Below are 55,677 nucleotides of genomic sequence, written 5' to 3'. Positions count from 1 at the left end.
TGAATATCATTCTGGCGCTCCATCTGTTTCAGACGTTTGGCGTGACGGCCGGCGGTTTCACCGGCGCGCCGCAGGTTGAGGAGGAAAAGAAGGACCGCGCCGGTCAGCGCGATCCCGATGGCCAGACGCCGCGCCCAGCGCGACGCCATCAGCGCAACGAGGGCGCCCATCACCGCTGCCCCCGGTTCCAGTCGTCGATCCGGGCCCAGACGGTCAGGCCGATCCCCGCCAGCGCCAGGGCGATGAAGGCCCAGCGTAGGGTATCCAGGTACGGGATCAGCGGCTGGATGGCCGATTGCGCATCGCTCAGTGTGTCCTGCGCGATCTCGATGCCCGCGGCGCCGACGGTTGCCAGTCCTACAGCGCTGCTGCCCTTCATGGTCCGGCTGTCGGCTAGGTGTTCCCGCGCGGGCGGTTGGTCCTCAGCGAAGGGGATGGCGCGGGCCGGGAAGGGCACGCCCCAGCGCCGGGCGGGCCCAAGATCGATATGCATGAAGCCGGAACGAGGATAGGTGCCGAAGCCCATGAACCCTTCCGCCCGCGCGGCTTTCTCGAAGGCCGCCGGATCGTGATTGGCCATGGAGATGTCGAAGGCCGTGCCCTCCAGATGCTTGGAGCGCTTCGCCCCTCGCACCCGGGCATTATGTTCCGGGCTGCGATAGGCGGAATTCACGATCAGCGGCTTGCCAAGCCGCGTGCGCAGCGCCTGCAGCCGGTCGAGGGCTTGCTCGTGGATCAGGATCGATCCGGTGCCGCGACAGGCGATCTCGGCGGGCGAGAAGTTGGGCCAGTGCCAGATGTCTTTCGGCACGTCGCGCCAATGGCGGTAGAAACGGGTGGTCATGAGGATCCTCCGAACGTGAAAAAAAGCCCGCCGGAATGGCGGGCCGTGGGGTGATGGGATTGGGGTGCGCTTGATGGTGATGAACGCCGCGTCGCGCGTCAGCCGCCGTCGCCGAAGAGTTTCAGCTTCAGGGCAATCCCGGCCAGCAGGGTCAGGATCAGGCCAGCGGTCAGCATGCGAATGATTGTCTGGGCGGCGGTCCGGCGCATCAGGCGGATGCCTTCCAGGAGCGCCCGCAGGTCACGGATATCGAGGGCGGCTTCCCTGCCGTCGAGCCCGGCATCGGCCAGCGCTCGACGCGCGCCTTCCTGTGCTGCCCGGGCGAGCAGTTCTTCAAACTCGCTCTCGCTCATCTGCAGCAAGTCATCGAGTCTTTTGGGTGTCATCCGATCTTCGCTCCCCAGAATGTTGTGTGGTCGGCCGCGAAATACCCATCCGCCGCCCGGAACGTGCCCTGCAATGCGACCGTGTCGCCCGCGTCGAGGCTGGCCATTGTCTGCAGCCAGAGGGCCGTCGCCTCGGACGCATGCGCGTTGGAAATCTCGCCAAACGAGCCACGGATTTCCGTGGAACCATTGAGGACCAGACGCCCGCGCATCCGGGCGCTGGTATTGGCATTTATCTTGTAGAGAAGCGATGCTCCGAAGAGATAGGTGCCGGCGACCGGCGCCACAAAACGGTTGGTGTCTGCGTCGAAGCAATCCTGATCATTGTACTCGGTCACGTTGATGCCGAGCGTGGTCCAGCTGTCGGTGGCGACGTAATTGTCGTAATTGGTGTACGCCTTGAAGCGCGGCAGGTTCGGCTGGTCCACGATGCCCGTCGCCGGATCGACGCCCAGCGCGTCGCGGAAATTGCTTCCATCCGGCGACACAGCAATCCGTAGCTGATCCGATCCGAACATCCCGATGAGGGCCCGGGTGGAAAACCCGGTCTGCAGGATCAGCCCGGCATCGTCCGTACCCGTTTCCCGGTTCAGGATCTGGGTCAGATCGCCGCTGCCGCCATCGGCGGCGTAGAGGGCTGTCCAAAGGGCGCTGTTCAGCTTGGCCGAGAAGGGCGAACCGGCGCTGGCCGACATGCCGATCCCGAGCCGAGTGAGATCGTCGAGGGCGGTCGGGATCACCGGCTGCCAGCCCGCGCCATGCCGGACCAGCAGCGCGGCCTCATCCTCGATCCATGCCCGCCAGCCCTCGCGCGGCGGCAGGCGCAGCCAGGCGCCTTCGGTCCAGAGGGCGACGTTCAGATCCCAGCCCGCCCAGCCGCCGGTTGCGCCGGAGGCGACGATGTAGCGATCACCATCCGCCGGACCTGCCGGTGGTGCGGTCACTGCCCGGCTCTTCACCGAGAGCTGCACCAGCCCGTCCAGCAGACGCAGGGCGTCGTTATGGGTGACGTGTTTCTGGGCCTGCGCTGCCATCAGATATGGCAGCAGCAGGTTCGTCGTGCTGTCGGACATGCGGATGTCTTTCGTTTGGATCAGAGATAAAGCGTGGTCGTTCGGACGGTGCCACGCCCGATACGGGCAGAGAGCTGGCAGATGCGGAGCGTCAGACTGTCGCCCGGACCCAGCAGAGCCCCGAAATCCGCCACCTGATCCGCGCTGCGATAGGTGACAGACGTGGTACTGGCCTCAAGACTGCGCCGGACCGAGACCCCATCGATGATCTCAACCAGCCAGTCCTCGCGTTCCTCCGCCAGCGGCACCTCCATCCCCTGCCAACTGTCGGCGGCGAGATCGCGCGACCGCCGCGTCCAGCGGATCGTCAGATCGCCAGGGCTATGCGGGCGGCGCCACGGCTGGGCGACATGAACCGGCGCAAACGGCCGCAGCCCAGCGCCTTCGGGTGTGAAACTGACAGCTGCGAAGGTCTCGTTGCTGACCGGATGGCGGGCGGGACCGATGCGCCAGTTGAAAGGATTGCCGAGATCGGCTTCCGGGATCGGCAGCGGGGTCAGGGCCTCGTTCAGCAGGACCACCCGCGCTCCGGTCGGGGTGGGATTGCCCATGGCCTGTTCCGTGCCGCGCTGGCCGCGCAACAGCCGGGTCAGGCGATAGCGCCCCGGCGCGATCAGTTCTGCATGGCCCGCCTGGACAACCTCCCAGCGCCCTGGCGCGGATTCCACCGCCAGCGCATTGGCGCCACCGAAGAGGGCCAGATCACTGACGCTGTCCAGCTGACCGCTGGCGAGATCGAGGATCAGGACATTGCCCATGTCAAACCGCGATGGCGGTCCGGGCCAAAGGTCAGATGCAAGCCGCCCGAGATTGGCCCGGCGGCGCACCGTGGTCAGCAGTTCGAACCCGTCACTGCCGGGGCTGCGATACACGGCCAGCGCGCCGGGCCATGGTGTTGCCGTGGCCGCGATCAGAGGCTGATGCGCGGGAACGTCGTCCCGCAACTGTGGCAGATCGAGCAGGATGACTTCCGGCGGCCCGAATGTCACCGCGCGGGGCAGTGTTGCCGGGCGTTCGGCGCCGGGCGGCAGGTCATAGGCCTTGCGGTCCTGCCGCACCGCCTCAATGCCGCGCGCCTCGGCATCAGAGATGGCCGTCAGCCGGAACTGTTGTGTGCGCCCGTCATGGTCCAGCGCGATGACATCGGTCGGGTCGAGCGCCAGTTTCGAGGGCGGCAGACGAAACACCGCGCTTTCGCGACCCGCCCAGGCTTCCTGCAATGCCCGGCGGCAGCGTCGTTCGGCCTCTTCCGGCGGCACCGCCATCGGAAAGCTCTCGGACGCGATGCGGCTGGTGTCCACGGTAATGCGCGCGGCCTCGACCAACGCCGCGTCATAGTCTTCGTCGGCGCGGCCCACTTGCCATTTTAGCGCCTGCGGCAGTTCGGTTTCTTGGGCCCTGGTCAGTTCAAACGCCTCGCCACCCGTATTGCCTGCGACCAGATCGTCATGGGTGATAGTGGCAACCGGTGCCCGACCGCGCATCACAAATCGGATGACACCCTCGCTTTCGACGGCATCGAAGCCGAAATGCCGCGCCAGCGTGGTGATCGAGGCGCGCGGGCTTTCCAGCGCGGTGATGGCATAGCCCTCGGCCGAGCCCCAGAGGCCGGAAACGTCGATGCGGGCTTCCGGCAGTCCGGCACGCAGGTAGAGATGACGGACGAGGGCGGCGAGTGAGACCGCGCCCAGCCGCCCGGTCAGCCAATGCCCGAGCCGCCAGTTCGCGCCATCGGTCCAGACATCGCCCAGTGCCGGAAAGAAAGGATAGGGCCGGGCATCCCAGGTCCAGGCGGCACATTCGGAAACCTCGACCATGCGACCGGCATATTCCATCGAGACCGGATTGTTCGCTGCCTTGCCCCAGAACAGGTATGTCGCCTCGAGATAAGCGCGCTGGATCGCGTCGTCGCGCCAGCCGCGCGAGAAATACGGCACGAAGCTTTCCGAGGACTTGGGGTCGTAGAAGACATTTGGCTGATTGGTGCCGCGGTCGATGGCCGGGCAGCCGAGTTCGGTGAAGCGGATCGGCTTTGACTTTGGCAACCACGCGGTCGGTGTTGCGGATTCCACCCGGCCCGGACGGTCGTAATGGCGGTTCGACCACCACGACCGCAGATCTTTGGGTCGGAACACCCAAGGCTTGCCATGGGCACCGTCGGTGATCGGCGTTCGGACCTGCGCGGCCCGATCCGCGTCAGACGCGTAGAACCAGTCAAACCCTTCGGCGCCATGGATATTGGACTGCAGATAGGCCCGGTCATGGATGGCGGGCCAGCCCTCTTGCGCGTCCAGATGATCGAAGCCATCGCGCCAGTCGGACAGCGGCAGGTAATTGTCGATGCCGATGAAGTCGATGTTCTGGTCGGCCCAGAGCGGGTCCAGATGGAAATGGACATCCCCGCTGCCGTCGCCCGGCTGATGTCCGAAATATTCCGACCAGTCGGCGGCATAGCTGATCTTTGTGCCGGGCCCGAGAATGGTGCGGACATCGGCGGCCAGCGTGCGGAGGGCCGCGACGGCCGGATAGGTATTCGCTCCCGCGCGGATCGTGGTCAGCCCGCGCATCTCGGAGCCGATCAGGAACGCATCGACGCCGCCCGCCGCTGCGGAGAGATGGGCGTAATGCAGCGCCATGCGGCGCAGTCCGTGGTCGGACGGATCGCCGGTCCACCGGACCCCGTCGCCCGTGACGGCGAAATCGCCGACATTGGCGGTACCGAAAAACGCTGCGACCTGATCTGCAGCCGCATCTGTCTTGTCGACGCTGCCTGCCTGACCGGCGGCGGGCGAACAGGTGATCCGTCCGCGCCATGGGAAAGCGGGCTGGCCGGAGCTGGCGGCATGGTCCGAATAGGGGTCAGGAAGGGTGTTGCCCGGTGGCACATCCATCAGAATGAAGGGATAGAAGGTGACGCGCAGCCCGCGCGCCTTCATCTCCCGGATCGCCTGCACCACCGCGAAATCCGCAGGCGTGCCGCCATAGACCGGGCGATCCTCGGAATCGCGGCTGACGAGATGCGCCTCATCGCGGCTCATGCCGCTGACCGACCAGAGGCGCGGGGTGCTGGCCTTCTCGGCCACCTCCACGCCGGGCCGGATGCTGCAATACCCGCAGCGCAGATCATTGCCGAACCAGGCGACGACCAGACTGACGCTTTCCACCTTCGGAACCATGGCCTGCAGCCGGTCAAGCGCCACGATCATGTCGGCACTGCCGGGTGCGGCGTTCAGGTTCTCGGCCGATGTCGTGCCATTGCCGCCCTTGCGCACCGGTTCCGTCGCATAGGTGAACTCGCCCGAAGCCGGGATCAGGGTGACGGCACGGGTCAGGCCTTCGGCCGTGTCCGGATCGGCCAACGGCCGGAACACCTCGAATGAGAGCTGCGGCAGCCGGTTGCCGTAATCACTCAGCGGCAGATCCTCGAAGACGACATAGGCCGTTCCGCGAAAGGCAGGTGTTTGGTCCGCGCCCATGGTGGCGGCGATGAAGAGGTCCGGTTCCTGCGTCTCGCTGCCTGGATACCAACGCCAGGTGATTCCCGAGGTATCGACCGGCTTGCCATCCGCCCAGACGCGACCAATGCCGGTGATCTCGCCTTCACACAAGGCGACCGCAAAGGAGGCGTAATAGAGATATTCCGTGGTCTCGACCTTCGGCCCGCCGCCTTTACCGCCGCCCTGACGGCTGGTGCGGGCCTCCGCGCGAAAATCCGTGGCCCAGACGATATTCCCGCCCATTCGCATTCGCCCGAAGACGCGCGGGATGACCGCGCCTTCGGTCGAGGCAGTGATGCGCAGATTGTCGAGCCGGGCGCCCTCGATCCGCTGGGCCGGAGCGAGGGAGGAGACGATCCAGCTGTCGACGGCCGCGCCGATGGTGGAACCGATCATGCCGCCGATGGCGGCGCCGGAAAAGCCGAGGATCGCGCCCCCGAAGCCGCCGCCAATCGTGGCGCCGACCGAGGCGAGAACTAAAGTTGCCATGATGAAAAGGCCTCAGGGTGCAGGGAAAAGAAAGGCGAAACCGATGCGACGGCTCCAGGCTTGCGTCAGAGGTTCTTCGATCATGCCCAGCCGCTCATAGGCGTGGATGAAGCGGTCCGATGCTGTGAGAATGCCGACATGTTTGGCAATGGCGCCGGGGCGCATGCGGAACAGGACCAGCGCGCCAGGACTGGCATCCGCGACCGGCATCTCGATCATCATCCGCCGTGCGCCGTCTGCCAAGACTTCGCGGCAACCCGTCTCGCCCCAGTCGCGGCTATAGGGCGGGATAGGAAAGGGCTCATCGCCCACGACTTCCCGCCAGACACCGCGCGCCAGCCCGAGACAATCGCAGCCGACGCCCCGGAGGCTCGCCTGATCGTGATAGGGCGTTCCAAGCCAGCCGCGGGCAGCGGCGATGACGCGGTCCGGATCGGCGGCGGTTTGTACCCGGGTCACAGCACGCCGCCATCATGCCCACCGTCCGATGAGGCATAGCGCAGGATGGTGTCCTGGCCGGGGATGTGCGGAAATCCACGGAAGTTGACGACATTCCCGAATTTTGCGCCGCAGGTGGCGATGCGCTTGTCGCAGCCCGCCTGGATGGTGAAACTGTTGCCTGCGCCGATGGGACGGATGGGCGCTTCCAGCAGCGTCAGCAGCGCAATGCCATCGCTGCGACCATGGGCCAGCACCTCAGCGCGGCGACCGGCATTGGGCCCGGAGGTCCAGTCCAGCGTGCCAAAGCGGAACCAGCCGGGCGCGAAACTTCCAAGGCCGGAGGCAGTGAACGCCCGGTCTCGTAGCCTGTCGATGACGGTCCCCGCGCCGCGAAACGCCGGATCCTCCAGATCGACCCCGCAGCGGTCATCGCCCAGCGCGGCATCGCAGCTCGCCTGAAAACTCCGCCCGACGGTCTGACCGAGAGTATGCGACATCGACCGGATCTCGGCTACGAAGGCGTGTCGCCCGCGCCGAATCTGCCCGATGGCGCCGCGCCGCATCAGCACCCGCTGCACGGGGCTGACCCAGTTGACCCGCCAGAGCTCGACCTCGGCATTGTCCCAGCGACCGTCCAGAATATCGGCCTCGGTGATCCGGTCCGAGCGCAGCGCGCCAGCCGCATCCTGTGCATCGACCGAGAGATCGGCGCCGGAGCGGATCTCGCTGGCGGTCAATCCGCTTTCCGGCTCGAACTCGGTGCCGTCGAAAGCCAGCGCCCGGTCGTGATCGGTGAAGCCGAAAGCCAGACCGTCGGCGCGGGTGATGCGCCAGCACCAGGCGAACGTCGTGGTGCCGCTGTCGAGATGCGCCTGCAGCGTAGGGGAAATCTGCTTCATCGCCGGATCTCCAGCAGCGGAATGGAGGTGATGGAGCCCAGCCGTTCGATATCCAGCGTCACGTCCAGCACATCGCTGTCGAAGCGGACCGGAACGTCGAATTCGAACCCGGCGGTGATGGCGATGCCGTCGGATGGAGCGGTCTCGAAGCTGACGACGCCGGATTTGTGATCGACCGACCAGCCGCTGGATTGTGGTACACCGTTCAAGGCGATCTGGACCGTGCTCGCGACCGGCTTGGCGATGGTCCGCGACCAGCTTTGCCCGCCCGAAGCATAGCGCTTCACCAGCTGAAAACTGGTCGTCACGCCATCACCCGCGCCGATCTGCTGATCGGTCGGCGATGGGACCTGCGAAGGCAGGCAGGACCGATGATCGGCCCAGTCCTTGAAGCGAAAACCATAGAGCCGACCGTTCCGCGCCTCGAAAAACGCCACGACCGCCGCCAGATCGTCGGCGCGGCGGATGCCGTAGCTCACGTCGTAGCGCCGTCGACTGTTGGCCCAGCTTGCATTGCGTTCTTCATCGCCCGAGGCCAGTTCGACGATCTGGGTGCGCCGCTCAGGTCCGCCCCGCGCCCCGCGGCTGATAGTGTCCGGAAACCGGACCTCGTGAAATGCCATCTTGCGCCTTCCTTTCTTCGGGGTTCTGTCAGAGGCCGCGCCGCCCGAGCGAGACAGCGCGGGCGATATCGGCGGCGATCTGGGTGCGGGACTGCCGAAAACTTTCTGCGTCGCGGGCGTTGATGTTGACCGTGACGCCCTTGCCGTAATCCTGCGCCTCGCGGCGGGACAGCACGCGCTCACCGCGCTGGAGGATCGCGGGCACCTCGTCATGGCGCAGTCCGACCATGCCGCCGCTATGCATTCGCGGCGCCCCGGCAAAGGCCAGCGCCGGAACCATGCGCGAGGGCGAACCCGCGCCAACCATGCCGCCTGTATGCATGATGCTGGCGAATATCCCGCCGGCCCCACCCAGCGCGCCCGAAAGCGCATTGGCAATCGGACCCAGCAGGAAGCGCCGGGCGGCCAGCTTCGAGAGATCGGCCAGCAGCGAAGTGACCAGATCCCGAAAGTCCAGTTTGCCGGTCTTCACGAAATCCCCGACCGCGTTCTCGGCGCTCTGGAATGCGCCGACCAGCGCCTGGCCGATATCGACGCCGATATCCTTTGCCTTCTTCGCATAATCCGACAGAGCTTCGGTGACGGCCTTCCAGCCGGTGGCCGTCGCCTCAGTCGCAGGCTTCGCTTCCTCCGCTGCCGCTTTCCCTGCCGCCCCGGCTTCTTTGGCGGCCGCCCCTGCGCCGTTGGCAGCCGTTTCCACCCCGCCCAGCGCATCCTCGTAGCGCCCGGCCGCTTCAGTCGCCACCTCCAGCGCCGCGCCACCGGCGTCATCCTCGCCACCCGACATCGCTGCGCGCAGCGCCTCCATGGCCGCACCGACCCCGTCGAAGGCCGAGGCCCGGCTGGAACTGGCCCGGTCACGATAGCGGCCCGCCATATGGGCGGAATTGCTGGCCGAATGCTCCAGCATCGAGGCCCGGCCCAGCGCCTCGAAGACATCGATCCGGGTATCCGATCCGATTTCTTCGGCCACCTTGTTGAAGGTGGGCGCGATCATCCCCAGAAAATCTGCCCATTTCCCGGCCAGAAACGCCATGAGCCGGGTCCAGATCGCCTCGATCTCCGCCTGCATGGCCCGGAAATCGTCGGCGAAGGACATGGCCGTGACCTTGATGCCCTCCCAGACTGCCTTCGCGACATCGCCCATCAGCGCCATGGCATTGCCAAAGCCGCCCGCGCCCTTGACCAGATTCGTGAACAGATAGACCAGCTCGCCTGCCCCGACAATCAGGGCACCGATGCCGGTGCGGATCAGCGCCCCGCGCAGGACGACCAGTGTCGTGGCGAGACCTCGGACCGACAGCGCCGCCGCAGCGAGACCTGCCACCCAGCGCCCGGCCATGAAACCGGCGAAGGTTGCGGCGTAGGTCGAGAGGCGTCCGATCTGGTCGAAGAGCCCGGAGATCGCCATGCCGAGCGGTCCGGTCCGGCTGGCCAGCGCCGCCATGGCATCGGCCACGGCTTCCAGCGCGGGTGCTGCGGCCACGGCCAGCTGGTTCGACAGACCCCGCCAGACCAGCCCCAGCCGCGAGCTGGCGTCATTCGTCCGCTCGATCCGGTCGGCATCCTGTTCGGAGACCACGACCCCGAAGGCCCGGACGTCCTCGGTTGCCTGGCGCAGGGTGGCGGTGTCGATACGCGACATGGCTATGGAGCCTTCCTCGCCGAAAAGCTGCCCTGCCGCGGCCGCACGCTGCACGACCGGGACGAAGGCCTCGATGGCGGCATTGATCGCCCCGACGCGCTGATCCAGCGGCAGGGCCAGCAACTCGCCTGCCGTCAGGCCCAAACGCGCCAGCGCATCGGCGGCCGGACCACCGCCCGCCGCTGCCTGGCTGAGCCGCCGGGTCAGATCCTTGGTCGCCTGTTCGATGCCGGACATCGACACGCCCGCCAGTTCGCCTGCCCGTTCCAGCGTCTGGATCGAGGCGACCGTGGTGCCCAGTGATTGCGCCAGCTTCGCCTGCGCATCCACCGTTTGCAGCCCCGACCGGACCATGGCAATGCCAGCGGCTGTCGCGGCGGCGACCGCAGCGGCTGCCGCGATCCCGACCTTGCGGGTGAACCCGGCCATGCGGGCATTTGCGGCCTCCATCTCGCGCGAGAGCCGCCCGAAACCGCGCGATCCCGCCTCACCGACGCCTTCGAGCTCGGCGCGCACCTGCCGCCCGCCCACCGCCGCGAGGCGGACGCTGACGCGTTTCTCGACCATCTCATCTTTCCATCTGTTCGTTCATCTTCCGCACCATCACCGCTTCGATGATGGGCAGCAGTTCGGCGGCGGCCGGGGCCGGAATGCCCAGCGCCGCCGCCAGACCCAGCGCAGCACTCAGATCCCAGCCGATCACCGCGCCCGGTAGCACCCGCAACTGCCCGCCAAGGCGCCCGATTAGATCCCAGATCTGCCAGCCCTCGAAGGTCAGCGGCTGGTTTTGCCGTGCCGGGCAGTCTTCGCAGCTTTGCGTGCAGGCCGCGCAATAGCTATCGCCCCCGCCGAAGCACCAGTCGGCAAGGGCGCGGAGACGTTTTTTTCCTGCTCCAGCAGCAGGCCCTTGGAGACATAGACCAGCTGGAACGCCTCGAAGATTGGCCAGATGTCTAGGAGCGCGTCTATGGCCTCCGGGCCGGGATCGATCACCTTGCCCTCGGCATCGCCGACGCCTTCCCAGTCCAAAACCGCGCGGCGGGCCAGTGCCTTGGCGAAGATCAGCGCCCGTTCCTCATCGCTGGTCGCATCTGGGACCGCCTCGACATTCGGATCGCTGCGGGTGGCGACCATCAGCGCGGTGGTCAGCGGGCGCAGCTGCACCCGGACGCCGGACACCAGATCGTGCCAACGGGGTTCATTGCTCAGGTCCAAGGTCAGCATCAGTATTCCTCGCGGTCGTTGATCAGGGTGGCGGTGCACATGCGGCCCAGCGCGCTGTCGCGTGCGGCCTGCCAGTCGAACGTCGCCTGCACACCCTGCGGCCCGGAAATCTCGATCCGGGGGCGGGGCAGATAGACTGAATGGACGGTGAAGGTGAAGCTCTCGCCCGAGGGCAGGGCGTAGGAGAAGTCCAGCTCGCAGGGATCGCCATCCATGGCCTGAGTCACCAGCGTGGTGTCGGCGAAGCGGACCTCAATCGATCCGGTCAGCGCAGCGATGGACGGGTCGGCGCCATCGATGCGGCCATCGGCTCGGATGGTCTCGATCCGGTCGAGATTATTGGCATAGCTGATCTGGGCCGAGACGACATTGCCCAGCGCCGTGCGGTTGCGGGTGATCGACCCGTTGAAATGGCCGAAGCGCTTCAGGTCGATGGGTGCGGGTGTTCCGACATTACTGACGATCCCGATGGTCTCGCCCTGAGCGACCAGCCGCGCGGTCGCGGTCAGCAGCCCCGAGCGCTGCATCTGCCAGTTGAGCTGGTCCAGCACGCATCCGGAATAGATCGCATGGCGCGGCACCTCGGGCATACCGGTCTCGATCGAGAGGCTGGGCAGCGACCACGCACCTGACTGGAACTCATGTGTCCACGGCCCGGTGCCGGTGGTGACCGGGTCGCCGAACGCCGCCTTCAGCCAGAAGCCAAAGGCCTCGGCGTCAATCGGCACCACGACATCGCCATCGGCCGTCACCGCATCCTTGATCGGCGCCAGCGGATCGCGGCCATAGCCCAGAAGTTCGGAGTTCAGAAGCGGCTGTTCTGCCCCGAGCGTGGTGCTGGCAAAGGGCATCTTTGTGAAACCGCCTGCTGGCGGCGTGCCATAGACGGTCTCGAACGCCAGCGCCATCTGCGCCCGCGCCCCCAGGGCTCGTGCCATCGTGTTCTCCTCGATTTTTTGGGTGATTCAGCCGAGCGGGTCGGCGGTGGTGTAATGCAGGATGACCGGAATGATCGCCGCCTTGAGGCTCGCCGCGCCCTCGACGGGAAGATCGACCGGACGTGGCGCCTCGGGTTCGATCCAGTCGCAGAGCCCGCCCAGCGTGCGGTCAGCGGCGATTGCTGTTCCAATGCTGGCGCAGAGGGCGTCGAAGGCGGCGTCACGGTCGGTGCCCTGAACCACCGCCTCGATCTCGGCGCGGTGCTGATAGTGATAGGCGACCGGCGATAGCGTGACCTCGGGTTCGCCCGGTTCGCCGTCGCGCAGGATCAGCAGGCCATCGGGAGGCACGCGTTCAGGCGGGAGGTCGCTGCGCAGGGCGCTAGAAGACAGCGTGGACAGGCGCGCGTGCAGCCCGGTCAGGACGGTTTCGCGGGTGGTGGGCATAAGAAGGGCACTTTCTTATAAGGTGCGTTGTTGGCTCGCCGTAATCGTCGGTCACAACACCATCGTTCAATCCAAGTGAGGTTCAGCATGATCCCGGACTACCTGTCGCAGTTCCCGATACCAGCGAACCTCTTGCCCCTGAAGTTGCTCCAATTGCTGCAACCCGTCGATTCCGACCCAAGCCGAAAGGTTGAGGTCACATCTCACTACGATTTTGATCAGTTCGGTCCGCGCCGCGAATATTGCCACATGCTGATGGCGCTTTCGCCGCAGCCAACAATTCACCTTCAGGATATTTCCTCCGAGGCCGGAGAAGGGGTGGTCGAGTATTCGACTCCAGATGTCCGCGCAATGGGCGGTCTGTCTGATTTTGTGCCATCCGTTTCCGGTCTCGACTATGTCGTGGCGTCTTGGGGGGATGGCTCTTTCTACACCTATAACCTCGCTGAAAAGGTGTGGATGGCGCTAGGACTGTCGCCTCGTTGTATAGGCGGCGACCCCGCCGACGGGGGACGGCAGAAGATCATTTTTGATGACCTGTCATTGCCAGAATTCGGCGTGGTCGAGGGCGAAATCTCGACGCAACATTACTTCTCGGTTTCTCGAAACGTGTCTTGGCAGATGTCCAACGAGCATCTCAGGCGCTATCTCTGGATGCGAGGGTGCCATGGGGTTCGTGTCTTTTACTACGAAGCGGCGGTCGCGGACTGCGAGGCGTTGCGCGCGCTGATGAATGGCGAAACGTCGGTTGAGTTCAAACCCGATCCGGGTTGGTTCGAGCTTTGCATCCGGGAGTATGAGGGGCAGCTGCTGCTTCAGCTTTGGGCGACCGTCACCGCCGTAACGCCTGAACTGTGCCGAGACAAAAGTGCTGATGGTCTTCTGTGGCCCGGCGATGCGGAACCGATGACCCGTAATCGGGCCAGACAAATTAGGTACCCGGGGGAATCTGTTTTTCTCGATGATCGATTTCTCAAGAGATATGAACAGAACCATTTCTTCAACTCCACGCCGTTCCGATCAGGATCGGTCTGGCGATGCAGCCCGTCATATCAAGGGCAATGGGCCTTCCGTGATTGTATCCGCGTTGGCCGTAATTTGATCAGGGTGCCGATGCGTGAACTCTACAAAGGGCTTCCGGACCGGGAAATCATACACGCGCACTCACACGCACTGGCTCAGGCCAAAGTTGCTGAATTTGACCTGGGCGAGGAGCACATCGTAGAAAAAACCCAGCGCTATCTGGACGTTCTGCTCGAACTTGGTGACATGCTGGAAGAACTGGGACGTGCCGTTGGGCGCGATGAATCTGCCCCCGACATCGTGAAGTTTGACCGACAGGAGCTGAAGAACGAAGGCTGGACCGGTTATCCGGAACTTTGCCGTCTGGCACAGGTCGCGCCATTGGACATGTCAGAGCAGGAATTTCTTTCGCGATGCAAGAATATCCACGAAATCGCGCAGCGCGTCCCCAACGGCTTCCTGCGTTCTTTAATCAAGTCTGCGGGCCATGACGGCAAAGACATCAAAGAGTTTGCAGGCCTGAGGCTGCTTCAGGCGATGACCAACATTCTTGAGCGCTTGAACGCCGACGGGGAGCAGATCGACGCTTTTGGCGCCGGGACGATACCAGAAGATCTGACTGTCAGAAATTGTGCCATGGCAGCATTGTTCCTGAATAACGACCTTAGGATTGCCGACGCACATGACGCTGGTGGGGTACTGGTCGCGCTCGAGCGCCTTGATTTCGACGTGGCAGCCCTGAACGAAGGCTACGGGCGAGCGCTTGATCATGTCCTCGATGCTGTCGTAGCCAGTTTTGCACATCTAAATTCGCAGCTTCGCCAGTTTCTCGAACGGTGAGCTCAGGAATCGAAACTGATCGACAATCAAATCTGGTTGAGCTTGGTGCTCTTCATTGGGATCTCGAACATTGCACCGCCGCCGACCAGTTCTGCCTGTTTCTCGATCGTCTCCCAAAGCGCCATCAGCCGCTCCATCTGCTTGGTCAGTTTTGCCTTCTGCAGTCCAGATGCAAAGAAGAAGCCGACCAGCTTGGATCCTTTAAATGCCTGTTGTTCGGCCTTGTTCTTTGCAATCCTTCGATCTGCAGAGATGATGATCCAATGACCCTCTGAATGCAGTGCGGCAATCCATTCGGTATCCTTTACCGCCGGACCAAACCGCTGCCTCAGATGAATGATTTCGTGCTTTCCGGCGAAAAGGGCTGCAAGCGCCTTCGCCATGGCCGGGGGGAGGTTTTCATCAACCATCACCTTCAAGCGGCCAACAGCTCCTCATGGAACCTGACAGCATCCTGTACGACGGACTTGTCGACTTCATACAATTCCGCGACGCGAGCGACGGAGCCCTCGGCTTTTACGGCCTCTGCCAGCACGATGGTTGGCACGCCAGAAGCTGCAGCCACCGGTTGACCGAAGGATCGGGTCGGATCGACAACGATACTGTCCTTGCCGCGATACGGCCGCCATCGCGCGACTATATCGCCTTCCAGGTCCAGATCCTTGAAGCTCTGCTCGACCACCTGCTTGAAAACGTATTGCTTTTCCTTGAGGTCAAGCAATTTAGGCTCGCCTGAAGCTTCGAGACTTTCCAGAAAGATGGTCCTGCCATCAGTCCGGAAACGGCCGGACGAAAACGGCCGGTCAGTTTCGATGCATTGCCGGGCATAGTCCAGGCAGTTCCGAACAGCCTTCAGTCCGATTCCCTTTTCAAGGAAAGCTCTCACGAAACGGAGTTCGATCAGATCGCGAAAACTCAGCTCGATATCATCGTCGAGCTTGGGAATGTCCGGGGTCCAGAGTGGCGGCACATGCCGGATTTCGTCATCTCGCTTGTAGTCATAGCCACCCAACCACCGCCGCAAGTTCCGCGGTGGTGCCTTCAGAAGCTTCGCTGCGTCGGCCACAGAATAAAGGCCGACCCCGACGAATTCATGGATGGGCGTCTGTTGGTTCATTATCCCAGTATGTAGCGACGCTGACGCTGGACGCAACAGGAATGCTGGCTGAGAATTGTCCTGCCAAATTGCCGCGGCGACGGATTTTGGCTTGGTTGTGCTCCTTCAACGCTTTTCCACCCACTTCCCGACGATCCTCCCCGGCACGCCATCCGCCGCCCGTTCCGCATCCCGTGCAAGATCCAGCCGCTTCGGCAGCCTGACCTGCGGCACCAGCAGGAAGATCGGCACGGTGGCGCGCCCGCGCCCGGTTTTCGAGCGTGATGCCACCGCGCGACCCTTGGTATTCAGCCGCCCCTCGGCGACCAGCAGGCTCGGCCCGCGCCTGCGATAGACGTAGCGCAGCCGCAGCCCGGTGCGTCTCTCCCATTCGCCAGGCGTGATGCGTCCGCCGCGCAGGGATTTTCCGGCAGCTTCCGTGGGGATCGCCAGCCAGAAGCCGTCCTTGGACCGGATCAGCGGCCCGGCATTGTGGGCGCCGATGATGACCGGGGCCTTGGACCAGACCAGCGCGGTGGCGTTGAGGCTGTCTCCCGCCTTCGGATAGGTGGCGTTGCGGATCGAATTCGCCAGCCGCCGCCCCAATCCGGCCCCGGTGATCTGGCCGCGCCATGCGGTCTTGAGGCCCGCGCCAGCCTCGCGCATGGCACCGGTCACGGCTTTCTCGCCTGCCTTGATCTCGGCCTGCATCATGGCGACGAGATCCGGATCAATGTCGAGCTTCAGCTTCACGCGGGCACCAGCTCTACGGTCCAGACCAGCCGGTCGCGGTCCCGGATTGGCTCGCCCTGGACGGAAAAACTGTCGGCGCCGATGACGATCAGATCGCCCGGCCGTGGGTCGGGGAGATCGTTGATCCGGATATCGGCGGTCAGGGTCTCGGACAGGATGCGCGCCGATCCGAACTCGGTGATCCGGTCCGGGGCGCGGCGGATGAGGCGGATCGGGCGTTCCTCCGATGTCCCGCCCGCGATCCAGACGGCGGAGATGCCCCTATCGGGATGCGCGAAGATGCGATCCATGGCGGCACTGAAGGCGTTCATGGCCGGTCAGTTCGATGTGTGCAGCCGGATCGCGAGACGCGGGCGCTTGTTGACCGGCAGGATCGAGGCCTCGGTCATCAGATCGATCCAGCGTCCCTTCGGGTCGAGATGCTGGCGGGCATAGAGCGGCAGACCGATAGTATTCGCCGTTTCCAGCAGGTTGGCAGGCCCGCCATAGGTGGTGAAGGTGTCCATGGTCCCGGTCGGGAAGGCGATGCCCTCATTGGCTGGGACGAGACGTTCCGATGCCTTGGTCGAGAGCGTCACCGCGCCTGCATATTCCTCGAAGAGGATGCCCGCGAAGGGGAAGTTGCGACGGACATCCTGCCGCAGCGGTTGGGCCCCGGTGGCAGCATAGAATTTATAGGCCTCTTCCGTTTTGGGGTGCGAGATCAGCTTGTCGAAGAATTCGCGGCTGACGAGCGCGTGGACCCCCGACATGCTTTCGCCCAACAGATTGTCCTCGACCGCCCGCAGCACCTCGCGGACCTTGCCCTGAACGTTCGTGCCAGCGGTGCCGAGGACGAAATCGACGCTGATCTGCGCGATGCCGAATTCGGTGAAATAGTTGTAGAGGGTGGTCCCGGCGCCGTCCTTCACGATGCCGCGCAGCGCGTTCATCTCCATATATTCGCGGGTCTGGGCATGTTTGCGGCGCATCAGGGTCAGTTTGCGGGTCATGACCGCGACCAGCGGATCGGCTTCGTCTCCGGCGCCGATGGCCGGAACGCCCTGAATATCGGCAGGCAGGATCACATCGTCATGCGGGATCCAGGGGAGCGCAAAACTGCGCATGGCGCGGCCCTCGCGCGAACCTACCGTGGCCGGACCGCCCAGCGGCACCGAGGGCAGGAGGTTCAGGACGCCCTCGATCTGTTCGATGATGACGCTGCGCTGGCTGACCCCCTCGAAGCGGAAGAGGCCCAGTTCGCCGAGGCGGGTGTAGAGGTTCGGCAGGATATTGATGGCCTGCGTCATCTCGGCCAGCGAGTAGCCGCCGGCATCGAAGGGATTGCGGATGATGGTCATGGGGAAACCTTGTCGAGAAGGAGGATAAGAAAGAAAGCGCCGCAGCCGCAGCCGCCGGTCAGGCGCTGTCGCGGATGACGATGCCCAGCGCGGTCAGTTCTGCGTGCTTCAGGGCGATCTTGGCGGCATCATCGACGCTGCCATCGTAGAAGAGGGCGTCCCGCGACAGGATCGCCGGGCCACGCGCGAGCAGGATGCCGGTGGCTTCCGCCAGCCGCGTATCGACCGGATAGAGCAGGATGCCGACGGCGGTTTCCGCGCCATCGCTGCCGCCATGGCTGGCGAAGGTATATTGGCCGCTGACGGTGATACGGCCCAGAACCGCCCCGGCGGGGTATTCGGTGCCTTCGGCCAGTGTCACGGTCTCGCGGGTATAGTTGGGGTTCAGCTCATATTTGAGCGCATCGCCCATGCTGGGCGGCTGGATCAGGACGGGCATTGTGGTCTCCGGGATGTCAGGGGATCAGCGCTGGGCGCTGTCGGCGGATTTGCGGACGGCGGCGACGAGCGGGCTCGGCTTGTTCGTGGGCGCGGGTGCGCTGGCCAGAATGCCGCTGGCGTCGCTTCTGGCCGCGAGGCTGTCGAGGATCTGGCCGCGCAGCGCATCAGGGCTCACCCCGCGCCGGACCGCATCGGCGGCGTCCAGGGTGACACCCAGCTTGGCCGCCTGCGCGCAGATCGAGGCCACTTCGGCGGCCTCGGCGCGGATGGCCTCGGCATCGGTCGGAGCCACAGGCGCTTTGGCGCTGGGCGGTTCCGCCGTCGGCGCGCTCGGTTGGTCCTGCGTGGCGGCTTGCGGGTGTTGCTGGTCCGGTGTCCGGGCATCTTCATCCGTCTGATCACTCATGATCATCTCCTGCTTGGGGTGGGGTGGTGAAAGGGTCGGGGATTTCGTCGGTCGCCCGACCGGCAATGCCGGGCCGCTGAGGCTGTCGGCAAAGGCGCGAAAGGCGGCGCGGGGATCGGCCACGGCATCCGCCAGACCGGCCTCGACAGCCGCCGCGCCACGGAAGACCGCGGCTTCGGTGGCCAGCGCCGCGTCATTGGACATCCGGGCACCGCGCCCGGCGGCAACGGTCTCGGCGAAGAGCATCCGCAGATCCTCCAGCTCGGCTTGCAGCCGGTCGCGGATGCCTTCGGGCAGGGCGGCATAGGGATTGCCATCGGCTTTTTGGGCCCCGGCATGGATCAGCGTCACCGCCACGCCCTTCTGGGCCAGCATGCCGGACAGGTCGGTATGCATGGTGATGACACCGATACTGCCCGCCGCCCCGGTACGCGGCAGGGTGATGCGGGTCGCCTGCGAGGCCAGTGCATAACCGGCCGAGAGCGCATGTTCAGCGAGGATAGCGTGGACGGGTTTTGCATTCCGCGCGGCGCGGATCCGGTCGGCCAGATCGAAAGCCCCAGCCACCTCGCCGCCAAAGCTGTCGATCTCCAGCGCGATGCCACGAATGGCAGGATCGCTGACGGCGGCGTCAATCTGCGCGGCAAGCCCTTCATAGGAGGTCAGGCCAGAACTCTGCCCGATCCAGGCGCCGCGATGAACCAGCGTTCCGGCAATGGCGATGACCGCCACGCCATCGATGACCGGGAAGGGCGCATCGGTGTCTTCACCATGGTGCGGGGCGAGGTCGCCGCCGATCAGCGAGGCGCGGGCGGTTCGCCGGGTGCCAATCAGATCGGGTTCGGCAATGGTCGCGCCGTCAAACCTGATCTCCTGTCCTGTGATGCGCGGACCGAGGCCGGAGAGAAAGGCCAGTGCCTTGGTGGGGGCGATCATCAGCGGCGTGTCGAAGGCGCGCTGGGCGATCTGGGCGTGATGCATCAGCGGTTCCCCTTGGGTTTGGCATCGTAGTCGTCGGTCTCATCGGCATCTGGGTCGTCGTCGCGGTCGTCTTTGGTCCCAGCCTCGCCATCAACCTCACCCTTCGGCCCCTGCGCGGGCGAGCCCGGCCTCCTGAAGTCGAGGCCCAGCGCCGCCTCGCGCTTGCGCTCGGCCGCGATTTCGCGGTCGACCTGTTCGGCATCAAAACCACGCTCGGAGATGGCCTGGCTGCGGGATTTGAGACCGGCCTCGATCTGCAGGATCTCGGCCGAGGCATCCTTCATCGGATCGACCCAGTCCCAGCGAGTCGGCAGCCAGCTGACCGCCTGATAGCTGCGCCGGTCGCGATCATAGCCGGGCAGGTCGATGGCACCCGCCAGCACCGCCAGATCCAGCCAGCGCTGCCAGACCGGGCGACAGAGCTGATGGACGATGACGCTGTGCTGGATCGCCGAGACCCGGCGCCGGAAGTCCAGCAGCGCCACGCGGGTATTGGAAAAGTTGCCGCGCGCCGCATCGCCGGTCAGATAGGGATAGGGAATGCCCAGCGCCGCCGCGATCTGCAGCAAGGTCCGATATTGAAACGGCTCATAGGTCGACCCGGAATCCGGGGTGGCGGGGGTCGAGACATCCTCGCCCGGATCGAGACGGACCACCTGACCGGGTTCGACCTCCAGATCCTCTTCGGCCGGTTCCAGCGGGGTTTCCGGGGCGGGCGAGGTGATGAACATCGCGAACATCGCCGCGGTCTTCTTCCGCTCCAGCTCGGCATCGTCGTAGAGATCCAGCGTGAACAGCTTTACAATTGCAGGCGCGAAACGCGACACGCCGCGCAGCTGACCGGCCTCGACCGGGTCCAGCACATGGACGATTTCCGAGGCAGGCACACCCACAGTCTCGCCCACCAGCCCCGGATCGGTCATATCGCCCGGGTGGCAGCGGAGCAGGTGATAGGCCACGCGGCGCCCGATGCCGTCGAATTCGATGCCAGCCCGAATGGTCCCGCCGCCCGGTAATTCCCGATTCAGATCCATCGGCAGCATTTCCGAGGGCAGCATCTGCAGCTGCAGCGGCACCGATAGCCTGTCCTCGGGTCGGCGCGGCCGCAGGCGCAGAAACACCTCGCCCGCGAGAAACAGTTCGCGGGCGGCACGGCGCTGCAACCCGTAGAAATCGGTCAGACCTTCGGCATCGGCCTCATCCGTCCAGAGGAGCCAGAGTTTCTGCAGTGCTTCCTTCTGCGCCGCATCTGCAATCGATGAAGAGGGCTTGATCCCGTCACCGATGACATTGCTGGCGAAGGCTTCCACCGCCCCGGATGCATAGCCGTTGTTCCGCGCCAGCCAGCGGGCGCGGGCCGTGATGGTTTCGCCCGCGCCTGCGATCAGCGTGTTCACATGGGCGCGGCTGGCGCGGAATCCGCGCAGGCGTCGATGAGACTGCGCGGCATCGAACCCGCCGATGATCGCGCCGACCGACACGCCGCGCGCCATTAGATCGTTCTGGAACGTGGCGTCCAGCCCGTGCCGGGCGCAGAGCGTCATGATGGTGCTGACGCGGTTGCGTTCTTAGGCGCGCATGGCGGTGCAAATGCGGCCGAGCGTGCTGTCGCGTGCGGCCTGCCACTCGAAGGTCGCCTGCACACCCTCCGGCCCGGAACTCTCGATCCGGGGGCGCGGCAGGTAGACGGCATGCACGGTGAAGGCGAAGCTCTCGCCTGAAGGCGGGGCATAGGAGAAATCCAGCTCGCAGGCCTCGCAATCCATAGCTTGTGTCACCAGTGCGCTGTCGGCGAACCGGACCTCAATCGATCCGGTCAGGGCGGCAATGGACGGATCGGCGCTATCGACGCGGCCATCGCCGCGGATGGTCTCGATCCGGTCGAGATTGTTGGCATAGCCCAGCAGCTCCGAGTTCAACAGCGGCTGCTCCGCCCCGAGCGTGGTGCTGGCGAAGGGCATCTTGGTGAAGCCGTCCACCGGCGGCGTGCCATAGACAGTCTCGAACGCCAGCGCCATCTGCGCCCGCGCCCCCCAGGCCCGTGCCATCGTGTTCTCCTCGATTTTAGGGTGGTTCAGCCGAGCGGATCGGCGGAGGTGTAGTGCAGGACGTCGGGGATCACCGCCGCCTTCAGGCTGGCCGCACCCTCGACGGGAAGATCAACCGGGCGCGGCGCTTCCGCCTCGACCCAGTCGCAGAACCCGCCCAGTGCCTCGGTCCGAGGCGATGGTGGTGCCGATGCTGGCGCAGAGCGCATCAAAGGCGGCATCACGGTCAACGCCCTGAACCACCGCCTCGATCTTGGCGCGGTGCTGACAATGATAGCGCATGGGCGACAATGTCATTTCGGGCTCGTTCGGTTCGCCATCGCGCAGGATCAAGAGGCCATCGGTTGGAACGCGCTCGGGCAGGGCGTTCCCGCGCAGGGCAGTGGTGGGCAGCGGCGAAAGTCGCTCGTGTAGCGCTGCGAGGATTGTTTCGCGGGTGGAGGACATTGATTCCGATTTCAGCTTGGGGTGAACGGTAAGCCCGATACCAGCATTTGCAATTTATCAAGCTTGTCGCTGCCTTAGTGCATCGACGATCAGCCGAAACACCGGCAAGCTCTGGCGGCGTGTCGGGTAGTAGAGGAAATAGCCATCGAAGTAGGGTGACCAGTCGTCAAGCACCAGTTGCAGCGCGCCCGAGGCGACGTGATCGTCGGCCAGACTGTTCGGCACGAAGGCGACGCCCATCCCGCTGAGTGCTGCATCCATCATCGCGTAGGAATTGTTGAAGGTCAGTTGGCCCTCCACGCGGACATTCAGTTCCTGTCCGTCCTTCTCGAATTCCCAAGGATACAGCCCGCCGCGGCTTTCGTGGCGCATGTTGATGCAATTGTGCCTCAGAAGATCCTGCGGGTGTTCCGGCACGCCATGTTCTGCGAAATAGCCGGGTGAGGCGACGGCGACCATCCGCCAGTCCGGGCCGATGCGCACAGCGATCATGTCCTTTTCGACACTTTCGCCCAGCCTGACACCGGCATCGAACCCGTCCTCGACAATATTGCGGAAACTGCTGTCGAGGCTGAATTCCACGCTGACATCAGGATGGTCAACCAGAACCGGTTTCAGCTTCGGCCAGACGACGGTTTCCAGCGCGTGATCCGACAACGTCAACCGGATCGAACCCGAGGGCTTGTCGCGGAACTCCATCAGCGCCGCGATCTCGTCCTCGATCTCGGTCAGGCGCGGTGCGACGGTGGCCAGCAGGCGCTCGCCCGCCGGGGTTGGGGCGACGCTGCGCGTGGTCCGTGTCAGCAGGCGGATCCCCATATTGGTTTCCAACCGCTTGATCGTATGGCTCAGCGTCGATTGCGCCACGCCGATCCGGGCGGCGGCGCGGGTAAAGTTGCGTTCCTCGGCAACGATGCGGAACCACATCAGATCGTTGAAATCGGTCTTTGACATTGGGCGATCATTAATCGACCGTATCGATTAGTCCATGCAATTTCGCATGGCTAATCAGATTGGCGTGCTGCCTCTATCTTCTGCCCAACCCAGAGAAGACGGAGATCAGCCATGACCGACGCGGCCTTTGCCCATACCAGATCCAACGCCCAATGGGGCGCTGTTCTGTCCATGTCCCTTTGCGTGGCGCTGCTGATCGCGTCGGAATTCATGCCGGTAAGCTTGCTGACGCCGATGGCTGCAGGTCTGGATGCCAGCGAAGGCGCGACCGGGCAGGCCATTTCGGTCAGCGGCTTGTTCGCCTTGGCCGCAAGCCTGCTGATCACAACGGCGGCAGGTCAGTTCAACCGCAAATGGGTGCTGATTGCACTGACCGCGTTGATCCTGGCATCCCTTGTCATGGTCGCCATGGCTCGGAATTTCGCCGTTCTTATCATTGCGCGCGCCGTTCTGGGCATCTGCATCGGTGGCTTCTGGGCCCTGGCGACGGCCGTGATGATGCGGCTGGTGCCGTCTGGGGATGTGCCCAAGGCCCTGTCGATCATGTATGGCGGGCAGGCCATCGCCGCAGCCTTTGCCGCGCCGTTGGGGGCCTATCTTGGCGATATCTTCGGCTGGCGCGTGGTGTTCTGGGCGCTGACTCCGCTGGTGGCACTGAACCTGATCTGGCACCTGATCGCGCTGCCGTCGCTGCCTGCGCGTGGCCGCCGGAATTTCGGTGCCCTGATCGAGGTCCTGCGCCGCCCCTATTTCCTGCGCGGGCTGATCGCTGCGATGCTCAGCTGGGGCGCGGCCTTCACCATGTTCACCTATCTGCGCCCGTTTCTGGAGCAGGTGACCGGCGTCGATGCGACACTGCTGCCAATTCTGCTGCTTGTCCTTGGTGTCGCCGGTTTTGCCGGAACCTGGGCTGCGGGCCGCTTTGTCGGCGATGGCGTCGAGCGGCTTTTGAAACTGCCCGCTCTGGTGATGGGCGGCGTCACGCTGGCGCTGATCCTCACCGGCAGTTCGACCCTCGCAGTGGGCATTCTGCTGGCCATCTGGGGTGCGATGAACACGGCATTGTCGGTGATCTTCATGACCTGGATGTCGCAGAACGTCGATGACCAAGCCGAGGCGGGTGGCAGCCTGATGGTCGCTGCGATCCAGGGCTCGATCCTGCTGGGGGCCGTTATTGGCGGGCTGCTGCTGGATGCCTTTTCCATCACCGCAACCTTTGCGGGCGCTATTGCCCTCGCTGCCGCCGCCGTGGCGCTGATCGGCAACGGGCAGCGAATGCTGAAACCGGCGAACTGAATCAGACCTGAAAGGGACACTGTTATGACGACCCAACTTCACGAAGAAACGAACGCCCCGAAAGCTGGCCGAAAATTCGGTCGCCGCGCGCTTCTGAAAATGACCGGCGCAAGTGTTGCCGCCATCGGTGCGGCTTCGATTATCAACACATCAACAGCAAAGGCGCAGACCATGACACAGGAATGGGACAAGGTTTTCCCGCAAAGCGACCGCGTTGATCATGAAAAGGTCAGCTTCACCAACCGATACGGGATCACGCTGACAGGCGATCTTTACCTGCCCAAGGATCGGACGGCGGGCGCGACGCCAGCCCTCGCCGTCAGCGGCCCTTTTGGGGCTGTCAAAGAACAATCCTCGGGCCTTTACGCGCAGACCATGGCCGAACGCGGCTTTGTCGCACTGGCCTTCGATCCGTCCTTTACCGGCGAAAGCGGGGGCGAGCCGCGCAATGTCGCCTCGCCCGACATCAATACCGAGGACTTCATGGCCGCCGTTGACTATCTGGGCCTGCATGAAGCGGTGGATCGGGAACGAATCGGCGTGATCGGCATCTGTGGTTGGGGCGGCATGGCCTTGAACGCGGTCGCGGTCGACAAGCGCGTCAAGGCAGTCGTGGCCAGCACGATGTATGACATGACCCGGGTCATGTCGCGTGGCTACAACGACAGCGTGACCCCAGAGCAGCGGGCCGAAACGCTGGAAACCCTGAGCCGTCAGCGTTGGGATGATGCAGCGAATGGCTCGCCAGCCTATCAGCCCGCATACAACACCGAAGTTGCATCCGACGCGCCGCAATTCATGGCCGACTATCACGACTACTACATGACGCCGCGTGGCTATCACCCGCGCGCGGTCAATTCGGGCAATGCGTGGACAGTGACGACGCCGCTGAGTTTCATGAACATGCCGATCCTCAGCTATATCGCCGAAATCTCGCCACGCCCGGTGCTGCTGATCCACGGCGAAAATGCCCATTCGCGCTATTTCAGCGAAACTGCCTATGAGGCAGCGGCTGAGCCAAAGGAACTGCTGATCGTGCCCGGCGCCAATCACACCGATCTTTACGACAAGGTCGATGTGATCCCCTTCGACCGGATCGAAAGCTTTTTTGGCGACAATCTCGTTTGATCAGACCGCGGCCGGGGCGATGAACGCCGGCCGCGATCCTTGAGTTCTCTCTTTGCCAAGAAAGGACCTGATATGCTGACCATGACCCGGCGCAACGTCATCGCGGCTGCCGCGACCTTGCTTGCCGGCCGCCCCATCCTTGCCCAGACCGAGCCCACGCCCATGCGCGTCCGCTGCACATTTGCCAATCAGGAATTCACCGTCGCGTTGCAGGACAGCGCCACGACGCGCGATTTCGTCTCAATGCTGCCACTGGATCTGACGATCAGCGACTTTTCCACCAATGAGAAGATCGCTCACTTGCCGCGCCGGTTGGATGAAGGCGGGCTGGTCGACTACACCGACGAAGCCCCCGGCGATCTGTGCTACTTCCGTGGCTGGGGCAATCTCGCCTTCTTCCACGACAGCTACAGCTATCGCGGCGACCTGATCCGGCTGGGAAGGATCGAGGGCCGCATCGATCCCTTGCTCGTAAATGGTGAGTTTCCGCTGCGGATCGAATTGATCTCCTGATCAGTCAGTTAGCAATTTTCCCCTCGACCCACTTCCCGACGATCCGCCCCGGCACCGCATCCTCCGCCTGTTCTGCCTCCCGCGCCAGATCCAGTCGCTTCGGCAGCCTGACCTGCGACACCAGCAGGAAGATCGGCACGGTAGTCCACCCGCGCCCGGTCTTCGATCTGCACGGCAACGCCCGGCCGGGAATCGGGGAGGTCGCTGACCCGGATATCCGCCGTCAGGGTCTCCGACAGGATGCGGGCAGATCCGAATTCGGTGATCCGGTCCGGCGCGCGGCGGATCAGGCGGATCAGGCGGATCGGCCGTTCTTCGGATGGGCCACCCGCGATCCAGACAGCGGCTAGCCCCATGTCTGGATGGCCGAAGATGCGGTCCATGGCGGCGCTGAAGGCGTTCATCAGTTCGAGCTGTGCAGCCGGATCGCCAGGCGCGGGCACTTGTTCACCGGCAGGATCGAGGACTCGGCCATCAGCTCCGATGGCTCGGCAAGCCGGGTCAGTTCCGCGCGGAAGCTCTCGACCTCGGTCTCACGGGTCCTGAGGAGCGAGAGTAGTGCTTCGTCGGGCTTTTCGCCCTGAGGGCGGGCGGTCCAGGATGGGCGCTGGCTCCCTGATTAACCGCCTGCGGAGCCATGCCGTGAAGCATCATTCCTCTCGGTCTTGCCCCATCATGCTTGTTGCCGACGCCGCCATAGCATCCGCCATACTCTCGTAAAGGTCGGCGAAGCTTTCGATACGATCTCGCGGTGCGGCTTCCGTATCCGGCATGCTCGTGCTGATGCCGCGCATGGCGTTGGCGGCCTCAGTCGCGCTGCGTGCCCATTCAGAAAGAAGTTGAGGGAAGACTTCGGGGGCGACGCGGAAATGGTCCTGACGTTCGCCGGGCTTTCGGACCCGCTCGATGACGTGCCAGTCGGCCAGCATCCGCGTGTTGGTGCTGATCGAACCACGGCTGACCTGAAGGTCCTGCGCCAGCTCTGAAAACGACATCTCGCGGCCATCGAAAATCAGCACGCCAAGAATCCGGGCGGCGATGGGGGTCAGTCCCGACAGAGGGGCCAACTGTTCCATCAAAATCAGGAACTGGTGGCGGCTGTCCATGTCATATCTCCTTCGAAGGGGGTTGTGGCGGGCATTGACAGGCCCTATCTAATCGTTCAATTTGAATTGAACAATATCGCACCGCCTGTAACCGCGAGAACGAACAACACCATGCCCTGCTTTTCCCTCCGCCGGCGTGCCGACGGGACCGGCCCTGTTTGGCCTGTGATCCGCGGCTTCGCAAGAGCCTCGCGCCCGGCATGACGGGGCGCATCAGTGTGGGCATCTCTCAGAACAAGGACATCGAAAATGGCCTCTAGGGGTATGAAAATCGCAGCCGCGCTGTTGCTTGGCGGTGCCGTTCTGGCGGGCGTCGTGCTGTATGGCGACCAGGATGAGGTTGCCATCGAGCCGGCCTCGGTTGCGGCGCAACCTGCTGCACCGGCGGCGCGCGAACTGGCCGCCGTGGATCTGTTCACCGTCGCGCCGAAAACTCTGCGCGATCTGGTGAATGTCAGCGGCGAGCTGCGCGAAGTCGACAGGGCAGTGGTCAAGGCGCGTGTTTCCGGCAGCGTGACCGCGGTGCTGGTGCGCCCCGGTCAGGCCGTTCAGCAGGGCGATGTCCTGCTGCGTTTTGACCGTGAGGATCTGGCGGCCGAGCTGCGCAAGGCCGAAGCCCAGCTGAGCGCTACGGAAGCCCGCAACCTGCAGGCCGAACAGAACCTGTCCAAGTCGCGCGCCCTGCGCGATCGGCGTGTGGCCTCGCTGTCGGCGTTGGAAAACGCGGAAAACGAAGCCGCCTCTGCCCAGGCCGATGTCACCGCCGCTGAGGCGCAGGTCGAAACCGCCCGCAATGCGCTGACCCATGCCGAGGTCAGGGCGCCGATGGCTGGCACCGTCGCCACCCGCAGCGTTGAGATCGGCGAGACTGTCGCGAATGGCAGCGATCTGATGACCATCGTCGACAGCACCGCCTTCGAGGCTGAAGTGCTGGTCGCCACCCGCGACGTGACCCGCCTTGCGGTGGGCCAGAAGGCGGAATTGACCATTGACGGCCTGCCCGGCCGCAGCCTGACCGCCGAGGTCCAGCTGATCAGCCCGGCGGCGAATGAAGGCACGCGTTTCGTGCCGGTCTTTCTGCGCCTTGACCCGACCGATGCGCGGTTGTTTGGCGGCATGTTCGCCTCGGGCACCATCACGGTGCGTGAAAAGCCCGATGCCATCGCAATTCCCGACAGCGCGCAGCGGCGCGACAGCGATCAACCCTATGTGCTGATTGTGACGGATGGCCGCCTGCAGCGCCGCGACATTGCCATCGGCGATAGCTGGGGGCGCGAAATCGAGGTGACCGAAGGCTTGTCGGGCGGCGACAGTGTGTTGCGCGCGCCTATCGCCGGGCTGGTCGAGGGCGCGCAGGTGTCGGCCCCGAAGCTGGGGGGCTGACCCATGTTCCTGACGAAGCTTGCCGTCAGTCAGCCGGTTCTGACCACCATGATGATGGTGGCTCTGCTGGTCTTTGGCCTTGTCAGCCTGACCCGGATCAATGTGGACCTGTATCCGAAATTCGAATTCCCGGTCGTCACCGTCACCACCGTTTATCCCGGCGCCACCCCCGATACGGTCGAGACCGAAATCTCGCGTCCGATCGAAGAGGCGCTGAATTCGATCAGCGGTCTGGATAAGGTCAGCTCGACCTCTTACGAGGGGCAGTCGGTCGTGACGGCGCAGTTCAAACTGGATGTCGACGGCTTGTCGGCGGCGCAGGACGTGCGTGACCGGGTGTCGCCCTTGGAAGGCGAGTTTCCCGAAGCGGTCAAGAAGCCTGTCATCCAGCGCTTCAACCCCAACGATACGCCGGTGCTGTCGGTCGCGCTCAGCACCACGACCCTGTCGCTGGCCGAACTGACAACGATTGCCGAACAGCGCATCGTCAAATCGCTGAACACCGTGTCGGGCGTGGGCCGGGCGCAGCTGATCGGCGGGCAAAGCCGCCAGATCGACATCCGCATCAACGAAGCCAGCCTGCGCGCCCTTGATGTCGGCGCCAATGAGGTGGTCGAGGCGCTGAAATCGGGCAACCAGAACCTGCCGGCGGGTTCAGTTATCGACGATCTCAGCGAAAGCCTGATTCAGGTGCAGGGCCGGATCGACCAGCCCGACGATCTGCTGGACATGGTCGTCGCTCGGCGCGGTGGCGCGCCGATCTATCTGCGCGACGTGGCCAGCGTGACCGATGGCGCGGCCGATCCCGACACCCGCGCGATCTATAACGGCGATACTGCGCTGGCAATCGACATCACCAAGATTCAGGACGCCAACACGGTCGAGGTGACAGATGCCGTCAAGGCCCGGCTGGACAGCATGGGGCCCGAATTTCAGCGCCTGGGCATCGCGGTGGAAATCGTCACCGACGGCTCGATCCCGGTCAACGAATCCGTCCACGAGGTGCGCAATACGCTGATCGAAGGGGCGGCGCTGGCAATCATCATCGTCTTTCTGTTCCTGAATTCATGGCGCAGCACGGTCATCACCGCGCTGACCCTGCCCATCGCGATCATCGGCACCATCGCCGTCATCAGCCTGCTGGGCATTACCCTGAACATGATGAGCCTGATGGCGCTGACCCTGTCCATCGGCATCCTGATCGACGACGCCATCGTCGTGCGCGAAAACATCACCCGCCACCTGCACATGGGCAAGTCACACGAAGACGCCGCTGTCGACGGCACCAACGAAATCGGCCTTGCCGTGCTGGCCACGACCGCCACCATCGTCGCCGTCTTCATGCCCGTGGCGCTGATGAGCGGGCTGGTCGGGCAGTTCTTCTTTCAGTTCGGCATGACCGTCTCGGCGGCGGTCATCATTTCGCTGTTCGTCAGCTTCACGCTGGACCCGATGCTGTCCAGCGTCTGGTATGACCCGGATTCCCAGCCCGATGTGAAGCGCGGCTTCATTGGCCGTCTGGTCGCCCGCTTCGATGCGCTGTTCGAACGCATGGCTCATGCCTATAAGCATGTCATCGCATGGGTGCTGCGGCACCGCCTCATCACGCTGATGGCGACGGTGCTGACCTTTGTAGGCAGCATTGCCATGGTGCCGATGGTCGGGGCGGAGTTCGTCTCGGCCGCCGATGAGGGCCGCATCAACCTGACGGTGGAAACGCCGGTCGGCTCCTCGCTGGATTACACCACCGCCAAGCTGGAACAGGTCGAGGCCGCGCTGATCGAATTCCCCGAGGTGCGGTCGGTCTATACCACCATCAATACCGGCAACGCCCTGGGCAAGAACAAGGCCAATGTCATCGTCGAGCTGGTCGCGGCCGAGGATCGGGATCGCACCCCGGTCGATCTGGGTGATCCCATCCGCGACCGGCTGGCGCGGATCGCGGGCTTGCGCGCCTATATCCTGCCCGGCGGGCTGGAGGGCGGTCAAAGCCGCATCCAGTTGAGCGTGTTGGGCGAGGATCAGCAGGCCATCGAGGCCGCAGCCGCGAAGCTGCTGAAAGGCATCGACGAGATCCCCAGCGTGGTCGATCTGCGCAGCTCCTCCGAAGCGCCGACGGGCATCATCTCGCTGCGGATGAAGCGCGATGCGGCAAGCGATCTGGGCATCGACGTGCTGCGGATGGGCACGGTGCTGAACACATTGGTGGGCGGCGAAAAGGTCACCAAATGGACCGACCGCACCGGCGAGACCTATGACGTGATCCTGCGCCTGCCGCTGGCGGCGCGTGTCGATATCGACACCCTGCGTGATTTGACAATCAGCACCGGCAAGACCGATGACAAGGGCGCGCCGGTCATGGTGCGGCTGGATCAGGTGGCGGATTTCGTGCCCTCGACCACCGCGTCCGAGATCCGGCGCCTGAACCGCAGCCGCGAGGTGCTGATCTCGGCCGATGTGCAGGGGCGGGCCTTGGGCGATGTGACGGCGGACATTACCGCCCTGATCGCCAAGACCGATCTGCCCGCTGGCGTGCGCGTCGACATCGGCGGATCGGCCAAGGATCTGGAAGAAACGGGGGCCGAGATGATCACCGCGCTGATCCTGGCGGTGGTGCTGATCTATATGGTCCTCGCCTCGCAATTCGCCAGTTTCCTCCAACCCATCGCGATCATGGCCGCCATGCCGCTGTCGCTGATCGGCGTCATTCTGGGGCTTATGGTGGCGGGTAGCACGCTGAACATGTTTTCAATGATCGGGTTCATCATGCTGATGGGTCTGGTGACCAAGAACGGCATCCTGCTGGTCGACTTCGCCAATCAGGAACGCAAGCGCGGCCTGCCTTTGACCGAGGCGCTGATCAGTGCCGGCGTCGTGCGGTTCCGGCCGATCATCATGACGACGCTGGCGATGATCGTGGGCATGATCCCCTTGGCCCTCGCCACGACCGGCGGCGGTGCGCAACGCGCGCCGATGGCCCATGCGGTGATTGGCGGCCTGATCAGTTCCACCGTGCTCACGCTGGTCGTGGTGCCGGTGATCCTGTCCTATATCGACAGCTTCACGCGCTTCATCCAGCCGTGGTTGCCCAAGGCCCCCGAAGATCACGGCCATGGCGCAAAGACCGAGGCGGCGCCCGCCCCGCAGCCGGACGCCGTTGCGCAGGTCCAGCATGATGCCCTCGGCCCTGATGTGGGGCGGCCGCCGCCCGCGTCATGGCGCAAGAAACTGGGCCTGACGCTGCTGGGCGTGGTCGTGCTGTACTGGATCGCCTTCCCGATCGTTCCTTTCCTGGACGTCCCTTACAAGGCGGCCATCATTCCCGGCATGATCGTCCTGGGGGAAGGGCTGACCCTGATCGTGATCGCCCTGCTGGGCCGCGAATATTGGGACAGCATCAAAGCATGGGTGCTGGGGTTGTTTTCGCGCCGGACAAAGACTGTTCATACCACGGAAAGCCAGACCGATGCCCAATAAACGACCTTATACCGGCTTTGGCGGCAGTCACCCTCGGGGGCGGCAGGACCGGGAACCACCGAAGCCGCCTTGGATGTCTGTTCGTTCCGGTTCTGCTGGCGCTTCTGTCTGCATGCGGCGCGAACCCAGTGCCGATGTGTTGCATCCAGTAGCCTCATTGACGCAGGCGGGAAACGCCCAACTCACTGCAAACGTGATCGATGCAGGCCCGGCGGCGAGCGGGGCTCAGAAGTTTCCCTTTGCCGCCTCCGTCAGGATCGGCTTGTCCAGCGTCAGGTCCGATACCGCACGTTGAAGCCGCTCATTCTCCTGCTGCAGGCGCGTCAGTTCCTTCAACTGATCCACACCCATCCCGTCATATTGCTTGCGCCAGCGGTAATAGGAGTGCTCGACAATGCCGATCTTACTGATCGCGTCCGGAGGGGACATGCCTTGCCCCATCAGAACCTCGACTTGCCGTAACTTCGAGACGACCTCTTCCGGCTTCGGTCGCTTGTTTGCCATGCTTGATCCTCCGTTTCCTCATAATAATGGCGGACCACGTCAACGGGGGAGGATCATCTTCCCACCGGCTGGGATCAGACATCGAAGCGCAGGTGGCAGAATGGAGCGTGGGAACGCTTCGCGACCGGGTTCGCGGCGGATCAGCCGATATTCAGCGCCAGATCGGCCGCCAGCGTCAGCAGGCGTGTCAGCGTCGTCTCGCGCTGGACGGCATGGGTGTCGCCGGGATGTTCGATATAGGCGCAGGTGATCGTTGCGACGGCTTCGCCCGCGGGGCCGAAGACCGGGGCGCTCAGGTCGGTGACGCCGACGGCCTGACGCGACGGGCCGATGCGATAGCCGCGCGCGCGGACTTCGGCCAAATGGGGGGCGGCGCCCTCAAGTTGCTGGGCCGCGCCGGACACGCCCCAGAGGCCAAGCGTTTCCTGCACGCGGTCGGGATGCTGGAAGGCCAGCAGCGTCAGGCCAGAGCCGGTGGTGAACAGGTCCAGCTGCGCGCCGACGCGGGCGCGGAATTCCCAGTGATCGACCGGGCTGGCCTGCGCCACGATGATGCCGTGACCCTGTTCCGGCACGACCAGATGGCAGGATTGCCGCAGTTCACCGGCGAAATCGTCCATCATCGGCTGCGCCTGCGCGATCAGCCGGCGCAGCGGCGGGTGGCCGTTCCCGAGCAGGAACAGCTTCATGGTCAGCGCATAGCGGTCGCCGCCGTCCAACCGGCAGACATAGCCGCGCGCCACCAGCCGCTCCAGCATCCGGTAGATCTGCGAGGCGTTGAGACCCAGTTCCTTGACGATCTCGGTCCGCGTCAACCCGCGCGCCTGCGTGGACAGAACCTCAAGAATATCAAGGCCTTTGTCGAGCGCCGGGGCGCGGTAACGCTCCTCTGCCGAGGCCATGTCGGTGATTGTGTTCCTGCTCTGCTGATCCATCCTTCCCTCCGCCAGTGACTGGGCAATCTACCCGCCGCACGGGTTCGCGCGCAAGTTTATGCTTGCATATCATTTCATATATGCAAAGATCATTCATATACGAAATGCTGCGACCGGATGGGGGAGATCTGATGCGGCTTCAAGGCAAGATGATTCTGATCACGGCGGCCGGGCAGGGCATCGGCCGGGCCAGCGCGCTGGCCTGTGCGGCCGAGGGTGCGAAGGTGATCGCGACCGACCGCGATGCGGCGCTGCTGGAAGGGCTGTCGCAGCATGGCATCGAAACCGCCACGCTGGACGTGACCGATCCCGCCGCCATCACCGGCATTGCCGGGCGCGTCGGGCCGCTCGACGGGTTGTTCAACTGCGCGGGCTTCGTCCATCACGGCACCATTCTGGAGGTTTCGGACGCGGATTGGGCGTTCAGCATGGACCTGAACGTGACCTCGATGCTGCGGCTGACGCGGGCCTGCCTGCCGGGGATGCTGGAACGCGCGGCAGAAACCGGCACGGCCTCGATCCTGAACATGGCCTCGATGGCGTCCTCCATCAAAGGCTTCGTGAACCGCACCGCCTATGGGGCGACCAAGGCGGCGGTGATCGGGCTGACCAAGGCGGTCGCCGCCGATTTCGTGAAGCAGGGCCTGCGCTGCAACGCGCTGTGCCCAGGCACGGTCGACACGCCCAGCCTGCGCGGGCGAATCGCCGCCGCCGCCGATCCGGTGCAGGCGGAAAAGGACTTCATCGCCCGCCAGCCGATGGGCCGGCTGGCCACGGTCGAGGATATCACCCCGCTGGTCGTCTATCTTCTGTCGGATGAAAGCCGCTTCGTCACCGGGCAGGCCGTGCTGGTCGACGGCGGCGTGACTATCTGATCGCAGCCGGGGAGGGGCCGCGTTGGATATCATCGACGCACATTGCCATTTCTGGCGGCTGGACCGTGGCGATTACGGCTGGCTGGCGGGTGAGGGGGGGCCGCTTGCCCCGATCCGCCGCGATTTCCTGCCGCAAGATTATCCGGGCGAGGGGCGGCTGATCGTCGTGCAGGCCGCGCCAACGCTGGCCGAGACGGATTTCCTGCTGGACCTGGCCAAGGACGATCCGCGCATCGCGGGTGTGGTCGGCTGGGCCGATCTCTCTGATCCTGCTGCGCCCGAGGCCTTGGCCGAACGCGCCGCCGATCCCGCCTTCAAGGGCGTCCGCCCGATGTTGCAGGACATCGCGGAGACCGACTGGCTGATCGAACGGGCGCGGCCCGAGGCGATCGCAGCATTGATCCGGCTGGATCTGCGTTTCGATGCGCTGGTGACGGCGCGGCATCTGCCGATGCTGGCCCGTTTCGCGCAAAAATACCCCGATCTGCCGCTTGTCATCGACCACGCCGCAAAAATGCAGCCTCGCGGCGTCGATGACTGGCGGCAGGGGATGCAGGCCCTGGCAGCGATTCCGCATCTGCGGTGCAAGCTGTCGGGCCTGCTAACCGAATTGACCCCGGAAGGGTTGGCCGCGCCGCTGGACGCGCTGCGCCCGGTGGTCGCCGATCTCCTGGACTGGTTCGGACCGGAGCGGCTGATCTGGGGCAGCGACTGGCCGGTCGTGACGCTGGCCGCAGGCTATGCCGAGTGGCGCGACCTGACGGCGGAGCTGCTGGCCGGGCTGACCGAGGCCGAGCGTGCGGCGATCATGGGCGGCAATGCCGCCCTTTTCTATGGGGTTGGCGATGCCTGAACTGGTCCGCATGGAAGGCATAGACAAGCATTTCCCCGGCGTTCATGCATTGAAATCGGTCAGTTTCGATCTGCGCGCGGGCGAGGTTCACGCGCTGATGGGCGAGAACGGGGCCGGGAAATCGACGCTGATGAAATGCCTGTCGGGCGTCTATCAGCCCGATGGCGGCCGCATTCTGATCGACGGGGCCGAGGTCAGCCTGCCCAGCCCCAAGGCGGCGCAGGATCTGGGCATCGGCATCATCCATCAGGAACTGGCGCTGATGGCCGATCTGAATGTCGCGCAGAACATCTGGATCGGGCGCGAGCCGCGCCTGACCTTCGGCCGCATCGACGAACGCCGCCAGAACGCAGATGCCGCCGCGATCTTTCAGGGCATGAACGTGGCTATGGACCCGCGCGCACCGGTGTCGTCCCTGACCATCGCCCGCCAGCAGATGGTCGAGATCGCAAAGGCGCTGTCCTATCGCTCGCGCGTCCTGATCATGGACGAGCCGACCGCGGCGCTGAACGACAGCGAGATCGCGGAACTGTTCACCATCATCCGCAAGCTGCGCGCCGAGGGCGTCGGCATCATCTATATCAGCCACAAGATGGACGAGATCAAACGCATCTCGGACCGGGTGACGGTGATGCGCGATGGCGCCTATGTCGGCACGGTCGAGGCGGCGGAAACGCCGATCAGCCGCATCATCTCGATGATGGTTGGGCGCGAACTCAGCGACGAAACCGTCACCGTTCCCGACCTGAGCGCCGCCGAAACCGCGCTGGAGGTGCGTCACCTGAGCCGGGGCCGCGAACTCAAGGACATCAGCTTTGCGCTGAAAAAGGGCGAAGTCTTGGGCTTTGCCGGGCTGATGGGGGCGGGGCGCACCGAACTCGCCCGCGCCATCTTCGGCGCCGAGCCGCCCGATCATGGCGAGATCATCGTTCACGGCCAGCATGTCACCATTCGCACCCCGTCCGACGCCGTGGCCGCCGGAATCGGCTATCTGTCCGAGGACCGCAAGCATTACGGCCTCGCCCTTGGCATGGATGTGCGCGCCAATATCGCGCTGGCCAGCATGGAGCGCTATACCGACCGGCTGGGCCGCATCGATGAGCCGCGCCTGCGCGACATCGCCCGCGACTATATCGCCAGCCTGAAGATCCGCACCCCGCATGACCGGCAGGAGGTGAGGCTGCTGTCCGGCGGCAATCAGCAGAAGGTCGTCATCGCCAAATGGCTTTTGCGCGACTGCGACATCCTGATCTTCGACGAACCGACGCGCGGCATCGACGTGGGCGCGAAGGCGGAAATCTACCGCCTGCTGGGCGATCTGGCCGCCGAGGGCAAGGCGATCATCGTGATTTCCAGCGAATTGCCGGAAATCCTGCGCCTGTCGCACCGCATCGCCGTGATGTGCGAGGGGCGGCTGACCGGCATCCTGCCCGGTGGCGCTGGGCAGGAGGAAATCATGGCATTGGCCACCGAACGCGAGGGGATGACGGTTCAATGAGCGTGACCGAGGACAAGCTGGCCGAACGGCGCGCCCTGCGCGGGGCGGCGCAACAGAAGCTGCTGGCCTTCGCCAGCCTGATCGTTCTGGTGATCGGCTTTTCGCTGGCCAGCCCGAATTTCTTTCAGGTTTCCAACATCATGGCGATCCTGCAGGCGGCATCCGTGAACGGCGTGCTGGCGGTGGGCGTCACCCTGATCATCATCACCGGGGGCATCGACCTGTCGATCGGCACGCTGATGACCTTCTGCGCGGTAATGACAGGGGTGGTGCTGACATGGCTCGGGATGCCGCTGATCCTTGGCGTCGTCGCCTCCATTGCCACTGGCGCGCTTTGCGGACTGATCTCGGGCACCTTCGTTGCCAAGATGAAGATCCCGCCCTTCATCGCCACGCTGGGCATGATGCTGATCCTGAAGGGGCTGTCGCTGATCGTGACCGGCACCAAGCCGATCTATTTCAACGACACGCCGGGCTTCACGCTGATCTCGCAGGGCTCGCTGATCGGGGCGATCTTTCCGGCCTTCCCGGTGCCGAACGGGGTGCTGATCCTGTTTCTGGTCGCCGGGGTGACGGCATGGATCCTGTCGCGCACGGTGCTGGGCCGCTATACCTTCGCGCTCGGGTCCAACGAAGAAGCCGTGCGCCTGTCGGGCGTCAACACCGATGCGTGGAAGATGGCGATTTATGCGCTGGCGGGCGGCATCGTCGGCATTGCCGGTCTGCTGATCGCCAGCCGCCTGAACTCGGCCCAGCCGGCGCTCGGCCTCGGCTATGAGCTGGAGGCGATTGCGGCCGTGGTCATCGGCGGCACCAGCCTGTCGGGCGGGCGCGGCACCATCCTCGGCACGCTGATCGGGGCGCTGATCATGTCGGTCCTGACCAACGGGCTGCGCGTGCTGTCGGTGGCCCCTGAATGGCAGACCGTGGTGACCGGCGCGATCATCATCATCGCCGTCTATGCCGACCAGTTGCGGCGGCGGGCGGCAAGCTGATTACCAAAGACGTGAGCACAAAGGGAGGAAACCAGATGTTCACCAGAAGAACCCTGATGGGCGCCGTTGCCGCGCTGTCGCTGGCCAGCATGGCCGGAGGCGCCTTCGCGCAGGACAAGATGTATATCCCGCTGATCTCGAAAGGGTTTCAGCACCAGTTCTGGCAGGCGGTCAAGGCCGGGGCCGACAAGGCCGGGCAGGAGCTTGATGTCAACGTGAGTTTCGAAGGCCCGGATAACGAAACCCAGGTGGACAAGCAGCTGGACATGCTGTCCGCCGCGCTGGCGAACAAGCCCGCCGCCATCGGTTTCGCCGCGCTGGACAGTCAGGCCGCGATCCCGCTGCTGAAACAGGCGCAGGAGGCGAATATCCCGGTCATCGCCTTTGACTCGGGCGTGGACAGCGACATTCCGCTGGCCACCGCCGCGACCGATAACGTCGCCGCCGCCGCGCTCGCCGCCGACAAGATGGCGGAACTGATCGGCGGCAAGGGCAAGGTCGCCGTGGTCGCCCATGACCAGACCTCGCGCACCGGCGTCGACCGGCGCGACGGCTTCGTCAACCGCATCAAGGAAGCCTATCCCGATATCGAGGTCGTGGCCGTGGAATATGGCGGCGGCGATCACCTGAAATCGACCGAGATCACCAAGGCGCTGCTGACCGCGCACCCTGACCTGAACGGGATTTTCGGCACCAATGAAGGCAGCGCCATCGGCGTGGTGAACGGCGTGCGCGAGGCGGGCACCCAAGGCATCACCATCGTCGGCTATGACAGCGGCAAGGCCCAGACCGACGCGATCCGTGACGGGCTGATGGCCGGTGCGATCACCCAGAACCCGGTCGGCATCGGCTATGAGACAGTGAAAGCCGCCGTCGCCGCCGCCAAGGGCGAGCCGGTCGAGAAGACCATCGACACCGGTTTCTACTGGTATGACAAGACCAATATCGACAACCCGGAAATCGCCGCGGTCCTTTACGACTGACCGGTCCTGACATGGCGCAGGGCTGTCTCGCCCTGCGCCCCCTTTGCATCATGAGGAACAGATGAAACTGCTGCGCTATGGCCCGATGGGGCAGGAAAAACCCGGCCTTCTGGACGATCAGGGGCAGATCCGCGACCTGTCGGCCCATGTCGACGACATCGCGGGCGATGTCCTGACGCCAGAGGGGCTGGCGCGGTTGGCGGCGCTCGATGTGGCCTCGCTGCCGGTGGTGGATGGCGATCCCCGCATCGGGCCCTGCGTGGGCCGCGTCGGCAAATTCATCTGCATCGGGCTGAACTATGCCGATCACGCCGCCGAAACCGGGGCAGAGATCCCCAAGGAACCCATCGTCTTCAACAAATGGACCAGTGCCATCTGCGGGCCGAATGACGATGTGGAAATCCCGCGCGGCTCGACCAAGACCGATTGGGAGGTCGAACTGGGCGTGGTGATCGGCAAGGGCGGCCGCTATATCGAGGAAGCCGACGCGCTGTCCCATGTCGCCGGTTACTGCGTCATCAACGACGTGTCCGAACGCGAATGGCAGCTGGAGCGCGGCGGCACCTGGGACAAGGGCAAGGGCTGCGACACCTTCGGCCCCATCGGCCCGTGGCTGGTCACACCGGATCAGGCCGGGGACGTGGCCAACCTGCCGATGTGGCTGGAGGTGGACGGCAAGCGTTTCCAGAACGGCAATACCTCGACGATGATCTTCAACGTGCCGCAACTGATCGCCTATCTGTCGCGCTTCCTGTCGCTGCAGCCGGGCGACGTGATCTCGACCGGGACGCCGCCGGGCGTGGGCCTCGGGCAGAAGCCGCCGGTCTATCTGAAGGGCGGAGAAACCATGCGTCTGGGCATCGACGGCCTAGGCGAGCAGGTGCAGAAGGTCGTCAGGGCATGACCCGCATCACCGGCCTCAGGACCGAGGATGTGCGCTTTCCGACCAGCCAGTCGCTGGACGGATCGGACGCGATGAACCCCGACCCGGATTATTCCGCTGCTTACGTGATCCTCGAAACCGATGGCCCGCATCAGGGCCACGGCCTGACCTTCACCATCGGGCGCGGCAATGAAATCTGCGTCGCCGCCATCGAGGCGCTGCGCCCGCTGGTCGTCGGGCTGGACCTCGACTGGATCGCCGAGGATATGGGCCGCTTCTGGCGTCACGTCACCGGCGACAGTCAGTTGCGGTGGATCGGCCCGGACAAGGGCGCGATCCATCTGGCGACCGGCGCGGTGGTCAATGCCGCCTGGGATCTGTGGGCCAAGGCCGAGGGCAAGCCGGTCTGGCAACTGGTCGCCGAGATGACGCCCGAGGAACTGGTCCGCTGCATCGATTTCCGCTACATGACCGATTGCATCACCCCGGAATGGGCGCTGGATTTCCTGACCGCGCAGGCGGCGGGCAAGCAGGACCGCATCGCCACGCTGAAGGCCGAGGGCTATCCATGCTATACAACAAGCGCCGGCTGGCTCGGCTATGATGACGCGAAGCTGCGCCGCCTGTGCCGCGAGGCGGTGGATGCCGGCTTCCGCCATATCAAGATGAAGGTCGGCCGCGATCTCGACGACGATATCCGCCGCCTGACCATCGCCCGCGACGAGGTCGGCCCGGACGTGAACCTGATGATCGACGCCAATCAGGTCTGGGAGGTCGATCAGGCCATCGACTGGGTGAAGAAACTGTCGTTCGTCAATCCGTGGTTCATCGAGGAACCTACCAGCCCCGACGACATTGCCGGCCACCGCCGCATCCGCGCGGGCGTGGCCCCGGTCGAGGTCGCGACCGGCGAGATGTGCCAGAACCGCATCATGTTCAAGCAGTTCATCATGGAAGGCGCGATCGATATCGTCCAGATCGACGCCTGCCGCATGGGCGGGTTGAACGAGCTGCTGGGCGTGCTGCTGATGGCGGCGAAATACGGGCTGAAGGTCTGTCCCCATGCCGGGGGCGTGGGCCTGTGCGAATATGTCCAGCACATGTCGATGATCGACTATCTCTGCGTCGCGGGCACCCGCGAGGGGCGGGTGGTCGAATATGTCGATCACCTGCACGAGCATTTCCTCGATCCCTGCGTGATCCGTGATGCCGCCTATATGCCGCCATCGATGCCGGGCTTTTCCATCCAGATGAAACCTGAAAGTCTGGAACGGTATCGCTTCCGGGGCGCGTGATGGACCTCAATCTGAAGGACAAGGTGGTGATCGTGACCGGCGGCGGATCGGGCATCGGCGCGGGCATCACCGAGGGGCTGGCCGAGGAAGGGGCAAGGCCCGTCATCATCGCGCGGCGGTCGCCCGATGCGGATTGGCTGATGCGTCACCGCGCGGATTTCGTCCGGGCGGAACTGTCGGATGACGAAGACTGCCGGAATGCGGTCGAGGCGATCCGCGCCCGCCATGGCAGCATCTACGGGCTGGTGAACAATGCCGGGGCGAATGACAGCATCGGGCTGGACAAGGGGCCGGAGGCGTTTCGCGCCAGCCTGAACCAGAACCTGGTGCATTATTACACGATGGTCCATCTGCTGCGCGACGACCTGCGCGCGACGGGCGGTGCCATCGTCAATATCAGCTCCAAGACCGCACTGACCGGGCAGGGGGGCACTTCGGCCTATGTTGCGGCCAAGGCGGCGCAGCTTGGCCTGACCCGCGAATGGGCGGTCGAGTTCCTGCCCGATGGGGTGCGCGTCAATGCCATCGTCGTGGCCGAGGTGATGACGCCGCTTTACGAACGCTGGCTGGCCACGCTGCCCGACCCCGAGAGCGCACTGGCCCGGATCACCGCACGCATCCCGCTCGGCCGGCGCATGACCACCGCGCGCGAGATCGCCGATTGCTGCCTGTTTCTGCTGTCCGACCGCGCCAGCCACATGACCGGCGAATGGCTGTTCCCTGACGGCGGCTACACCCATCTCGACCGGGCGATCTAGGCGTCCCGCCCCGGCATCGGCCACATCCGGTGGTCGCGATCGGTCCGACGCTGAGGTCCTGACCCCGCCGAGACAGGCGCAGGACGTCTGCCCAGAGCGACGCCGGGTCGCCGGAGTTGTCGGCGCAGCCGGTCGCGCGCATAACTGTCGTGCACATCACCATGGAAGCATTTGACCGTGGCGGGATCCGGGTGATCCTTCGTCGGGTAACCGCCCCTGCAACTGGTTATCTGATCCTTCAAACGCCAAGGGTGCTTGGGCTTCGCCGACCTGTGCTTGATCCCCGTCGGCCGCCGGCATCCTGTCCGCCTCCTCACCCCTGGCGAATCACAGACTGCGCCCGGCGAAGCCGGCCTCTGCCGCGCCCGGCTGCGCCGTGCAGGTCGGCCCTTCGGCCTTGCATGTCGGCTTGACGCAGGCGCGGCTGTCGCGATAGCAACGGTGAACGACCCGGCGATCGCTCGGCAGTTGCTTGCCAGGGGCGCGCAGGGCGCCACGGGCGGCAGCAACGGCCTGCCGCGCCATCGCCATCCCACCCGAAAGCCGGAGAGCATGATCATCCCGCCCGCGATGACCGACCGCCTGATCGAGATCATCCGCGACATCGCGCGGACAGGCCTCGCACTTCGGTGGCGCTGTCCGGTCATGCGGACCGCGACACCGGGGCGCCCGGCCGATATGCTGCCGTCCGGCACCGCCTGATCCCGCCGGAATCCAGCTGCCATGGCCATTCTGTCCTTCCTTGTCCACCTTCTCAGCGGCGCCGTCCTGTTGCTGTTCGCTGTGCGTTTTATGCGCATCGGCATCGAGCGGCTGTGGAGCACGCAGATCCGGCAAAGCCTGGACGAGTCCTCGGGCGCGGTGCAACTGCTCGCCAAGGGGGCGGTGCTGGGCTTCGTGATGCAGGGGGCGACGGTCGTCATGCTGATGGCGGCGGGCATGGTCGGCAGCAATGCGATCCCCATGGCGTCGGCGCTGGCGCTGGCGATGGGGGCGGATTTCGGCTCGGCGCTGGCGGTGCGGTTTCTGACCTTGCCGGTTTCCGCGCTGGGGCCGCTGGCGATCCTGATCGGGGGGTGGCTTTATCTCTACTCGCCCGAGGCGCGGCGCAAGAATCTGGGGCGGGCGATCCTGGGTCTGGGACTGATCTTCATGTCGCTGGGCGTGATCCGCGACTCGGTCCAGCCGCTTCAGGCTCTGTCGCAAGAAGGATCGCTCATTGGGGCGCTGCGGGACGATCCGATCACGGCGGCGGTCATCGGCACCGCGCTGACCCTGCTGATGCATTCCAGCCTGGCCGCGATCCTGACCGGGCTGTTCATCGCCGACCATGCCGGGCTGGGCCCGCTTTCGGGGCTTGGCTTCGTGCTGGGCTGCAATATCGGCAGCGCGCTGTTGCCCCTGTGGCTGCTGCGGAACGAGGAAGGCGATGCGCTGAGGCTGGCGCGCATCATCGCGCTTCTGCGTTGCGGGCTGGCGGTGGTTCTGCTGGCCGGGCTGCTGGTGGCGCGGCCCTTCATCGCGCCACACCTGCCGGCGACCACCGACACGATGCTGCTGGGCCATATCGGTTTCAACTTCCTGCTGCTGTGGCTGACGCCGCTTGCCCGCCAGCTGGGCCGCCGGCCCGAGTCCGGGGATCGCGGCGTGCAGATGCCGGCCGGCATCACCATCCCGCGCGGCGAAACCGATCCCGACATCATCGTCACCGCGATGAAGGGCGGCTTGAATCATATGCTCGCGCTGCTGTCCGAGATGTTCACCCAGGCATCCGCCGCCGCGCCCGATCCCCGTGCCGTCATGTCGGTCGAGCGGCAGATGAACACCGCCCTGTCGGACCTGCGTCTGGCCTTCGCCTCGCTTCCACAGCTTCCGCCCGAGGCCCTTGCCGAGATCCGCCACATCCTCGATTTCGCCATCCGCATCGAGCGCAGCGCCGATATTCTGTCGGGCAAGTATATCGAGATCCGCGCGGCGCAGGTGAAGGGCGAATTCGCCCTGACCCCCGAAGGCGCCGCCGAGATCGACGAACTGGTCGAGGCCGTCCGCCGGGCGCTGATCCTCGCCCAGCAGGTGGCCTGGACCGGGCAGGCCGCGGCGGCGCGCCGGCTGGTCCTGCACAAGCGCAACGTGACCCTGCTGGAGGAGGCAAGCCGGCGCAAGCACCTGCAACGGGTCCGGGGCGGCAATCTGACCAGCCTCAGTTCCAGCAATCAGCATCTCGAACTGATTGCGGTCTTGAAAGAGGTCAACAGCAAGCTGGCGACGATCGCCTATGCGGTGCTGGAACACCATGGCGGCCTGACCAAGACGCGGTTGCGCGACGAGGATCGCGACGGGGACGACGACCCCTCATCCGCGGATATGCCGGAGAACTGAGGCCGAGGGTCCTGCGCCATCTGTCCGGCCGAAATATCGGACGCGCCATATTCAAAAGCCGCGCCGGAAGCGCGGCTTTTCAGTTGCAGGACCGTTGCCGGTTCAGCGCCTGCGGTCGTCCGCCGGATTTTCCACGGGGGCGGGATTATCCGGCGATGCGCTTCCCGCCGCCGGGGTGGAGTTGTCTGCCGGGGCCGCGTCCGTCTTCGGCGCGGGAGAGGTGCCGGGCAGGGCGCAGACGCCGCCTGCGCAGGTGGCGGCATCCTCGGTCAGCGGGGTCAGCGGGGTGAAGGGAAGGCGAGGGCCGGCCATCATACGGCCGCCTTGTGTTCGGCCTCGACCTTACGCAGGGCCTGCAGGAAGGTCTCGGCCTCCTGCGCGCCCGAGACGGCGTATTTGCCGTCGATCACGAAGAAGGGCACGCCGCGAATGCCATAGGCCTGCGCCTGTTCCTTGTCCTCCTCGACCGCCTTGGCGAAGCTTCCTGCTTGCAGCGCCTGTTCGGCCGCCGCCCGGTCCAGCCCGATTTCCGCCGCCAGATCGGCCAGTTCGGCGATCCGGCCGACATGGCGGCCTTCGACGAAATAGGCGCGCAGCAGGCGTTCCTTCATCTCGGGGCCCTTGCCCTGGCTTTCGGCGAAATGGATCAGTTCATGCGCCTTGCCGGTATTGGTCACCTGAATGTCGCCAAGATGGTAATCCAGCCCCTCGGCGGCGGCGAGGCCGGTGATCTGCTCATCCATCTGGCGCACCTGCTCGGCCGAGGCGCCGAGATGCCTGGCCAGATATTCCGCGTGGTTGCCCGGATATTCCGCCGGCGCCGAGGGATCCAGTTCATAGCTGTGATACTGGATCTCGACCTCGGGCGCCGTCTTGCCATCAGACAGGCCGGCAAGCGCGCTTTCCAGACGCCGCTTGCCGATATAGCACCAGGGGCAGGCGATATCCGACCAGATGTCGATCTTGATGGGGGTGCTCACGGCAATCTCCTTGTGGGTTCGTGGTCAGGCCGCTTGTTGCCCGGCCAGGGCTTCCTGCATTTCGACGCGGCCCAGAGGGGCGCCGAACAGCGGCGTTCCAATGGCAAACGCACGAGCCTGCGCCAAAGGTCCCGCATCAACGGGATCAAAGCCCATGCGGTCGATCACCACCGCCAGATCCGCGCGCGCCGCCGCATCGTCGCCCGCAATCGCCAGCGCCCGGCGGCCGGGGTCGCCGGCGGGGCGGGCCTCGGCGTCCAGTTCGTGATAGCCGAGATGGTTGAAGGCGCGTAGCAGCCGGGCCCCGGCCAGATGGTCGGCCACCACTTCGGAACTGACGGGCGCGCCCTCGAATTCCGGCAGCACGCCGTCGGTCTGTGGCCAGTAGTTCATCGCGTCGACGGCGATCTTGCCGGCGAAGGCCTCGGGCCGCAGGCTGCGGTATTTCGACAGCGGCAGGGCCAGCAGGACCATGTCGCTTTCCGCGATCACCTGTTCGGTGGTCGCGGGGACCGCACCGGGGGCGACGAAATCCATCATCAGCGCGATCTCGGACGGTGCGCGGGCCGAGGCGATACGCACCTCATACCCTGCCGCAAGCGCCCGGCGGGCGAGAGCGGTGCCGACGCGGCCCGCCCCCAGAATACCAATCACCTTGATGTCGGTCATCGTGAATTCCTTTTCCTGTTCGTTCACACCGTCTCGGACGTGGGCGCTTTTTCCGCCAGCGCCGCATCGACCAGCGGCTTTACCTTCGTCCCCAGCAGCTCGATCGCGCCGAGGAAGTCCTTCTGCGGCAATTGCCCCAGATCCATCTGGAAGAAATGCCGATCGTGGCCCATGACGCCATGCAGCGCGACGATGCGTTCGGCGATTTCCTCGGGGCTGCCGACGAACAGCGCGCCGCCGCCATTGGCGTCGCGGTCAAAGCCTGCGCGTTGCGGGGCCGGGAAGCCGCGGATTTCGCCAAGCGCGCGGAAAGCCTCGTGATAGTGCTTCCACCACAGGTCCTTGGCCGCCTGCGCGTCGTTGCCGACAAAGCCGGGGCTGGCGACCGAGATGCGGGTCTGCGCGTTCGGATGCGCCACCTGTTCCACCGCGCGGCGATACAGGTCCGCCAGCGGCCCGAAGCGTTCGGCGGGTCCGCCGATGATGGCATAGCTGATCGGCAGCCCGGCAACCGCCGCCCGCACGGTCGAGTTGGGATTGCCGCCGGTGGCCAGCCAGATCGGCAGGTGCCCGCGATCGGGGCGGGGCACCACCAGCGCATCATCCAGCGCCGGACGGAACCGGCCTTCCCACGTGATGCGCGGCGTCTCGTTCAGCTTCAGCAGCAGATCCAGCTTTTCGGCATAAAGGTCGTCATAGTCATTCAGGCTGTGGCCGAACAGCGGGAAGCTTTCGGTGGAGGACCCGCGCCCGGCGGTGATCTCGGCCCGGCCATTCGACAGCGCGTCCAGCGTGGCGAATTGCTGATAGACCCGCACAGGATCATCGGTGGACAGCACCGTCACCGCGCTGCCGAGGATGATGTTCTTCGTCACCGAGGCCGCCGCCCCCAGCACCACCGTTGCCGCCGAGGCGGGCATTTCGTGGGTGTGGTGTTCGCCGATGCCGAAGTAATCAAGCCCGACCTCATCGGCCAGCCGGATCGCCTCCAGCAGGTTGCGTTGCGCCTGCGCGGTGGAGCCGAGCGCGCCGTCGGTATCCCGCTGCACGTCGCCGAAACTGTAGACACCAAGTTCCATCAGGATCTCCTTCCCTTCAGCGGGCCTCAATTTTGTTTCGGCAACGCTGGTATAAATTTGTAACTTGCACCTATATTGATACTGAAATTCCCGACACAAGAAGGCACATCCATGATACCTTCCGACCCTGCCCAAGACGGCTTTGAGAGTGGTGAACTGGTGACCGAATGTCAGGCGGTGCGGCCCATTCTGGCGCGGATCGGCGACAAATGGTCGGTGATGATCGTGATGACCCTGCGCGCGGGCCCGCGCCGCTTCAACGAGATCAAGCGCGCCATCGGCACCATTTCGCAGCGCATGCTGACGCTGTCGCTGCGCGGGATGGAGCGTGACGGGCTGCTGACCCGCAAGGTCTATCCCACGACGCCGCCGCGCGTGGAATATGAACTCACCCCGCTTGGCCATTCCCTGCGCGGCCCGGTCGAGGCCCTGGGCCAATGGGCCCTCGCCCATCAGGGCGTGATCGCGGAGGCCCAGACCCGTTTCGACGGGCTTGAGGCGGAATAGGGGGGGCGGATGCTGGAAAGCGATCCCCAGATCGCTGGCACCCGGCTTTCTCCGGCCTGAAGGTGAGTGGTGCATTTCGGCCCGATGGACTTTGGGGAGAATTCCCCAGACCGCCGCGGATGCGGCGTGCGGACAGGCGGGCGCCCGGCAGCAGTATGTTCCGGGTTCCGCGGACCGGCTTATTCCAGCCGCCTGCGCCGGCGCCATGCTGCCCCTGCCGGCTTCCTCAGCACCGCCTTGCAGCGCGAGGCGATATCATCCTGGCGGGCTAACCCGCGACGACATCGGCATATTGGGGATGGGTGGCGAAGAAATGCGCCATGAAGCTGCATTTCAGCACCGCCTTGCGGCCCGAGGCGCGCAACTGGTCGAATACCCCGGTCGCCAGTCGCGTGCCGATGCCCCGGCCGCCATATTCATACGGCACCTCGGTATGGGTCAGCACCACATTGCCGTTCTCGTCGATCTGGTAATAGGCGGCGGCAATGTCGTCCCCGTCGAGCGCCATCTGAAAGCGATGCTCGGCCGGGTTGTCGATAACGCTGTGATCCATCTGCCTCTCCTGCGATTCTGTTGGACGGGGCGGTGCCCCATAGGCTCATGCTGGCGCTTTCGGCGGCGGCCGTCCAGCCCGCCGCACGGCCCGCGCCTCAGCCCATCTGATAGCCGGGGGTCGAGGCCGACAGCGCCTTTTCGGCGTCGTCCATTCCTTCGGGAATGTCCTGAAACAGCGGCGTCGACAGATAGCGTTCGCCGGTATCGGGCAGCATCGCCAGAATGACCGCGCCCGGCGCGGCGGTTTCGGCGATCTGCATCGCGGTGGCGAAGGTGGCGCCGCCGGAAATGCCGGTCAGGATGCCTTCCTGCGCGGCCAGCTTCTTCGCCCAGGCGATCGCCTCGGGGCCGGGCACCGCCATCAGCGCGTCATAGCCGGACTTGTCCAGCGTTTCCTGCAGCACATAGGGGATGAAATCCGGCGTCCAGCCCTGGATCGGATGCGGCTGGAAGGCGGGGTGGCCGCTGGCGGGGCTGTTGTCGGGGCCGCGTTCCTGTGGTGTGCCGCTGGCGACCAGGGCCGCGTTGGCGGGTTCGGTCAACACGATCCGGGTTTCGGGGCGTTCGCGGCGCAGCACCCGCGCCAACCCGGTCACAGTGCCCCCGGTGCCATAGCCGGTGACCACGTAATCCAGCCGCTGATCCTTGAAATCGCCAAGAATTTCCTGCGCGGTGGTGGATTCGTGAATATCGGCATTGGCCGGGGTCTCGAACTGGCGGGCCAGGAACCAGCCGTGTTTTTCGGCCAGCTCGACCGCCTTTTTATACATGCCGGTGCCGCGCTCGGCTGCGGGGGTCAGCACCACCTTGGCCCCCAGCATCCGCATCAGCCGCCGCCGCTCGACCGAGAAGCTTTCCGCCATCGTCACCACCAGCGGATAGCCCTTCTGCGCGCAGACCATCGCCAGCCCGATGCCGGTATTGCCGCTGGTTGCCTCGACCACGGTCTGACCGGGCTTCAGCGCGCCAGAGCGTTCGGCGGCCTCGATGATGTTCAGCGCCAGCCGGTCCTTGACCGAGGCGGCGGGGTTGAAGAACTCGGCCTTGACGTAAAGCCGCACGCCATCGGGGCCGAGGTTGTTGATGCGCACGACCGGCGTATCGCCCACCGTGTCGAGGATGCTGTCATACAGCCGCCCGCGCCCCTTGGTCGTCCTGATGCCTTGCTGTGTCATCGAAACCTCGCATTGAACAGAAGCAATGGCGGCAGGATAGCGTGATTGCCGCCATTGCACAGGGTCTTGCGTGCCGACGGCGCGGGGTCAGACGCGCGTTTCCGGGGCGCCGCCCCGGACGCGCAGATATTTGGGCACAGAAGATGGGATGAAGACGGCCGTGCCGGGCGGGGCATTGGCGGCGAGCCAAAGAAGGTCTCGCCGTGACATGGCGATGCAGCCGGCGGTCGAAAAGCCGGGGCGGCGCCATTGATGCAGGAAAATGGCCGAGCCGCGGCCGGGCAGGGCCAGCGGCCAGTTCCAGTCTGTGGTCAGGATGATGTCGTAAAGCGGATCGGCGCGGCGCAGTTTCTCGTGGCTGGCGGCAAACGGCGCGCGGGCGTGGTGGTTATAGGCCGGGTGGGCGCTGTCGTCGCACCAAAGATCGCCGGGACCGATGGGGCGCGCCCAGGGGGCCGGGGCCGGCAGGCGATCGGGGCGATACCATAGTTCGGCGATGCGCAGGGTGCCGGCCGGGGTGGCGCCGTCGCCTTCGCGTTTGTCAGCTGTGACGCCGCCGCGGCCGATGCTGCAGGGCAGATTGCGGCGCCTGAAACGCAGGCCCTGCGGGGTCAGGGTGATCACAGCAGATGCCCGGATTTTTCCGCCTTGGTCGCCAGATAGGCACGGTTGAAGCGGTTGGCAGGCAGGATCAGGGGGACGCGTTCGACGACTTCGATGCCATGGCCCTGCAGCATCGCCACCTTGCGGGGGTTGTTGGTCATCAGCCGGACGCGGTCAAAACCCATTTCGCGCAGGATCTCGGCGCCGATGCGGAAGTCGCGCTCGTCATCCTCGAATCCGAGGCGGTGATTGGCCTCGACGGTGTCGAAGCCCTGATTCTGCAGGGCATAGGCGCGCATCTTGTTGGCCAGCCCGATGCCGCGCCCTTCCTGATTGAGATAAAGCAGCACGCCCGAATTCTGCTGGCCCATCGCGTCGAGGGCCGCATGCAGCTGCGGGCCGCAATCGCATTTCAGGCTGCCCAGCACATCGCCGGTGAAGCAGGCCGAATGCAGGCGCACCAGCGGCGCGCCCGCGCGCGGCGGGTCGCCGATCTCGACGGCGTAATGCTCGATCCCGCCATCTTCGGGGCGGAAGATATGCAGGCGGGAATGCTCGGCGGCGGCCAGCGGCAGGCGCGCGGCTGCGACGGGGTGCAGGATGGACTCGGCCGCCAGCGTCTTGATCACCGTCTGCGCGGGCAGATCGGGCAGACCGGGTGTGGCGGCCTGCACCATCAGCATCGCGGGCAGCAGGCGCGCCGATTTCGCCAGCATGATCGCCGCCAGCTGCGGCGCGGTATCGCCGCCGCGCAGGGTGCGGAAGGGGCCTTTCAGCGGCGTCATCAGATCGGCCACCGGGTCGGCCACGGCGCGCAGCCAGGTCAGGTCGGCATCGGCGGGGACCGCGATCCGGGCCAGATCGCCGTCATAGGCGCGGGCCTTCAGGGTTTCCGCCCGGCGCGCGGTGACGGCCAGCTGCATCTCGCCAAGCGCGCGCATCGCCGCCAGCCGGTCGGGCCGCAGCGTTTCGACCGAGGCGGCGATCCAGCCGTCGATCTGCACCGCAAGCCCCATCCGCAGCTCGGCGCGGGCGCGGAAAATCTGTTCTTCGAGGGTCGGAAGCAGGCTCATCTTGAAACAAACTGAAACATTTCGAGGCTCAGCGACAAGAGCGCGTGAGGATTTCGTAACATGGCTGGACGGAAGGGCGGGCGCAAGTCAGCTTGCCGTCAAACAACGCTTTTGGAGGCATGACCATGGCCGGACTGAAGAAAATTCTGCTGGTGGATGACGAGGAAGACCTGCGCGAGGCACTGGCCGAACAGCTGGTCGCGACCGAGGATTTCGACGTGTTCGAAGCAGGCAACGGCGCCGAGGCCGTTGAACGCACCAAGGGCGCCATCTTTGATCTGGTGGTGCTGGACGTGGGCTTGCCCGATACCGACGGGCGCGAGCTGTGCAAGCGGCTGCGCAAGCAGGGCGTCAAATGCCCGATCATCATGCTGACGGGGCATGACACTGATGCCGACACCATTCTGGGTCTGGACAGTGGCGCCAACGACTACATCACCAAGCCGTTCAAGTTCCCGGTCCTGCTGGCCCGGCTGCGCGCCCAGCTGCGCACCCATGAACAGTCCGAGGACGCGATCTTCCAGCTTGGCCCCTATACCTTCAAGCCGGCGATGAAGATGCTGGTCGACGAAAAGGACCGCAAGATCCGCCTGACCGAGAAGGAAACCAACATCCTGAAATACCTGTATCGCGCGCAGGACGGTGTGGTGCCCCGGGATGTGCTGCTGCACGAGGTCTGGGGTTATAATGCCGGCGTCACCACCCATACGCTCGAGACGCATATCTATCGCCTGCGCCAGAAGATCGAGCCCGATCCCTCGAACGCGCGGCTGCTGGTCACCGAGAGCGGCGGTTATCGCCTGATCGCCTAAGATCGGTGGAACCCAACCCGCTGGCGCGGGTTTACACGGCGATACCCAGTGGCCGGGGATACGGCCACACCCTCCCTGTCTCGACTGGCCCCGGCGGAATGCCGGGGCAATTTTTTAAAAGCAGACCCGATCTGATTCGAGTGGCTTGAAAGGATCGTGAGACATGGTCGCGGACATCGACAGGCGCAGCGATTGGACCCGCGCGCGCGGTATCTATGCCGAGCTGTGGGCCTATCTGCGCCGCCCGTATTGGATGGAAAGCCGGCGGCCCTGGGACGGCATGGTCTTGCGGCAGCTGTTCTGGCTGTTCCTGCTGGATGTGGCACTGATGGTGGTCTCGGTTCTGGTGGTGTCCGGCTATACGCTGGTGCTGACGCGGCTGAACCTGCCGCTGCCCGGCTTTTCCGATGACGGGATGGGCGATCCCCGGTTGTTGCTGATCAGCGCTGTCATCATAGCCCCGCTGGCGGAGGAGTTCCTGTTTCGCAGTTGGCTGAAGGGCACGCCGCGCTATCTGCTGGTGTTGGCGGGGTTGTTTCTGGCGTCTTTTCTAAGCCGGATCGGCGAGGGTCCGCGCGCCGAGATGATCCAGCAATGGCTGCTGATCCTTGCGGGGATCGTTGCGGTGCTGATCCTGTGGCGCGGCGGCCGCCAGCCTGTGCCCTTCTTCCAGCGCCATTTCGTCTGGTTCTTCTGGCTCAGCAGCGCCAGCTTCGCCTTGGTGCATTGGAGCAATTATGACGAGGGGACCTCTGCCACGGTCATCCCGATGTTGCTGCCGCAATTCGTGGCGGGGGTGAACTGGGCCTTCGCGCGGATGCGCTTCGGGTTACGCGCCTCGATCCTGCTTCATGCGGTGGCGAACGGAATCCTCGTCGTGCCGATGGTCCTCATCGCATAGGCGCGGCGCACCAGAGCCGGATCATGGGTCAGAAGCGGTGCGAACCTGTCCAAGCGGCCCCCGGATCTGGTGGATGGGCGGTTATTGGCCGAAGCACCGGACCCGGAAAAGACCTTTGGAACCGGATCTGTCCCCGCGGGTTAGGGCGGTGAAGCCCAATGGTTCGGGGATACGGCCATACCCACCCTGTCTCGACTCGACTTGCCCCGGGGATTACCCCCGGGGCTTTCTTTTGCGCCTAGCCGATGGCGCGGTCGCGGGTCTCGGTGCGGACCAGCAACAATGCGAGCGCCGCCAGCACCAGAAGCGCAGCGAAAACGCCGATGGCGAAGCTGAAGCCCTTGGCGAAGGCAAGCGCCAGCAGCGTCGGTGCGAAGATCCCGCCCAGCCGTGCCACCGCCGAGGCGGTCCCCATGCCGGTGCCGCGCAGATTGGTCGGATACAGTTCGGGCGTGAAGGCATATAGCGCGCCCCAGCAGCCCAGAAGCGCGAAGCTCATCACCAGCAGCGAGGCCGCGACCAGCGTCGGGTTCATCGACAGGGTGAACAGGAAACAGGCAAGTGCCGACAGCAGCAGAAAGCCCATCAGCGTGGGCCGGCGTCCCCACCGCTCGACACCGTAGGCGGCCAGCGCATAGCCGGGCACCTGCGCCAGCGCAAGGATGACGAGGAAGCCATAGCCGCGCACCCAGCCCATGCCCTCATTGGCCAGCCAGCCCGGCACCCAGACGAAGACCCCGTAATAGGACAGCGAGACGAGGAACCAGACCGCCAGCATCCCGATGGTGCGATTGCGCAGGCTGGGCGCGAAGATCGAGGTCGGCGCGCCCTCGGGCGGGGTGGCGATCGTCAGTTCGGTATCGGGCGTGATCGGCGGGGCGCCGTTGGTCGACAGGACCTGGTTCACCACCCGGCGGGCGTCATCCTGACGGCCGGATTTCAGCAGATACATCGGCGATTCCGGCACCCAGAGCCGCAGGAAAACCCCGATCAGCGCCGGCAGCGCCGCCACCAGAAAGATCCAGCGCCAGGGCGCGCTGGCGCCATTGCTGGCCGCCAGCCATGCGGTCAGCGCCACCACGATGGTGCCGACCGCCCAGAAGCCCTCCAGCATGACCAGCCAGCGGCCGCGGTTCTTGGGCGGCAGGAACTCGGCCATCAGGGCGTAATCGACGGGCAGTGTGCCCCCCACGGCCACCCCGGTCAGGAAGCGCAGCACCAGCAACACCTCGAAGCTGGGCGCGAAGACCGAGGCGAGGCCGAAGGCCGCATCCGCCGCAACCGTCAGCATCAGCACGTTGCGCCTGCCGAAGCGGTCGGCGACACGTCCGAAGACGAAGGCGCCCACGAACATGCCCAGAAAGAACAGCGTGCCGATCTGCAGGGCGGCCGGACGCTCCAGCCCGAAGGTGGCCGCGACCGAGGGCGCGGCAAAGCCCACCGCGATGACCTGCATCGCGTCGGCGGCCCAGACCAGCCCGAAAATTCCCAGCAACCGCTTCTGAAAACTGCCCGCCCCGCCCCGCGCCAGGGCTTCGTCGATGGTCATCTGCATCCCGTTCTCCTCGTCGGATGCGATGTTGTAGCGGGCAAGTCGTGCTCCACAAAGGATAATCTTGCCGCACTCGACAGTCAGGGAATGTATCGCTAGGTTTTCGACCCTGACAGAAAGGCTGCCCATGTTCACCATCGCCACCTGGAACATCAATTCGGTCCGCCTGCGCGCCGGGCTGGTTGCGCGCCTGCTCAGCGAGGAGGCGCCCGACATTCTTTGCCTGCAGGAGATCAAGTCCCCGGTGGACAAGGTGCCGCTGGAAGGCTTTGCCGCGCTGGGTTACCGCTACATGGTCGCACGCGGGCAGAAGGGCTATAACGGCGTGGCGATCCTGTCGCGGCTGCCGCTGGAGGATGCGGGCGATCGCGATTATGCGCGTCTCGGCCATGCCCGGCACGTGGCTGCGCGGCTGGAAAACGGCGTCACCATCCACAATTTCTACGTCCCGGCGGGCGGCGATATCCCCGACCGCGCGCTGAATGTGAAATTCGGCCAGAAGCTGGATTTCCTGACCGAGATGCGCGACGTCTTTCACGCCGACCGGCCCGCGCGCTCGATCATGGTCGGCGATCTGAACATCGCCCCGCGCGAGGACGATGTCTGGTCGCACAGGCAATTGCTGAAGATCGTCAGCCACACCCCGGTCGAGGTCGAGCATCTGGGCGCCGCGCAGGATGCCGGCAAATGGGTCGACATCACCCGTCAGGACATTCCGTCCGGGCTGCTTTATTCGTGGTGGTCCTATCGCGCTCGGGATTGGGATGCCGCCGACAAGGGGCGCCGTCTGGATCACATCTGGGCGACGCCCGATATCGCCGGCGCCGGACACGGCAGCCGCATCCTGCGCCCGGTGCGGGGATGGGATCAGCCCTCGGACCACGTGCCGGTGCTGGCCAGCTTTGATCTTTAAGCGCCCCTTTTCCCTCGCCCGGCGACGCCCCATATTGCTCGCAAACACAATTCGGAGAATCCCATGCTGATCGGAGACAATGCCGAGCCCGCGCCGGCCGGCCAGTATATCAAGGACGTGACCGAAGCGACCTTCATGGCCGAAGTGGTCGAGAAGTCGATGGAAGTGCCGGTCATCGTCGATTTCTGGGCGCCGTGGTGCGGGCCGTGCAAGACCCTGGGTCCGATGCTGGAAGCCGAAGTGTCGAAGGCCAAGGGCCGCGTCGTCATGGCCAAGGTCAATGTCGATCAGAACCAGATGATCGCCGCGCAATTGCAGGTGCAGTCGATTCCGACGGTCTATGCCTTCTACAAGGGCCAGCCCGTCGATGCCTTCCAAGGCGCGCTGCCGCAAAGCCAGATCAAGCAGTTCGTCGACAAGCTGACGGCGCTGTCGGGCGATGACGGCGGTCTGGGCGAAGCGTTGGAAGCGGCCGAGGGGATGCTGGCCGAGGGCGCCTTCGACGACGCCGCCGAGACGTTCGAGGCGATCATCGGCGAAGAACCCGAAAACGCCGAAGCCTGGGGCGGCCTGATCCGGTCGCAGATGGCGGCCGGCAAGGCGGAAGCGGCGGCGGCCTCGCTGGAGAAGGTTCCCGCGGCGATCACCGCTTCGGCCCCGGTCGAGGCCGCGCGCGCCCAGCTGGCGCTGGCGCGGCAGGCGGCGAATGCGGGCCCGCTGGACGAATTGCGCGCCAGGGTCGAGGCCGATCCGGCAGACAATCAGGCGCGGTTTGATTATGCCACCGCGCTGCATGCGGGCGGCCGGATCGAGGAGGCTGTGGATCAGCTGCTGGAACTGTTCCGGCGCGACCGCGAATGGAATGACGGCGCCGCCAAGACGCAGCTTTTCACCATTTTCGATGCCCTGAAGGCAACCGATCCGATCGCCCAGAAGGGGCGCCGCAAATTGTCCAGCCTGATCTACACATGATCCGGCGCAGCTTCGATCTGCCGGAGACTTTGCCGCTGTTCGTCCTGCCGGGTGCGGTGCTGATGCCGCGCTCGCGGCTGCCGCTGAACATCTTCGAGCCGCGCTATCTGCAGATGGTGGACGATGTCCTGCGTACCCCGCACCGGCTGATCGGCATGATCCAGCCGCTGGACGAGGAGAGCACGACGCT

56 protein-coding genes and 3 pseudogenes (2 of these 59 only partly in view) are annotated in these 55,677 nt (G+C 65.0%); 22 read left to right on the top strand and 37 right to left on the bottom strand.

Annotated features, from left to right (window positions below):
* From H1S04_RS17015 to H1S04_RS16955, 13 genes are all read right to left on the bottom strand, one after another.
* Positions 1-170, bottom strand: the 5' portion of a protein-coding gene (locus H1S04_RS17015; protein WP_181746745.1) for a hypothetical protein. Its footprint begins 82 nt before the window's first position; the window shows 170 of its 252 coding nt (coding positions 1-170); the start codon lies at positions 168-170; its stop codon lies beyond the left edge, outside the window.
* Positions 170-844 carry a D-Ala-D-Ala carboxypeptidase family metallohydrolase gene (locus H1S04_RS17010; protein ID WP_181746698.1) on the bottom strand — a complete coding sequence of 225 codons (675 nt, stop codon included), beginning with the start codon at positions 842-844 and terminating at the stop codon, positions 170-172. The genes H1S04_RS17015 and H1S04_RS17010 overlap by 1 nt, the downstream gene beginning before the upstream one ends.
* A gap of 98 nt (positions 845-942) precedes the next feature.
* Positions 943-1,197 carry a DUF6127 family protein gene (locus H1S04_RS17005; RefSeq protein ID WP_220185266.1) on the bottom strand — a complete coding sequence of 85 codons (255 nt, stop codon included), beginning with the start codon at positions 1,195-1,197 and terminating at the stop codon, positions 943-945.
* Positions 1,198-1,226: 29 nt separating this feature from the next.
* Positions 1,227-2,303, bottom strand: coding sequence for a DUF2793 domain-containing protein (locus H1S04_RS17000; RefSeq protein ID WP_181746696.1), 1,077 nt, complete (start codon positions 2,301-2,303; stop codon positions 1,227-1,229).
* 20 nt (positions 2,304-2,323) lie between these two features.
* Positions 2,324-6,289, bottom strand: coding sequence for a glycoside hydrolase TIM-barrel-like domain-containing protein (locus tag H1S04_RS16995; RefSeq protein WP_181746695.1), 3,966 nt, complete (start codon positions 6,287-6,289; stop codon positions 2,324-2,326).
* A 12-nt stretch (positions 6,290-6,301) separates the two neighbouring features.
* Complete coding sequence (locus H1S04_RS16990) at positions 6,302-6,748, bottom strand: NlpC/P60 family protein (RefSeq protein WP_181746694.1); 447 nt, start codon at positions 6,746-6,748, stop codon at positions 6,302-6,304.
* Positions 6,745-7,629 (bottom strand): DUF2163 domain-containing protein, encoded by an 885-nt coding sequence (locus H1S04_RS16985; protein WP_181746693.1) that lies wholly within the window; start codon positions 7,627-7,629, stop codon positions 6,745-6,747. The genes H1S04_RS16990 and H1S04_RS16985 overlap by 4 nt, the downstream gene beginning before the upstream one ends.
* Positions 7,626-8,252 carry a DUF2460 domain-containing protein gene (locus H1S04_RS16980; protein ID WP_181746692.1) on the bottom strand — a complete coding sequence of 209 codons (627 nt, stop codon included), beginning with the start codon at positions 8,250-8,252 and terminating at the stop codon, positions 7,626-7,628. Before H1S04_RS16980 ends, H1S04_RS16985 begins: the two co-directional genes overlap by 4 nt.
* Positions 8,253-8,280: 28 nt before the next feature.
* Positions 8,281-10,464: a phage tail tape measure C-terminal domain-containing protein gene (locus H1S04_RS16975; protein ID WP_181746691.1), complete on the bottom strand. Its 2,184-nt coding sequence runs from the start codon at positions 10,462-10,464 to the stop codon at positions 8,281-8,283.
* A 1-nt stretch (position 10,465) separates the two neighbouring features.
* Positions 10,466-10,621, bottom strand: coding sequence for a hypothetical protein (locus tag H1S04_RS16970; RefSeq protein WP_255435665.1), 156 nt, complete (start codon positions 10,619-10,621; stop codon positions 10,466-10,468).
* A gap of 50 nt (positions 10,622-10,671) precedes the next feature.
* Positions 10,672-11,121 (bottom strand): hypothetical protein, encoded by a 450-nt coding sequence (locus tag H1S04_RS16965; RefSeq protein WP_181746690.1) that lies wholly within the window; start codon positions 11,119-11,121, stop codon positions 10,672-10,674.
* Entirely contained in the window at positions 11,121-12,059 is a 939-nt protein-coding gene (locus H1S04_RS16960) for a phage tail tube protein (RefSeq protein WP_181746689.1), read from the bottom strand. Before H1S04_RS16960 ends, H1S04_RS16965 begins: the two co-directional genes overlap by 1 nt.
* A 27-nt stretch (positions 12,060-12,086) precedes the next feature.
* Positions 12,087-12,506, bottom strand: coding sequence for an acyl-CoA transferase (locus H1S04_RS16955; protein WP_181746688.1), 420 nt, complete (start codon positions 12,504-12,506; stop codon positions 12,087-12,089).
* 87 nt (positions 12,507-12,593) lie between these two features.
* Here H1S04_RS16955 and H1S04_RS16950 point away from each other — a divergent pair, with 87 nt between their 5' ends.
* Complete coding sequence (locus tag H1S04_RS16950) at positions 12,594-14,369, top strand: hypothetical protein (RefSeq protein ID WP_181746687.1); 1,776 nt, start codon at positions 12,594-12,596, stop codon at positions 14,367-14,369.
* A gap of 26 nt (positions 14,370-14,395) precedes the next feature.
* On the opposite strand, the gene H1S04_RS16945 is transcribed toward H1S04_RS16950, so the two are convergent.
* From H1S04_RS16945 to H1S04_RS16895, 11 genes and pseudogenes are all read right to left on the bottom strand, one after another.
* On the bottom strand, positions 14,396-14,779 hold the full coding sequence (locus tag H1S04_RS16945) for a hypothetical protein (RefSeq protein WP_255435664.1): 384 nt from the start codon (positions 14,777-14,779) through the stop codon (positions 14,396-14,398).
* Between the two features lie 5 nt (positions 14,780-14,784).
* Complete coding sequence (locus H1S04_RS16940; RefSeq protein WP_181746685.1) at positions 14,785-15,486, bottom strand: hypothetical protein; 702 nt, start codon at positions 15,484-15,486, stop codon at positions 14,785-14,787.
* A gap of 105 nt (positions 15,487-15,591) precedes the next feature.
* Complete coding sequence (locus H1S04_RS16935) at positions 15,592-16,218, bottom strand: DUF6441 family protein (RefSeq protein ID WP_181746684.1); 627 nt, start codon at positions 16,216-16,218, stop codon at positions 15,592-15,594.
* Positions 16,215-16,529: a hypothetical protein gene (locus H1S04_RS16930; RefSeq protein WP_181746683.1), complete on the bottom strand. Its 315-nt coding sequence runs from the start codon at positions 16,527-16,529 to the stop codon at positions 16,215-16,217. Before H1S04_RS16930 ends, H1S04_RS16935 begins: the two co-directional genes overlap by 4 nt.
* Before the next feature lie 6 nt (positions 16,530-16,535).
* Positions 16,536-17,558, bottom strand: coding sequence for a major capsid protein (locus tag H1S04_RS16925; RefSeq protein WP_181746682.1), 1,023 nt, complete (start codon positions 17,556-17,558; stop codon positions 16,536-16,538).
* Positions 17,559-17,616: 58 nt separating this feature from the next.
* Complete coding sequence (locus H1S04_RS16920) at positions 17,617-17,997, bottom strand: head decoration protein (protein WP_181746681.1); 381 nt, start codon at positions 17,995-17,997, stop codon at positions 17,617-17,619.
* 24 nt (positions 17,998-18,021) lie between these two features.
* Positions 18,022-19,386, bottom strand: a complete 1,365-nt coding sequence (locus tag H1S04_RS16915; RefSeq protein ID WP_181746680.1) for a S49 family peptidase — start codon at positions 19,384-19,386, stop codon at positions 18,022-18,024.
* Positions 19,386-20,879 carry a phage portal protein gene (locus H1S04_RS16910; protein ID WP_181746743.1) on the bottom strand — a complete coding sequence of 498 codons (1,494 nt, stop codon included), beginning with the start codon at positions 20,877-20,879 and terminating at the stop codon, positions 19,386-19,388. Before H1S04_RS16910 ends, H1S04_RS16915 begins: the two co-directional genes overlap by 1 nt.
* Before the next feature lie 75 nt (positions 20,880-20,954).
* On the bottom strand, positions 20,955-21,434 hold the full coding sequence (locus tag H1S04_RS16905) for a phage tail tube protein (protein ID WP_181746679.1): 480 nt from the start codon (positions 21,432-21,434) through the stop codon (positions 20,955-20,957).
* Positions 21,435-21,460: 26 nt separating this feature from the next.
* Positions 21,461-21,881: pseudogene (locus H1S04_RS16900) on the bottom strand (acyl-CoA transferase).
* Between the two features lie 57 nt (positions 21,882-21,938).
* Positions 21,939-22,835, bottom strand: a complete 897-nt coding sequence (locus H1S04_RS16895) for a LysR family transcriptional regulator (RefSeq protein WP_181746678.1) — start codon at positions 22,833-22,835, stop codon at positions 21,939-21,941.
* A 111-nt stretch (positions 22,836-22,946) separates the two neighbouring features.
* Here H1S04_RS16895 and H1S04_RS16890 point away from each other — a divergent pair, with 111 nt between their 5' ends.
* The 3 genes from H1S04_RS16890 to H1S04_RS16880 all read left to right on the top strand — a co-directional run bounded on the left by H1S04_RS16890 (position 22,947) and on the right by H1S04_RS16880 (position 25,772).
* On the top strand, positions 22,947-24,131 hold the full coding sequence (locus H1S04_RS16890; RefSeq protein WP_181746677.1) for an MFS transporter: 1,185 nt from the start codon (positions 22,947-22,949) through the stop codon (positions 24,129-24,131).
* Between the two features lie 171 nt (positions 24,132-24,302).
* Positions 24,303-25,259 (top strand): alpha/beta hydrolase, encoded by a 957-nt coding sequence (locus H1S04_RS16885; protein WP_255435663.1) that lies wholly within the window; start codon positions 24,303-24,305, stop codon positions 25,257-25,259.
* Between the two features lie 72 nt (positions 25,260-25,331).
* Positions 25,332-25,772, top strand: a complete 441-nt coding sequence (locus H1S04_RS16880) for a cyclophilin-like fold protein (protein WP_255435662.1) — start codon at positions 25,332-25,334, stop codon at positions 25,770-25,772.
* Positions 25,773-25,776: 4 nt separating this feature from the next.
* Here the strand turns inward: H1S04_RS16880 and H1S04_RS18995 are convergent, their stop codons facing one another.
* Entirely contained in the window at positions 25,777-25,893 is a 117-nt protein-coding gene (locus H1S04_RS18995; protein ID WP_370470486.1) for a hypothetical protein, read from the bottom strand.
* A 529-nt stretch (positions 25,894-26,422) separates the two neighbouring features.
* Positions 26,423-26,878, bottom strand: a complete 456-nt coding sequence (locus H1S04_RS16870) for a GbsR/MarR family transcriptional regulator (RefSeq protein ID WP_181746674.1) — start codon at positions 26,876-26,878, stop codon at positions 26,423-26,425.
* A 264-nt stretch (positions 26,879-27,142) separates the two neighbouring features.
* On the opposite strand from H1S04_RS16870, the gene H1S04_RS16865 reads away from it, so the two are divergent.
* Positions 27,143-28,261 (top strand): efflux RND transporter periplasmic adaptor subunit, encoded by a 1,119-nt coding sequence (locus H1S04_RS16865; RefSeq protein WP_181746673.1) that lies wholly within the window; start codon positions 27,143-27,145, stop codon positions 28,259-28,261.
* A gap of 3 nt (positions 28,262-28,264) precedes the next feature.
* Positions 28,265-31,738 (top strand): efflux RND transporter permease subunit, encoded by a 3,474-nt coding sequence (locus H1S04_RS16860; protein WP_181746672.1) that lies wholly within the window; start codon positions 28,265-28,267, stop codon positions 31,736-31,738.
* Between the two features lie 160 nt (positions 31,739-31,898).
* Here the strand turns inward: H1S04_RS16860 and H1S04_RS16855 are convergent.
* Positions 31,899-32,242: pseudogene (locus tag H1S04_RS16855) on the bottom strand (transposase); the annotation flags it as partial.
* Between the two features lie 140 nt (positions 32,243-32,382).
* Positions 32,383-33,177: an IclR family transcriptional regulator gene (locus tag H1S04_RS16850; RefSeq protein WP_181746671.1), complete on the bottom strand. Its 795-nt coding sequence runs from the start codon at positions 33,175-33,177 to the stop codon at positions 32,383-32,385.
* A gap of 131 nt (positions 33,178-33,308) precedes the next feature.
* On the opposite strand from H1S04_RS16850, the gene H1S04_RS16845 reads away from it, so the two are divergent.
* From H1S04_RS16845 to H1S04_RS16795, 10 genes are all read left to right on the top strand, one after another.
* The gene (locus H1S04_RS16845; RefSeq protein WP_181746670.1) at positions 33,309-34,052 is read left to right on the top strand and encodes an SDR family oxidoreductase; all 744 of its coding nucleotides are present in this window, start codon (positions 33,309-33,311) and stop codon (positions 34,050-34,052) included.
* Positions 34,053-34,074: 22 nt separating this feature from the next.
* Positions 34,075-34,905, top strand: a complete 831-nt coding sequence (locus H1S04_RS16840) for an amidohydrolase (protein ID WP_181746669.1) — start codon at positions 34,075-34,077, stop codon at positions 34,903-34,905.
* Entirely contained in the window at positions 34,898-36,403 is a 1,506-nt protein-coding gene (locus H1S04_RS16835; protein WP_181746668.1) for a sugar ABC transporter ATP-binding protein, read from the top strand. The genes H1S04_RS16840 and H1S04_RS16835 overlap by 8 nt, the downstream gene beginning before the upstream one ends.
* Complete coding sequence (locus H1S04_RS16830) at positions 36,400-37,398, top strand: ABC transporter permease (protein WP_181746667.1); 999 nt, start codon at positions 36,400-36,402, stop codon at positions 37,396-37,398. The genes H1S04_RS16835 and H1S04_RS16830 overlap by 4 nt, the downstream gene beginning before the upstream one ends.
* 35 nt (positions 37,399-37,433) lie before the next feature.
* Positions 37,434-38,381, top strand: a complete 948-nt coding sequence (locus tag H1S04_RS16825) for an ABC transporter substrate-binding protein (RefSeq protein ID WP_181746666.1) — start codon at positions 37,434-37,436, stop codon at positions 38,379-38,381.
* A 61-nt stretch (positions 38,382-38,442) separates the two neighbouring features.
* Positions 38,443-39,285: an ureidoglycolate lyase gene (locus H1S04_RS16820; RefSeq protein ID WP_181746665.1), complete on the top strand. Its 843-nt coding sequence runs from the start codon at positions 38,443-38,445 to the stop codon at positions 39,283-39,285.
* Positions 39,282-40,559: an L-fuconate dehydratase gene (locus tag H1S04_RS16815; RefSeq protein ID WP_181746664.1), complete on the top strand. Its 1,278-nt coding sequence runs from the start codon at positions 39,282-39,284 to the stop codon at positions 40,557-40,559. The genes H1S04_RS16820 and H1S04_RS16815 overlap by 4 nt, the downstream gene beginning before the upstream one ends.
* Positions 40,559-41,317, top strand: a complete 759-nt coding sequence (locus tag H1S04_RS16810) for an SDR family oxidoreductase (RefSeq protein WP_181746663.1) — start codon at positions 40,559-40,561, stop codon at positions 41,315-41,317. Before H1S04_RS16815 ends, H1S04_RS16810 begins: the two co-directional genes overlap by 1 nt.
* Before the next feature lie 441 nt (positions 41,318-41,758).
* Positions 41,759-42,019 carry a hypothetical protein gene (locus tag H1S04_RS18545; protein ID WP_220185264.1) on the top strand — a complete coding sequence of 87 codons (261 nt, stop codon included), beginning with the start codon at positions 41,759-41,761 and terminating at the stop codon, positions 42,017-42,019.
* Between the two features lie 21 nt (positions 42,020-42,040).
* Complete coding sequence (locus H1S04_RS16795) at positions 42,041-43,696, top strand: Na/Pi cotransporter family protein (protein ID WP_181746660.1); 1,656 nt, start codon at positions 42,041-42,043, stop codon at positions 43,694-43,696.
* A 102-nt stretch (positions 43,697-43,798) separates the two neighbouring features.
* On the opposite strand, the gene H1S04_RS16790 is transcribed toward H1S04_RS16795, so the two are convergent.
* Genes H1S04_RS16790 through H1S04_RS16775 form a run of 4 tightly spaced genes read right to left on the bottom strand, consistent with a single transcriptional unit; the run spans position 43,799 to position 46,424 of the window.
* Positions 43,799-44,008: a hypothetical protein gene (locus H1S04_RS16790; protein ID WP_181746659.1), complete on the bottom strand. Its 210-nt coding sequence runs from the start codon at positions 44,006-44,008 to the stop codon at positions 43,799-43,801.
* Positions 44,008-44,676: a DsbA family protein gene (locus tag H1S04_RS16785; RefSeq protein ID WP_181746658.1), complete on the bottom strand. Its 669-nt coding sequence runs from the start codon at positions 44,674-44,676 to the stop codon at positions 44,008-44,010. The genes H1S04_RS16790 and H1S04_RS16785 overlap by 1 nt, the downstream gene beginning before the upstream one ends.
* Before the next feature lie 24 nt (positions 44,677-44,700).
* On the bottom strand, positions 44,701-45,345 hold the full coding sequence (locus H1S04_RS16780) for an NADPH-dependent F420 reductase (protein ID WP_181746657.1): 645 nt from the start codon (positions 45,343-45,345) through the stop codon (positions 44,701-44,703).
* Between the two features lie 23 nt (positions 45,346-45,368).
* Positions 45,369-46,424 carry an LLM class flavin-dependent oxidoreductase gene (locus H1S04_RS16775; protein ID WP_181746656.1) on the bottom strand — a complete coding sequence of 352 codons (1,056 nt, stop codon included), beginning with the start codon at positions 46,422-46,424 and terminating at the stop codon, positions 45,369-45,371.
* A 111-nt stretch (positions 46,425-46,535) separates the two neighbouring features.
* On the opposite strand from H1S04_RS16775, the gene H1S04_RS16770 reads away from it, so the two are divergent.
* On the top strand, positions 46,536-46,931 hold the full coding sequence (locus tag H1S04_RS16770) for a helix-turn-helix domain-containing protein (RefSeq protein ID WP_181746655.1): 396 nt from the start codon (positions 46,536-46,538) through the stop codon (positions 46,929-46,931).
* Positions 46,932-47,199: 268 nt separating this feature from the next.
* Here H1S04_RS16770 and H1S04_RS16765 read toward each other — a convergent pair.
* From H1S04_RS16765 to ribA, 4 genes and pseudogenes are all read right to left on the bottom strand, one after another.
* Positions 47,200-47,490 (bottom strand): annotated as a pseudogene (locus H1S04_RS16765) (GNAT family N-acetyltransferase); the annotation flags it as partial.
* Between the two features lie 91 nt (positions 47,491-47,581).
* The gene (gene cysK / locus H1S04_RS16760) at positions 47,582-48,661 is read right to left on the bottom strand and encodes a cysteine synthase A (RefSeq protein ID WP_181746653.1); all 1,080 of its coding nucleotides are present in this window, start codon (positions 48,659-48,661) and stop codon (positions 47,582-47,584) included.
* 87 nt (positions 48,662-48,748) lie between these two features.
* On the bottom strand, positions 48,749-49,285 hold the full coding sequence (locus tag H1S04_RS16755; protein ID WP_298947675.1) for a L,D-transpeptidase: 537 nt from the start codon (positions 49,283-49,285) through the stop codon (positions 48,749-48,751).
* The gene (gene ribA, locus H1S04_RS16750) at positions 49,282-50,337 is read right to left on the bottom strand and encodes a GTP cyclohydrolase II (protein WP_181746652.1); all 1,056 of its coding nucleotides are present in this window, start codon (positions 50,335-50,337) and stop codon (positions 49,282-49,284) included. Before ribA ends, H1S04_RS16755 begins: the two co-directional genes overlap by 4 nt.
* Before the next feature lie 125 nt (positions 50,338-50,462).
* Between ribA and H1S04_RS16745 the strand changes: the two genes are divergently transcribed.
* Both H1S04_RS16745 and H1S04_RS16740 read left to right on the top strand, forming a co-directional pair.
* The gene (locus tag H1S04_RS16745; protein WP_181746740.1) at positions 50,463-51,149 is read left to right on the top strand and encodes a response regulator transcription factor; all 687 of its coding nucleotides are present in this window, start codon (positions 50,463-50,465) and stop codon (positions 51,147-51,149) included.
* Positions 51,150-51,312: 163 nt separating this feature from the next.
* The gene (locus tag H1S04_RS16740) at positions 51,313-52,050 is read left to right on the top strand and encodes a type II CAAX prenyl endopeptidase Rce1 family protein (protein ID WP_181746651.1); all 738 of its coding nucleotides are present in this window, start codon (positions 51,313-51,315) and stop codon (positions 52,048-52,050) included.
* Between the two features lie 238 nt (positions 52,051-52,288).
* Here H1S04_RS16740 and H1S04_RS16735 read toward each other — a convergent pair whose 3' ends face one another.
* Positions 52,289-53,605 carry an MFS transporter gene (locus tag H1S04_RS16735; protein ID WP_181746650.1) on the bottom strand — a complete coding sequence of 439 codons (1,317 nt, stop codon included), beginning with the start codon at positions 53,603-53,605 and terminating at the stop codon, positions 52,289-52,291.
* Positions 53,606-53,729: 124 nt separating this feature from the next.
* On the opposite strand from H1S04_RS16735, the gene H1S04_RS16730 reads away from it, so the two are divergent.
* The 3 genes from H1S04_RS16730 to H1S04_RS16720 all read left to right on the top strand — a co-directional run.
* Positions 53,730-54,515, top strand: coding sequence for an exodeoxyribonuclease III (locus tag H1S04_RS16730; protein WP_181746649.1), 786 nt, complete (start codon positions 53,730-53,732; stop codon positions 54,513-54,515).
* Between the two features lie 63 nt (positions 54,516-54,578).
* Positions 54,579-55,487, top strand: a complete 909-nt coding sequence (trxA, locus tag H1S04_RS16725) for a thioredoxin (RefSeq protein WP_181746648.1) — start codon at positions 54,579-54,581, stop codon at positions 55,485-55,487.
* A protein-coding gene (locus H1S04_RS16720; protein WP_181746647.1) for an LON peptidase substrate-binding domain-containing protein crosses the window boundary here: on the top strand, positions 55,484-55,677 show its beginning. It continues 445 nt past the right edge of the window; 194 of the gene's 639 nt are visible here — the first part of the coding sequence; the start codon lies at positions 55,484-55,486; its stop codon lies off the right edge, out of view. Before trxA ends, H1S04_RS16720 begins: the two co-directional genes overlap by 4 nt.

The organism is Paracoccus sp. S1E-3, from assembly GCF_013868135.1.
Classification (GTDB): Bacteria; Pseudomonadota; Alphaproteobacteria; order Rhodobacterales; family Rhodobacteraceae; genus Paracoccus.
Note: the sequence above shows the minus strand (reverse complement) of the source record. Positions and strands in the feature narration are given on the sequence as shown.

Bases quoted from the DNA above. Each gene is read 5' to 3' on its own strand.
- H1S04_RS17010 (WP_181746698.1), bottom strand. From the start codon at position 844: ATGACCACCCGTTTCTACCGCCATTGGCGCGACGTGCCGAAAGACATC.
- H1S04_RS17005 (WP_220185266.1), bottom strand. From the start codon at position 1,197: ATGAGCGAGAGCGAGTTTGAAGAACTGCTCGCCCGGGCAGCACAGGAA.
- H1S04_RS17000 (WP_181746696.1), bottom strand. From the start codon at position 2,303: ATGTCCGACAGCACGACGAACCTGCTGCTGCCATATCTGATGGCAGCG.
- H1S04_RS16995 (WP_181746695.1), bottom strand. From the start codon at position 6,289: ATGGCAACTTTAGTTCTCGCCTCGGTCGGCGCCACGATTGGCGGCGGC.
- H1S04_RS16985 (WP_181746693.1), bottom strand. From the start codon at position 7,629: ATGAAGCAGATTTCCCCTACGCTGCAGGCGCATCTCGACAGCGGCACC.
- H1S04_RS16980 (WP_181746692.1), bottom strand. From the start codon at position 8,252: ATGGCATTTCACGAGGTCCGGTTTCCGGACACTATCAGCCGCGGGGCG.
- H1S04_RS16975 (WP_181746691.1), bottom strand. From the start codon at position 10,464: ATGGTCGAGAAACGCGTCAGCGTCCGCCTCGCGGCGGTGGGCGGGCGG.
- H1S04_RS16965 (WP_181746690.1), bottom strand. From the start codon at position 11,121: ATGCTGACCTTGGACCTGAGCAATGAACCCCGTTGGCACGATCTGGTG.
- H1S04_RS16960 (WP_181746689.1), bottom strand. From the start codon at position 12,059: ATGGCACGAGCCCTGGGGGCGCGGGCGCAGATGGCGCTGGCGTTCGAG.
- H1S04_RS16955 (WP_181746688.1), bottom strand. From the start codon at position 12,506: ATGCCCACCACCCGCGAAACCGTCCTGACCGGGCTGCACGCGCGCCTG.
- H1S04_RS16950 (WP_181746687.1), top strand. From the start codon at position 12,594: ATGATCCCGGACTACCTGTCGCAGTTCCCGATACCAGCGAACCTCTTG.
- H1S04_RS16945 (WP_255435664.1), bottom strand. From the start codon at position 14,779: ATGGTTGATGAAAACCTCCCCCCGGCCATGGCGAAGGCGCTTGCAGCC.
- H1S04_RS16940 (WP_181746685.1), bottom strand. From the start codon at position 15,486: ATGAACCAACAGACGCCCATCCATGAATTCGTCGGGGTCGGCCTTTAT.
- H1S04_RS16930 (WP_181746683.1), bottom strand. From the start codon at position 16,529: ATGAACGCCTTCAGTGCCGCCATGGATCGCATCTTCGCGCATCCCGAT.
- H1S04_RS16925 (WP_181746682.1), bottom strand. From the start codon at position 17,558: ATGACCATCATCCGCAATCCCTTCGATGCCGGCGGCTACTCGCTGGCC.
- H1S04_RS16920 (WP_181746681.1), bottom strand. From the start codon at position 17,997: ATGCCCGTCCTGATCCAGCCGCCCAGCATGGGCGATGCGCTCAAATAT.
- H1S04_RS16915 (WP_181746680.1), bottom strand. From the start codon at position 19,386: ATGCATCACGCCCAGATCGCCCAGCGCGCCTTCGACACGCCGCTGATG.
- H1S04_RS16910 (WP_181746743.1), bottom strand. From the start codon at position 20,879: ATGGCGCGCGGCGTGTCGGTCGGCGCGATCATCGGCGGGTTCGATGCC.
- H1S04_RS16905 (WP_181746679.1), bottom strand. From the start codon at position 21,434: ATGGCACGGGCCTGGGGGGCGCGGGCGCAGATGGCGCTGGCGTTCGAG.
- H1S04_RS16895 (WP_181746678.1), bottom strand. From the start codon at position 22,835: ATGTCAAAGACCGATTTCAACGATCTGATGTGGTTCCGCATCGTTGCC.
- H1S04_RS16890 (WP_181746677.1), top strand. From the start codon at position 22,947: ATGACCGACGCGGCCTTTGCCCATACCAGATCCAACGCCCAATGGGGC.
- H1S04_RS16885 (WP_255435663.1), top strand. From the start codon at position 24,303: ATGACACAGGAATGGGACAAGGTTTTCCCGCAAAGCGACCGCGTTGAT.
- H1S04_RS16880 (WP_255435662.1), top strand. From the start codon at position 25,332: ATGCTGACCATGACCCGGCGCAACGTCATCGCGGCTGCCGCGACCTTG.
- H1S04_RS16870 (WP_181746674.1), bottom strand. From the start codon at position 26,878: ATGGACAGCCGCCACCAGTTCCTGATTTTGATGGAACAGTTGGCCCCT.
- H1S04_RS16865 (WP_181746673.1), top strand. From the start codon at position 27,143: ATGAAAATCGCAGCCGCGCTGTTGCTTGGCGGTGCCGTTCTGGCGGGC.
- H1S04_RS16860 (WP_181746672.1), top strand. From the start codon at position 28,265: ATGTTCCTGACGAAGCTTGCCGTCAGTCAGCCGGTTCTGACCACCATG.
- H1S04_RS16850 (WP_181746671.1), bottom strand. From the start codon at position 33,177: ATGGATCAGCAGAGCAGGAACACAATCACCGACATGGCCTCGGCAGAG.
- H1S04_RS16845 (WP_181746670.1), top strand. From the start codon at position 33,309: ATGCGGCTTCAAGGCAAGATGATTCTGATCACGGCGGCCGGGCAGGGC.
- H1S04_RS16835 (WP_181746668.1), top strand. From the start codon at position 34,898: ATGCCTGAACTGGTCCGCATGGAAGGCATAGACAAGCATTTCCCCGGC.
- H1S04_RS16830 (WP_181746667.1), top strand. From the start codon at position 36,400: ATGAGCGTGACCGAGGACAAGCTGGCCGAACGGCGCGCCCTGCGCGGG.
- H1S04_RS16825 (WP_181746666.1), top strand. From the start codon at position 37,434: ATGTTCACCAGAAGAACCCTGATGGGCGCCGTTGCCGCGCTGTCGCTG.
- H1S04_RS16820 (WP_181746665.1), top strand. From the start codon at position 38,443: ATGAAACTGCTGCGCTATGGCCCGATGGGGCAGGAAAAACCCGGCCTT.
- H1S04_RS16815 (WP_181746664.1), top strand. From the start codon at position 39,282: ATGACCCGCATCACCGGCCTCAGGACCGAGGATGTGCGCTTTCCGACC.
- H1S04_RS16810 (WP_181746663.1), top strand. From the start codon at position 40,559: ATGGACCTCAATCTGAAGGACAAGGTGGTGATCGTGACCGGCGGCGGA.
- H1S04_RS16795 (WP_181746660.1), top strand. From the start codon at position 42,041: ATGGCCATTCTGTCCTTCCTTGTCCACCTTCTCAGCGGCGCCGTCCTG.
- H1S04_RS16790 (WP_181746659.1), bottom strand. From the start codon at position 44,008: ATGGCCGGCCCTCGCCTTCCCTTCACCCCGCTGACCCCGCTGACCGAG.
- H1S04_RS16780 (WP_181746657.1), bottom strand. From the start codon at position 45,345: ATGACCGACATCAAGGTGATTGGTATTCTGGGGGCGGGCCGCGTCGGC.
- H1S04_RS16775 (WP_181746656.1), bottom strand. From the start codon at position 46,424: ATGGAACTTGGTGTCTACAGTTTCGGCGACGTGCAGCGGGATACCGAC.
- H1S04_RS16770 (WP_181746655.1), top strand. From the start codon at position 46,536: ATGATACCTTCCGACCCTGCCCAAGACGGCTTTGAGAGTGGTGAACTG.
- cysK (WP_181746653.1), bottom strand. From the start codon at position 48,661: ATGACACAGCAAGGCATCAGGACGACCAAGGGGCGCGGGCGGCTGTAT.
- ribA (WP_181746652.1), bottom strand. From the start codon at position 50,337: ATGAGCCTGCTTCCGACCCTCGAAGAACAGATTTTCCGCGCCCGCGCC.
- H1S04_RS16745 (WP_181746740.1), top strand. From the start codon at position 50,463: ATGGCCGGACTGAAGAAAATTCTGCTGGTGGATGACGAGGAAGACCTG.
- H1S04_RS16740 (WP_181746651.1), top strand. From the start codon at position 51,313: ATGGTCGCGGACATCGACAGGCGCAGCGATTGGACCCGCGCGCGCGGT.
- H1S04_RS16735 (WP_181746650.1), bottom strand. From the start codon at position 53,605: ATGCAGATGACCATCGACGAAGCCCTGGCGCGGGGCGGGGCGGGCAGT.
- H1S04_RS16730 (WP_181746649.1), top strand. From the start codon at position 53,730: ATGTTCACCATCGCCACCTGGAACATCAATTCGGTCCGCCTGCGCGCC.
- trxA (WP_181746648.1), top strand. From the start codon at position 54,579: ATGCTGATCGGAGACAATGCCGAGCCCGCGCCGGCCGGCCAGTATATC.